Annotated in this window: 58 protein-coding genes and 1 other annotated feature (2 of these 59 only partly in view); of the genes, 12 read left to right on the forward strand and 46 right to left on the reverse strand. The window is 37.9% G+C overall.

Features of this window, described 5'->3' with window-relative positions; all coding sequences use genetic code 11:
- From mbcS to L2716_RS10915, 4 genes are all read right to left on the reverse strand, one after another.
- Positions 1-319, reverse strand: partial view of an acyl-CoA synthetase MbcS gene (gene mbcS, locus L2716_RS10900; protein WP_236334487.1) — the beginning only. It extends 1271 nt beyond the left edge of the window; the window shows 319 of its 1590 coding nt (coding positions 1-319); the start codon lies at positions 317-319; the stop codon falls past the left edge of the window.
- A 378-nt stretch (positions 320-697) separates the two neighbouring features.
- Entirely contained in the window at positions 698-886 is a 189-nt protein-coding gene (locus L2716_RS10905) for an alpha/beta-type small acid-soluble spore protein (protein ID WP_226546789.1), read from the reverse strand.
- A gap of 81 nt (positions 887-967) precedes the next feature.
- On the reverse strand, positions 968-2176 hold the full coding sequence (gene thiI, locus L2716_RS10910; RefSeq protein WP_236334489.1) for a tRNA uracil 4-sulfurtransferase ThiI: 1209 nt from the start codon (positions 2174-2176) through the stop codon (positions 968-970).
- Between the two features lies 1 nt (position 2177).
- The gene (locus L2716_RS10915) at positions 2178-3323 is read right to left on the reverse strand and encodes a cysteine desulfurase family protein (RefSeq protein ID WP_236334491.1); all 1146 of its coding nucleotides are present in this window, start codon (positions 3321-3323) and stop codon (positions 2178-2180) included.
- A 337-nt stretch (positions 3324-3660) separates the two neighbouring features.
- Between L2716_RS10915 and brnQ the strand changes: the two genes are divergently transcribed.
- A complete protein-coding gene (gene brnQ / locus L2716_RS10920) occupies positions 3661-5016 on the forward strand; it encodes a branched-chain amino acid transport system II carrier protein (RefSeq protein WP_236334493.1) in 1356 nt (451 codons plus the stop codon).
- Positions 5017-5134: 118 nt separating this feature from the next.
- On the opposite strand, the gene ezrA is transcribed toward brnQ, so the two are convergent.
- Entirely contained in the window at positions 5135-6820 is a 1686-nt protein-coding gene (ezrA, locus tag L2716_RS10925; RefSeq protein WP_236334496.1) for a septation ring formation regulator EzrA, read from the reverse strand.
- Between the two features lie 261 nt (positions 6821-7081).
- Here ezrA and hisJ point away from each other — a divergent pair, with 261 nt between their 5' ends.
- Complete coding sequence (hisJ, locus tag L2716_RS10930) at positions 7082-7897, forward strand: histidinol-phosphatase HisJ (protein WP_236334497.1); 816 nt, start codon at positions 7082-7084, stop codon at positions 7895-7897.
- On the opposite strand, the gene refZ is transcribed toward hisJ, so the two are convergent.
- The gene (gene refZ, locus L2716_RS10935; protein ID WP_236334499.1) at positions 7894-8565 is read right to left on the reverse strand and encodes a forespore capture DNA-binding protein RefZ; all 672 of its coding nucleotides are present in this window, start codon (positions 8563-8565) and stop codon (positions 7894-7896) included. The genes hisJ and refZ overlap by 4 nt on opposite strands.
- Positions 8566-8712: 147 nt before the next feature.
- Between refZ and L2716_RS10940 the strand changes: the two genes are divergently transcribed.
- Entirely contained in the window at positions 8713-9192 is a 480-nt protein-coding gene (locus L2716_RS10940) for a GAF domain-containing protein (protein ID WP_236334501.1), read from the forward strand.
- 291 nt (positions 9193-9483) lie between these two features.
- On the opposite strand, the gene megL is transcribed toward L2716_RS10940, so the two are convergent.
- Complete coding sequence (gene megL, locus L2716_RS10945) at positions 9484-10686, reverse strand: methionine gamma-lyase (protein ID WP_236334503.1); 1203 nt, start codon at positions 10684-10686, stop codon at positions 9484-9486.
- Between the two features lie 345 nt (positions 10687-11031).
- Here megL and rpsD point away from each other — a divergent pair, with 345 nt between their 5' ends.
- Positions 11032-11634, forward strand: coding sequence for a 30S ribosomal protein S4 (rpsD, locus tag L2716_RS10950; protein WP_236334505.1), 603 nt, complete (start codon positions 11032-11034; stop codon positions 11632-11634).
- 183 nt (positions 11635-11817) lie between these two features.
- Here rpsD and tyrS read toward each other — a convergent pair whose 3' ends face one another.
- Positions 11818-13059: a tyrosine--tRNA ligase gene (gene tyrS / locus L2716_RS10955; protein WP_236334507.1), complete on the reverse strand. Its 1242-nt coding sequence runs from the start codon at positions 13057-13059 to the stop codon at positions 11818-11820.
- 64 nt (positions 13060-13123) lie between these two features.
- Positions 13124-13343: a binding site (T-box leader), on the reverse strand.
- A 180-nt stretch (positions 13344-13523) separates the two neighbouring features.
- On the opposite strand from tyrS, the gene L2716_RS10960 reads away from it, so the two are divergent.
- Positions 13524-16400, forward strand: coding sequence for a transglycosylase domain-containing protein (locus tag L2716_RS10960; protein WP_236334508.1), 2877 nt, complete (start codon positions 13524-13526; stop codon positions 16398-16400).
- Positions 16401-16445: 45 nt separating this feature from the next.
- Here the strand turns inward: L2716_RS10960 and L2716_RS10965 are convergent, their stop codons facing one another.
- From L2716_RS10965 to L2716_RS10995, 7 genes are all read right to left on the reverse strand, one after another.
- A complete protein-coding gene (locus L2716_RS10965) occupies positions 16446-16721 on the reverse strand; it encodes a DUF4190 domain-containing protein (protein WP_236334510.1) in 276 nt (91 codons plus the stop codon).
- A 36-nt stretch (positions 16722-16757) separates the two neighbouring features.
- Positions 16758-17369: an FMN-binding negative transcriptional regulator gene (locus L2716_RS10970; protein WP_236334512.1), complete on the reverse strand. Its 612-nt coding sequence runs from the start codon at positions 17367-17369 to the stop codon at positions 16758-16760.
- A gap of 14 nt (positions 17370-17383) precedes the next feature.
- Positions 17384-18274: an NAD-dependent epimerase/dehydratase family protein gene (locus L2716_RS10975; RefSeq protein WP_236334514.1), complete on the reverse strand. Its 891-nt coding sequence runs from the start codon at positions 18272-18274 to the stop codon at positions 17384-17386.
- A gap of 31 nt (positions 18275-18305) precedes the next feature.
- A complete protein-coding gene (locus tag L2716_RS10980) occupies positions 18306-18560 on the reverse strand; it encodes a hypothetical protein (protein WP_236334516.1) in 255 nt (84 codons plus the stop codon).
- A gap of 255 nt (positions 18561-18815) precedes the next feature.
- Positions 18816-19628 (reverse strand): SDR family NAD(P)-dependent oxidoreductase, encoded by an 813-nt coding sequence (locus tag L2716_RS10985; RefSeq protein ID WP_236334518.1) that lies wholly within the window; start codon positions 19626-19628, stop codon positions 18816-18818.
- Positions 19629-19831: 203 nt separating this feature from the next.
- On the reverse strand, positions 19832-20341 hold the full coding sequence (locus L2716_RS10990) for a GNAT family N-acetyltransferase (RefSeq protein WP_408005303.1): 510 nt from the start codon (positions 20339-20341) through the stop codon (positions 19832-19834).
- A 93-nt stretch (positions 20342-20434) separates the two neighbouring features.
- Positions 20435-20869 (reverse strand): carboxymuconolactone decarboxylase family protein, encoded by a 435-nt coding sequence (locus L2716_RS10995; RefSeq protein WP_236334522.1) that lies wholly within the window; start codon positions 20867-20869, stop codon positions 20435-20437.
- A 117-nt stretch (positions 20870-20986) separates the two neighbouring features.
- Between L2716_RS10995 and L2716_RS11000 the strand changes: the two genes are divergently transcribed.
- Positions 20987-21418 carry an Lrp/AsnC family transcriptional regulator gene (locus L2716_RS11000; protein ID WP_236334524.1) on the forward strand — a complete coding sequence of 144 codons (432 nt, stop codon included), beginning with the start codon at positions 20987-20989 and terminating at the stop codon, positions 21416-21418.
- Between the two features lie 251 nt (positions 21419-21669).
- Here the strand turns inward: L2716_RS11000 and L2716_RS11005 are convergent, their stop codons facing one another.
- The 6 genes from L2716_RS11005 to acsA form a co-directional block, all read right to left on the reverse strand.
- Entirely contained in the window at positions 21670-22143 is a 474-nt protein-coding gene (locus tag L2716_RS11005; RefSeq protein WP_236334526.1) for a GNAT family N-acetyltransferase, read from the reverse strand.
- Positions 22144-22340: 197 nt separating this feature from the next.
- Positions 22341-23006 carry a Type 1 glutamine amidotransferase-like domain-containing protein gene (locus tag L2716_RS11010; protein WP_236334529.1) on the reverse strand — a complete coding sequence of 222 codons (666 nt, stop codon included), beginning with the start codon at positions 23004-23006 and terminating at the stop codon, positions 22341-22343.
- 351 nt (positions 23007-23357) lie between these two features.
- Positions 23358-24023, reverse strand: coding sequence for a DNA alkylation repair protein (locus L2716_RS11015; RefSeq protein WP_236334531.1), 666 nt, complete (start codon positions 24021-24023; stop codon positions 23358-23360).
- A 205-nt stretch (positions 24024-24228) separates the two neighbouring features.
- Entirely contained in the window at positions 24229-25083 is an 855-nt protein-coding gene (locus L2716_RS11020; protein WP_236334533.1) for an amidohydrolase family protein, read from the reverse strand.
- Positions 25084-25112: 29 nt separating this feature from the next.
- Positions 25113-28214, reverse strand: coding sequence for a GNAT family N-acetyltransferase (locus L2716_RS11025; protein WP_236334534.1), 3102 nt, complete (start codon positions 28212-28214; stop codon positions 25113-25115).
- A gap of 193 nt (positions 28215-28407) precedes the next feature.
- Entirely contained in the window at positions 28408-30123 is a 1716-nt protein-coding gene (gene acsA / locus L2716_RS11030) for an acetate--CoA ligase (protein ID WP_236334537.1), read from the reverse strand.
- 316 nt (positions 30124-30439) lie between these two features.
- Between acsA and L2716_RS11035 the strand changes: the two genes are divergently transcribed.
- The 4 genes from L2716_RS11035 to L2716_RS11050 all read left to right on the forward strand — a co-directional run bounded on the left by L2716_RS11035 (position 30440) and on the right by L2716_RS11050 (position 34340).
- A complete protein-coding gene (locus L2716_RS11035) occupies positions 30440-31072 on the forward strand; it encodes a GNAT family N-acetyltransferase (protein ID WP_236334539.1) in 633 nt (210 codons plus the stop codon).
- Between the two features lie 11 nt (positions 31073-31083).
- Positions 31084-31713 carry an acetoin utilization AcuB family protein gene (locus tag L2716_RS11040; protein ID WP_236334541.1) on the forward strand — a complete coding sequence of 210 codons (630 nt, stop codon included), beginning with the start codon at positions 31084-31086 and terminating at the stop codon, positions 31711-31713.
- The gene (locus L2716_RS11045; protein ID WP_236334543.1) at positions 31710-32870 is read left to right on the forward strand and encodes an acetoin utilization protein AcuC; all 1161 of its coding nucleotides are present in this window, start codon (positions 31710-31712) and stop codon (positions 32868-32870) included. Before L2716_RS11040 ends, L2716_RS11045 begins: the two co-directional genes overlap by 4 nt.
- Positions 32871-33131: 261 nt before the next feature.
- Positions 33132-34340 (forward strand): MFS transporter, encoded by a 1209-nt coding sequence (locus L2716_RS11050; protein ID WP_236334546.1) that lies wholly within the window; start codon positions 33132-33134, stop codon positions 34338-34340.
- Between the two features lie 117 nt (positions 34341-34457).
- On the opposite strand, the gene L2716_RS11055 is transcribed toward L2716_RS11050, so the two are convergent.
- The 13 genes from L2716_RS11055 to L2716_RS11110 form a co-directional block, all read right to left on the reverse strand.
- Positions 34458-34922 (reverse strand): hypothetical protein, encoded by a 465-nt coding sequence (locus L2716_RS11055; protein ID WP_236334548.1) that lies wholly within the window; start codon positions 34920-34922, stop codon positions 34458-34460.
- Between the two features lie 44 nt (positions 34923-34966).
- Positions 34967-35590, reverse strand: coding sequence for a class I SAM-dependent methyltransferase (locus L2716_RS11060; RefSeq protein ID WP_236334550.1), 624 nt, complete (start codon positions 35588-35590; stop codon positions 34967-34969).
- 25 nt (positions 35591-35615) lie between these two features.
- Positions 35616-35969: a cupin domain-containing protein gene (locus tag L2716_RS11065; RefSeq protein ID WP_236334552.1), complete on the reverse strand. Its 354-nt coding sequence runs from the start codon at positions 35967-35969 to the stop codon at positions 35616-35618.
- A 17-nt stretch (positions 35970-35986) separates the two neighbouring features.
- A complete protein-coding gene (locus L2716_RS11070) occupies positions 35987-36739 on the reverse strand; it encodes a serine hydrolase (RefSeq protein ID WP_236334554.1) in 753 nt (250 codons plus the stop codon).
- 182 nt (positions 36740-36921) lie between these two features.
- On the reverse strand, positions 36922-38511 hold the full coding sequence (locus tag L2716_RS11075; protein ID WP_236334556.1) for a sodium:solute symporter family protein: 1590 nt from the start codon (positions 38509-38511) through the stop codon (positions 36922-36924).
- Positions 38508-38630: a symporter small accessory protein gene (locus L2716_RS18320; RefSeq protein WP_268963979.1), complete on the reverse strand. Its 123-nt coding sequence runs from the start codon at positions 38628-38630 to the stop codon at positions 38508-38510. Before L2716_RS18320 ends, L2716_RS11075 begins: the two co-directional genes overlap by 4 nt.
- 166 nt (positions 38631-38796) lie before the next feature.
- Positions 38797-41676: an ATP-binding protein gene (locus L2716_RS11080; protein WP_236334557.1), complete on the reverse strand. Its 2880-nt coding sequence runs from the start codon at positions 41674-41676 to the stop codon at positions 38797-38799.
- Positions 41663-42034: a response regulator transcription factor gene (locus L2716_RS11085; RefSeq protein WP_236334559.1), complete on the reverse strand. Its 372-nt coding sequence runs from the start codon at positions 42032-42034 to the stop codon at positions 41663-41665. Before L2716_RS11085 ends, L2716_RS11080 begins: the two co-directional genes overlap by 14 nt.
- 40 nt (positions 42035-42074) lie before the next feature.
- Positions 42075-43487 (reverse strand): glycosyltransferase family 2 protein, encoded by a 1413-nt coding sequence (locus L2716_RS11090; protein ID WP_236334560.1) that lies wholly within the window; start codon positions 43485-43487, stop codon positions 42075-42077.
- On the reverse strand, positions 43477-44526 hold the full coding sequence (locus tag L2716_RS11095; protein WP_236334563.1) for a HEAT repeat domain-containing protein: 1050 nt from the start codon (positions 44524-44526) through the stop codon (positions 43477-43479). Before L2716_RS11095 ends, L2716_RS11090 begins: the two co-directional genes overlap by 11 nt.
- A 4-nt stretch (positions 44527-44530) precedes the next feature.
- Positions 44531-46141, reverse strand: a complete 1611-nt coding sequence (locus tag L2716_RS11100) for a GGDEF domain-containing response regulator (protein WP_236337860.1) — start codon at positions 46139-46141, stop codon at positions 44531-44533.
- Positions 46142-46459: 318 nt separating this feature from the next.
- A complete protein-coding gene (locus L2716_RS11105; RefSeq protein ID WP_236334564.1) occupies positions 46460-47857 on the reverse strand; it encodes a bifunctional metallophosphatase/5'-nucleotidase in 1398 nt (465 codons plus the stop codon).
- Between the two features lie 82 nt (positions 47858-47939).
- Entirely contained in the window at positions 47940-48086 is a 147-nt protein-coding gene (locus L2716_RS11110) for a hypothetical protein (RefSeq protein WP_236334567.1), read from the reverse strand.
- 87 nt (positions 48087-48173) lie between these two features.
- Between L2716_RS11110 and L2716_RS11115 the strand changes: the two genes are divergently transcribed.
- Positions 48174-49133, forward strand: coding sequence for a LacI family DNA-binding transcriptional regulator (locus tag L2716_RS11115; RefSeq protein WP_236334569.1), 960 nt, complete (start codon positions 48174-48176; stop codon positions 49131-49133).
- A gap of 28 nt (positions 49134-49161) precedes the next feature.
- Here L2716_RS11115 and L2716_RS11120 read toward each other — a convergent pair whose 3' ends face one another.
- From L2716_RS11120 to L2716_RS11175, 12 genes are all read right to left on the reverse strand, one after another.
- Positions 49162-49473: a hypothetical protein gene (locus tag L2716_RS11120; RefSeq protein WP_236334571.1), complete on the reverse strand. Its 312-nt coding sequence runs from the start codon at positions 49471-49473 to the stop codon at positions 49162-49164.
- A 166-nt stretch (positions 49474-49639) separates the two neighbouring features.
- Positions 49640-50044, reverse strand: coding sequence for an RDD family protein (locus tag L2716_RS11125; protein WP_236334572.1), 405 nt, complete (start codon positions 50042-50044; stop codon positions 49640-49642).
- 5 nt (positions 50045-50049) lie between these two features.
- Positions 50050-51468 (reverse strand): M48 family metallopeptidase, encoded by a 1419-nt coding sequence (locus L2716_RS11130; RefSeq protein WP_236334574.1) that lies wholly within the window; start codon positions 51466-51468, stop codon positions 50050-50052.
- Positions 51469-51651: 183 nt separating this feature from the next.
- Complete coding sequence (locus L2716_RS11135; RefSeq protein WP_236334576.1) at positions 51652-52323, reverse strand: Type 1 glutamine amidotransferase-like domain-containing protein; 672 nt, start codon at positions 52321-52323, stop codon at positions 51652-51654.
- A gap of 26 nt (positions 52324-52349) precedes the next feature.
- Positions 52350-52913 (reverse strand): GNAT family N-acetyltransferase, encoded by a 564-nt coding sequence (locus L2716_RS11140; RefSeq protein WP_236334579.1) that lies wholly within the window; start codon positions 52911-52913, stop codon positions 52350-52352.
- A gap of 42 nt (positions 52914-52955) precedes the next feature.
- Entirely contained in the window at positions 52956-53762 is an 807-nt protein-coding gene (locus L2716_RS11145; RefSeq protein WP_236334581.1) for a class I SAM-dependent methyltransferase, read from the reverse strand.
- 16 nt (positions 53763-53778) lie between these two features.
- On the reverse strand, positions 53779-53931 hold the full coding sequence (locus L2716_RS11150; RefSeq protein WP_236334584.1) for a hypothetical protein: 153 nt from the start codon (positions 53929-53931) through the stop codon (positions 53779-53781).
- Between the two features lie 26 nt (positions 53932-53957).
- A complete protein-coding gene (locus L2716_RS11155) occupies positions 53958-54254 on the reverse strand; it encodes a hypothetical protein (RefSeq protein ID WP_236334586.1) in 297 nt (98 codons plus the stop codon).
- Positions 54255-54269: 15 nt separating this feature from the next.
- Positions 54270-54719 carry a pyridoxamine 5'-phosphate oxidase family protein gene (locus tag L2716_RS11160; protein ID WP_236334587.1) on the reverse strand — a complete coding sequence of 150 codons (450 nt, stop codon included), beginning with the start codon at positions 54717-54719 and terminating at the stop codon, positions 54270-54272.
- Positions 54720-54747: 28 nt separating this feature from the next.
- Positions 54748-55593, reverse strand: coding sequence for a phosphotransferase family protein (locus tag L2716_RS11165; RefSeq protein ID WP_236334589.1), 846 nt, complete (start codon positions 55591-55593; stop codon positions 54748-54750).
- A 35-nt stretch (positions 55594-55628) separates the two neighbouring features.
- A complete protein-coding gene (locus L2716_RS11170) occupies positions 55629-56030 on the reverse strand; it encodes a hypothetical protein (protein ID WP_236334591.1) in 402 nt (133 codons plus the stop codon).
- Positions 56027-56599, reverse strand: a complete 573-nt coding sequence (locus tag L2716_RS11175) for a GNAT family N-acetyltransferase (protein ID WP_236334593.1) — start codon at positions 56597-56599, stop codon at positions 56027-56029. Before L2716_RS11175 ends, L2716_RS11170 begins: the two co-directional genes overlap by 4 nt.
- 131 nt (positions 56600-56730) lie before the next feature.
- Here L2716_RS11175 and L2716_RS11180 point away from each other — a divergent pair, with 131 nt between their 5' ends.
- A protein-coding gene (locus L2716_RS11180; RefSeq protein ID WP_236334595.1) for a dihydroorotate dehydrogenase crosses the window boundary here: on the forward strand, positions 56731-57671 show its 5' portion. Its footprint extends 859 nt past the window's final position; only the first 941 of its 1800 coding nucleotides appear in the window; the start codon lies at positions 56731-56733; the stop codon falls past the right edge of the window.

The raw sequence follows: 57671 nt of genomic DNA on the forward strand, positions 1-57671 counted from the left end.
AGCTCAAGTCCTTTGCTCGAAGCATTTCTGAGCATGGAATAACTACCAGCCCAGCTTTCATATTAGCAAGATACACCTTATATGTATCGATTAAGCGAGGCATCATGATGAGCACTTTATCACCTTTATTCAATCCTAGAGAAAGCAATGCCTTAGCAAGCTCATTCGCTTCATCAAACAATTGCTTATAAGTGATTTCATCCTCATCTCCCTGATCATTCAGCCACTTAATTGCGACACGTGTATGATCGTTTGCGTATTTCTCCATTTCTTCTGCTGCATTATACATTTGTGGTGCAATGAGTGTTTCATTGTTCAAAGTGGACAGCCTCCTTATGTATTCGTTTACATCCCCTATTATACATAATTTTTAGAATATTTCCATTATGAACGAACGTTCAATCAGAATTTATTTCAATTTTTCTGGGTATTTCTCATGTTAAGGTGGTGATGTTGTAGTATTTTCGGGGCTGTTGGGTTGTGTCGTGGTGAAACTCCGGCATTGCGCTCTGCTTCATGTTCCTTTTGAACCACTTGTCGCTCCATTTGAACCACTTTCACGGTCTCGCTTTCGAACCCGTTTCCTTCTTACTAAAACATCTGCAATCCCACACAGTACTCCCACTTTGTCAGAGCACTAAAATAGGTCAGCACGAATGCTGACCTGATTCCATTGATATGATGTTGTAGAGGTGTATTACTTAGGTTGTTGACCTTGAGCCATTGCTACTAGACGCTTAGTGATCTCTCCACCTACAGAACCGTTTGCACGTGCAGAAGAGTCTGGTCCAAGTTGAACACCAAATTCAGAAGCGATTTCAGTCTTCATTGCGTTGATAGCTTGTTGTGCTCCAGGTACAACTAATTTGTTTGATTGGTATGCCATGTTGATTCACCTCCTTGTACCCATAGGTTACGAAAGTTGGCGAAAAACATACCTTTTCAAATGTGGTAAATTTTTGCTAGATTAAAGCAGGTCTGAGAATTCCTCATCATCCCTTGTTTTTGCTTCACTAAAGAAGACTGTCTCTGTATTTTCAACAGCTTGTTGCACTAATTCGTCGATCTCCATGTGATGTTCAAATCGATTTGCTTTTTCACGATTCGGTTTCGTTTTAGGTGCTGATGGAAGAAAGACTGTACAACAATCCTCATAAGGACGAATTGAAATATCATACGTTCCAATTTTGCGTGAAATGTCCATGATCTCAATTTTATCCATTGTAATCAAGGGACGGATGATTGGAAGGTTTGTCACTTCATTAATCGTATTCATACTTGATAGCGTCTGACTTGCAACTTGTCCTAAACTTTCACCAGTCGCAATAGCTAATGCATCATTTCGTCCAGCTATCTCTTCTGTTATGCGCAACATATATCTTCGCATTACCGTCATGCTGTAGTTATCTGGTATCTGTTTTTTTATCGCTTTTTGTACGTCAGTAAATGGAACGACATGCATTTTTATGCTGCCGCCGAATTTAGTAAGTACCTTCGTTAAGTCTTCAACCTTCTGACGAGCTCGTTCACTTGTGAATGGCGGACTATGAAAGTGGACCATTTCAACTCTGACACCGCGTTTCATCGCCAAGTATCCTGCCACCGGGCTGTCAATTCCTCCTGAAAGCATCAACATGACTTTTCCAGCACTTCCAATGGGTAAGCCTCCAGCTCCAGGATAATCCATACAACTGATATACGCCGCTTCAGGTTTTATTTCAACTTTAATTTCAACATCCGGATGATGAACATCTACTGAAATATCTTCTGAATTTGACAGGACATATCCACCGATTAGATGATTAAGCTCTTGAGAATCATGTGGGTATTGTTTGTAATTCCGCTTAGTCGAAACTTTAAACGTCTTTACATCAGGACCCGCATCTCGCATCGCTTCAAGTGCAGTCTTTTGAATGGTTTCCAATTCTAAGTCACACTTCACAGCTAATCTCAAGCCTTGGATACCGAATATTTCTTGTAATTTTTCTATAACTGGTTCATGCTTTTGACCATTTAATTCAATTACCATGCGGTCGAACGCCTTTTGTACCGTAACTTCTGGGTATGGTTTTAGCTTCCGTTTTACTGTATCTTTCAATCGATTGATAAAGTGATGTCTGTTCTTACCTTTTAAAGATAACTCTCCATATCTAACAATGATGTGATCGTAAATCATACTACTCCCTCATTACTTTCTGTAAATTTGAAACCACTTCTTTCAGGGCTTCGACAAAAATTTCACCTTCACTTAATGTGTTCTCAAAATTAAAACTTACACGGATTGCACTGCTCGCCCGGTCAAAATCATAACCGACAGCTTCCAAAACACGACTTACTGCATCTGATTTGGAGGAACATGCCGATTTTGTAGAAACAAAGATATCCTTTTCTTCTAACGAATGTATGAGTACCTCAGGCTTTATGCCAGGAATCGAAAAGTTCAATATGTGCGGTGCGCTACCTCGTTCAGGCGTATTGATTTGAACTGGGTCTAATCTTGATAATTGATCCTTGATAAACTCTTTCAAATCAATCATGTCGTTCATTCGTTCTTCCATACTTAATAATGTTAATCTGAGTGCTTTTGTCATTGCAATGATGCCAGGCACATTTTCCGTACCAGCTCGTTTTCGAAATTCTTGTTCTCCACCAGTAAGCAAAGGTGAAAGTGCTACGCCACTCCTAACGTACAAGAACCCGCACCCCTTTGGACCATGAAACTTATGACTAGAAAAAGAACATAAATCAATACCAGATTGATCAAACTGAAGAGGTACTTTCCCTATGCCTTGAATGTGATCGACATGGAAAAAGATTTTTGGATGCCTTTTCAGCATCTCTCCAACTTCTTTAATAGGCTGGATCGTTCCAAGTTCATTATTCACATGCATGATTGAAACCAAAATCGTCTCATCCTTAATTGACCGCTCTAAATCAGTAAGAGATATACGACCTTGCGCATCTACAGGTAAAAAAGTCACTTCAAAACCAATTTTCTCTAATTGTTTAAAAGTGGCGTGACAGGATGCATGCTCAATTTCAGTGGTAATTAAATGACGACCGCGTTTTTGATGCTCAATTGCGATCCCTTTGATTGCTAGGTTATTTGCTTCCGTTCCACCAGACGTAAAGACAACTTCGTTAGACTTTACACCAATGGATTCTGCAATCTGTCTTCTCGCACTATTAATAAGCCGTTCCACCTCTCCACCTAATCGATGGATGGATGATGGATTAGCAAAATATTGTTCAGAAACCTTTACGTATGTCTCTAAGACTTCAGGAAAGGGTTTGGTAGTCGCACTATTATCGAAATATATCATGGTTCCTTTTACCCCTTTGATTCGGTTTTCGCATCATTTAATATTACCACATATTAAAATTATTCCAAACCAGAAATAAATCATGTCGAATCTGTGAAAATCGACAATTCGCGACAATTTTTGAGTTATTGAAATAAAAAGACGTTTAACAATAATGCGATTATATGATAGCAAAAGGAATGATTTTAAAGGAAAAGTAAGTTGATTGAATATTGATAATGATAGTAATCTTTAAACTTTTTTGTTTAGTGTCTTTTTTTCGTAAAGATTATGTTAATATTTAACCGATTTTAGAAAACTCAAATGATTTTAGTCGTAAGCATCGGGAGGTTACAGCATGTCTACTAAAAAAGCGCTTTCAATGAAAGAAACTTTAACAATAGGATTAATGATGTTCGCTCTATTCCTTGGAGCTGGTAATATGATTTTTCCGCCTGCACTCGGTCAAACAGCAGGAACGAACGTATGGACTGCCATTATCGGATTTTTAATTACAGGGGTTGGGTTACCGTTAGTCGGGGTAATTGCAATTGGTCTAACGGGTGGAACGTTGAGAGATTTAGCATCTCGTGTACACCCAGGTTTCGCGATTATTTTCTCTACATTAATGTACCTAGCAATTGGACCGTTTTTCGGAATACCTCGAACAGGGACAGTTGCATTTGAAATTGGGGTTACACCATTTTTACCAGAATCAATGAATTCCAACGGCCTTCCTTTATTTATATATACAATTATTTTCTTTGGCATTACGTTCTGGTTTGCATTGAATCCCACAAAACTCGTTGATCGTATAGGAAAGATATTGACACCGATTTTAATTATCGTGATCGGCTTAATTGTCTTTAAAGGTATCGTAAATCCAATGGGAAGCTTTTCAGCGCCTAAAGGGGATTATGCAGAGTCACCATTTTTCACAGGTTTCTTGAATGGATATCTCACAATGGATGCCATTGCTGCATTAGTGTTTGGAATTGTCGTGATTAATGCTGTAAAATCACGTGGTGTTACAGATAAGAAGGAAATTGCAAAGGCAACTACCAAAGCAGGGATTATTGCTGTAAGTGGACTTGCACTTGTTTATCTTTCTTTAGCATATATCGGAGCAACAAGTAGAGGCGCATTAGGAGAAATGGCAAATGGCGGAGCAATCTTAACTGGTTCGGCCGATCTCTTATTCGGACAATTCGGGATTGTTTTACTAGCTGTAGCGATTACATTTGCATGTTTAACGACTTCTATCGGGCTTGTTACAGCATGTGGCGAGTACTTCAAGAGTTTGATGCCGAAAGTATCCTATAACTTAATTATCGCGATTCTTTGCGTGTTCAGTGGCGCAATCGCTAACGTTGGATTGACCCAACTCATTAACTTAACTTTACCTGTTTTGATTGGTATTTATCCTTTAGCTATCGCACTCATCGGATACTCTTACCTTCACCGACAGTTTGGTGGACATCGCGAAGTCTATATGGGTGGATTACTAGGTGCCGGTCTGGTAAGTATCTTCGATGCGCTGAAGCAATTGAACGTTGATATTTCAGCTGTTGCTGACGTAATGAGTACCATTTTACCGCTATACGATCAAGGAATCGGATGGATCGTACCTTCATTAGTTGGTGCAATCATCGGTTATATCATCGGACGAACCCGATCACAAATGACGGAAAATCCTAACCCTAATCAAGCTTAATAACAATGATTACGAGAGCTAGTTCAACCTAAGGTTGAATTAGCTCTTTTTAGATGAAAAATTAAAACAAAAAACCCCGGATGAAAGACATAAGCTGTCTTCATTCGGGGTTTTCTTATTATACCTTTTGTAAGGGTTTGTAGCTTTCTTCTATTTCTTGAAGCTTACCAGGTTCAACAGATTGAATGGCTTCTGCCGCATGCTCTAGTGCTTCTTCATAATGAAATGTTCTAAACGATTGCTCAGCTTCAGCAAGCTTTACTGCTACAGCTATATATTGACTGCGATATCTGTTTCCATATTGGATGAGATGTTCAGCCAACCTTGCTCGATCGATCATATCAAACGTTCGAGTATATACCTCATCAATCGCTTCTTCTGCTTCAATTAAACGATGTAAGACTTCCGCCATTTGTAGTGGTTTATCGTTTAATTTGTTCGTAACAGTTTGTAGCTTTATCTCAGCATCGCTCATTGAAGAATAGAAGCTTTCAGGTAAACCAGGCAAATTGTTTCGGTGTACTTCTTTTTTTGCATCCATAAGTCTTTTACGGAATTCTTGAATTTTCTCAACTGCTTCAAGCTCATCTTTACGAAGGTTTTGAAGCTTTTCTTGGTAAACCTCTGTCATTTCGCGTAATTCAGTTAGTTGTTTTGTGACATTTTCAAGCATTTCTTTTACTGAAGTGTACGATTGATGTTTTTCATCCATTGCATGAAAAATAGTGCCAATGCGTTTTTCCAACTTATCGAATGATGTTTCAAGACGCTCTTGTAGGTCAATATTTTCTTGTTCGATTTGGTAACTTAATCGGACAACATTTGTTTCTTCATTCAATTGGTGGATCTCATTACCGATCTCAGCAACTTCTTGTTTAACCGTCTCGCTTTGGATTGTGACTTCCTGCTTAGCCACCACTTCAGCTTCAAGTGTATCGTAAAGCTCTTCAATCTTTGCATTCATTTGATTAATTTCTTCTCGCGCGTCTTCAATTTGCACATCATGAACTTTCTCTTTAACGATCTCATATGCATAATCGATGACTTCTAGTTCTTTTTCAACACCAAGTTGATCAATTCTAAATCCTTGGTCCTTCATTTGCTGAAGGCCTTCCTTCAATTCCTTCATTGTTTCTGGAATCGCAGATTGTAATTGATACAATAGCTCTGGCATAACCTCAAGCTCATATTGTAGCTTCCTAATGTCTTCATCAAGTTGCAAAATATATGTACGAGCAGAAAGATGGTTGCCGTTTTCTGTTTCTTCATGATAACTCGTAAATTTCTCAGAAACGTTTTCAAGTTGTTTTTCAAAAGATTCAACTAAAGGACCAAGTGCACGATAGTGGGTAAGTAGATGCTTCCTTAATTCTTTATACTGATTTTTCAGTTCACCAATCTCTTGTCGATTCAACTCTTCACTTTCAACGAATTCATTGATTTCTAGAGAGATTTCTCCGACTTTCTCTTCAACGTGAAAAATCGATTTACGCGTGTCAGATAATATGCCTCTAGCTTTTTTAAAGCGATATTTGTCGGCAGCATCCTCAGCATCGAATAATTTTTCTTCCATATTGGGAAGCTGTTGAGTGACGATTACATCCCACTCTTCGCGCCAAACTTCAAACTTCTTTTCCGTTTCACCGATCATTTCTAATGCCTTAACCTTAGCAATTTCATCAGTAAGAGGTTTGTTCATAATATTAACTTTTTGTGTTTCGAGGTGATCAATCTGATCATAAATTTTCTTTCTTGTATATGTACCGTAACCAATAAAAACTGATAACAAAATAATCAGTGCCATAAAGATGTAAATCATCATAGGGACTTCCATCCTTCCCTTTTTCAGTTATGTATATTAAGCTATAAAGTAAAAATTAGGACTTCGTATATTTATAAAATAAATAATACGACAAAATATTACATTATCCGCCAAAAACCATGCGGATTCGGCGTTCTTCATAACTACTATAATACCATGTATGTTACTTTCATAACTACATTTTTTCGAAATTTCAATGAAAAATTGCTTAATTCTTACAAAAATCCAGTCTGGAGGATATCTATGAATATTTATGATGGTCACGTCCACACACCATATTGTCCACATGGATCGAAGGATGAATTCCGTGCTTATGTAGAACAAGCTATTCAGCTAGGTATGAGCGGTTTAACATTTACTGAACATGCACCTCTACCAGATGGTTTTATCGACCCTACACCAGAAAAGGACAGTGGTATGGAATTACAGTCTCTTGAATCCTATATCACTCAAATTGAGAATTTGAAATGTGAATACAAGGACGACCTTGTCATACGAACAGGTCTAGAGGTTGATTATATTGAAGGCTTCGAACAAGAAACACATAGATTCCTTGACCAGTTCGGTCCTTATTTAGATGATTCCATCCTTTCTGTCCATTTCTTGAAAACACCGTCTGGTTACCATTGCATGGATTACAGCCCAGATGTTTTCGGGCATCTACTCACTGTGTTAGGTTCAGTCGAAGCACTTTATGCCCTCTATTATCGCACTTTGCATAAATCAATTGAGGCTAAATTAGGACAATATAAACCGAAGCGAATTGGACACATTAGCCTTGTCATGAAGTTTCAGCATAAATACCCAAATAGACATTTGGCTAAAAAAGAGATCTTACAGACACTCGATCAGATTGCCAATCAAAAACTCCAATTAGACTATAATAGTTCGGGTGTAATGAAGCCTTTGTGTCGGGAGCCCTATCCACCAGATTGGATCATTGAGGAAGCGATGAAAAGAGAGGTGCAACTCGTATATGGCTCAGATGCTCACCGTGCCAAAGATCTTGGTCAAGGCTTCGAGCAGTTGAAGAAAGAAGCACCGCTTTCTCAGCCTTAAGGGGCTGCTAGCGGTGCTTCGGTATTTTCTTTTCCTGATAAAGATTTTCCGTCATAGTTAATACAAAGCGAATCATTCACCCAATCCTGGATGGTGCTCAAATATTTAGATGTAAAATATCGATCATTAACTGAGAATTGATAAACTTCTTTAATATATTGTGGGTATAAGAAAGGCATAAATAACATACTTCTAAGTTGCAATGTCACCATGTTCTTTGACATTGGATTAAATTCCTTCTGTTTAACCCCTTTATCGAGTATGGCATTAAAATAATACTTCTCTTTCATTAAATAAGTTGTCATAATTTCACGGACAAGTGTTGTATCGATGCTAATTTCCCTATGGACTAGTCTTGCCGCTTGGGATCGTCCTTGTTGATAAATGATGACCTCTTCTATCAACTTAATCAAACAGCTTCGAGCAGAGTTTTTCTCCAACTTCTTATAGGCATCTTCTAAGACATAAAGATATCCTTCTAGAAATGAAGACATAAGAAACTCTAGTAAGCCCTTCTTTCCTCCAAAATAATAAGAGATTAAAGAGACATTTACTCCTGCTTTCTCAGCGATATCACGTACGGATGTTCCCGAATAGCCATTGTTGTTAAAAAGGTTAGCTGCCGCTTCAGCTACTTTCTCTTTGGTGATGGATACAGCCTTATTCATGGCAAATCACCTCATCATACGTTCTATACTTACAACATTCGTCCTTTCTTTCGAAAATCCTTTTTGTTACACGTGACTTATTCAATGAAACTTTCTACATTATTTGATAAGATAAGACTAATTTCTAGCATAGCGAGGAGAATTACCATGTTTGACGTCGAAAATTACACAGGCTCACGCGAAGAAAACTATCAAATGGTTATCAAGCAGTTGAAAGCATTGCTCGATGGAGAGACGAACCAAATTGCAAATCTTTCAAATGCCTCAGCATTATTGAATCAATTTTTAACAGACGTTAACTGGGTAGGTTTTTACTTAATGGAAGAAAAGGGTCTAGTACTCGGACCATTTCAGGGTCTACCAGCTTGCGTTAGAATCCCTGTTGGAAGAGGCGTTTGTGGAACAGCTGTTCAAGATAGAACAACGATGCTAGTAGAAGATGTGCATCAATTCCCAGGACATATCGCTTGTGATGCTGCATCAAGATCAGAGGTCGTCGTACCGATTGTTAAGAACAATCAGGTAATAGGTGTACTTGATATCGATAGTCCTACACCATCCCGATTTGATGAAATCGACAAGAATTATCTCGAAAAATTCGTCGAAGAATTACAGAACCATATATAAAATTGAAAAGGACTGTCTTATAAGTCCAGATTGTAATCCATGTTAAATGCTAATGTTGATAATCAGATTAAATTCACGACACTCCTGCTGGAATAGCGAGCCAGGCAAGACCCACAGCGAATGCACATCATAGAACGGACATCCCTGCCTAAATGAGCAAGGAGGCTTGCGCTTCGCCCGCGGAAAGGGAGTGAATTTCAAGGATATCAACATAACATTTTCAGAACCAATGTGAAAAAGGGCTGTCAGAAAATCAGTTATCACTGACTTTCTGGACAGCCCCTTTTTATATTATACCGTTTCAGTCATATCACTGTTTTTATAAGCCTTTAGCCCTTGCTCGATATCTGCCCAAATATCTTCCTTTGCTTCAAGACCGATGGAAAGTCGGACTAATGTATCTGAGATTCCCATTTTCGCTCTCGCTTCTTCTCCTACAACAGCATGCGTCATCGTTGCAGGATGCTGAATCAATGTCTCCGCATCGCCTAAACTTACCGCGATCTTTATCATCTTCATCGTATTGAGGAAATTTTGAGCGTCTTTCTTATCCCCTTTAAGTGTAAAACTGATTAATCCACCAGGACGATCCATCTGTTTATTTGCAATCATGTAATCTCTGAACTGAGGGTCTCCTGGATAAGCGATCGATTCCACCATTGGATGTGCTTTCAACTTTTCAAAAATGTAACTTGCGTTATCACAATGTCGATCCATACGAATCGGTAAGGTCTTCAATCCACGTAGTAATAACCATGCGTCGAATGGCGACATGATTCCACCGATATCCTTTTGTGTAGTAGAGGCTAGGAACTTAATGGTTTCTGCATCACTTACAACAAGTCCAGCAACGACATCTCCATGTCCTCCGATATATTTTGTCGCGCTATGAATGACGATATGACAACCAAATTCTAATGGTCGTTGGAGGTATGGCGTGCTAAACGTATTGTCCACAACAACCGTAACATTGTGCTTTTCTGCAATTTTCCCGATCATTTCTAAATCAACAAGTGTCATCGTTGGGTTGATTGGTGTTTCTATAAACAGGACCTTAGTGTTCGGTTGAATGTGCGCCTCAATCACTTCAGGGTCTGTCATGCTGATGAGGTCATGTTCGATTCTGTACTTCTCTTCCATCATTTGTAGCAATCCGAACGTACAACCATATACACCTTGAGAACAAAGAATGTGATCATCAGATTTCGTTAATCCTAGTAGAACAGCAGAAACGGCTGCCATACCAGATCCGAACGCTAAACCTTTTTCTCCACCTTCTAGTACTGCAATACGGTCCTCAAGCATTTTAACTGTCGGATTTCCTAGTCGAGAGTATATATAACCTTCTTCTTCACCTGCAAAACGTTGTTCACCTGTTTCCGCATTCGGAAAAACAAAAGTAGATGTTGGATATATGGGTGGTGCTAATGCTCCATGATGCTGATCAGATGAGTAACCTGAATGTATGACTTCTGTTTCAATCCTCTTCTTCACTGCTGAACACTCCTTTATCTGTATGTAAACGCTTTCTGATTCTATCGTATCATATTAATGGATATTATTGTGTTACATTATATGGAGGGATTTCAAGATTTGATTGTGCGCTGTTGACTTTTGCGCCTAAACGTTATACACTATTCTTTGTGTAAATTAAGACAGCCATGTGAAATCACGTGAGCCCTCTCATTATGTTCCTTGTAGTTGCGGCTGTTCACAAGGTGCATCGCGTAGCTTCAAGCTGTCGAAGTGAGGATGTATGAAAACATAATGAACACGTGAGCGATCACACCGGCACTGTTTTTGTTTCACAACAAAAAATCAGTGAAGGAGGAGTCAATTATGGCTCGTTATACAGGACCAAAATGGAAAATCTCTCGTCGTCTAGGAATCTCTCTTAGTGGGACTGGGAAAGAATTAGAAAAGCGTCCTTACGCTCCTGGACAACATGGTCCAAACCAGCGTAAGAAGATGTCTGAATACGGATTACAACTTCAGGAGAAGCAAAAGCTTCGTCACATGTACGGTGTGAACGAACGTCAATTCCGTAAAATGTTTGATCAAGCTGGTAACATGAATGGTATCCACGGTGAAAACTTCATGATTCTTCTTGAATCACGTTTAGATAACCTTGTTTATCGTTTAGGACTTGCACGTACTCGTCGTCAAGCTCGTCAATTGGTTGGACACGGACACGTAACTGTAGATGGAAAGCGCGTTGACATCCCATCTTACCGTGTAGCACCAGGACAAGTTATCGGACTTCGTGAAAAGTCTCGCAACCTTGACATCGTTAAGGAAGCACTTGAAGTAAGCAACTTCGTACCAGAATACCTTACTTTCGACGAAAACAAGCTTGAAGGTTCTTACACTCGCTACCCTGAGCGTTCTGAACTTCCAGCTGAAATCACTGAAGCACTTATCGTTGAGTTCTACTCTCGTTAATAGTGACTTTCAGAATACCCTCGAACTTCGTGTTCGAGGGTTTTTTGTTTGGATTTAAATGCTCTTGTGCACACTGAAATTTCACAAACTTAAATTATTTAGAAAAGAACCGGCAGCAGCCGGTTCTCTCATCATCACATTTAAATAAATGAAGCCGCCCTACTGGACGGCTTTCCTATTATTTTACTTCGTAATTTTCACGAATTTGCGTTTTCCGACTTGGACGATCATTCCGTCCTCTACAGCAATTTGTGCTTGAACGTCGTCGACTTTTTCTTGGTTGATCTTCACGCCGCCGTTTTGAATCATTCGGCGCGCTTCACCTTTCGAATTCAACATTCCGAGATCGACAATCAGCTCTACAATCCACTTTTCATCATCGCCAGCCCATGTGTGCTCTGGAATATCATCCGGTAATGCACCCTTCGAGAATACAGTGCGGAAATGTTTTTCTGCAGCTACAGCTTCATCATGTCCGTGGTACATTTCAACGAATGTTTTTGCGAGCTTAATCTTCATATCACGAGGGTGGAGATCTCCGCTTTGCACGCCTTCCTCAATTGCACGCACTTCATTCATCGGAAGTGGTGTCGCCAATTCGAAGTATTTTATCATCAAGTCATCTGGAATAGACATTGATTTTCCGAAAATCTCATTCGGATGCTCATCAATTCCGATATAGTTGTTCAGTGACTTCGACATTTTACGGACGCCGTCCAGTCCTTCGATTAACGGCAACGTGATCGTCACTTGCTTTTCTTTCCCGTACTCTTCTTGAAGTTGGCGACCCATTAACAAGTTGAACTTTTGGTCTGTTCCACCAATCTCGATATCACTTTCAAGAGCTACAGAATCGTAACCTTGCATTAGTGGGTAGAAAAATTCATGAATGGAGATTGCCTGACCTGACTTGTAACGTTTCTCAAAATCATCACGCTCGAGCATGCGTGCTACAGTTACTTTTGCAGAAAGCTCAATAACATCAGCGAAATCGAGCTTAGAAAGCCACTTCGCGTTAAAGTGAACAGTCGTCTTGTCCATATCAATAATTTTTCCAAATTGATGAATGTATGTCTTAGCGTTTTCTTTGATTTCAAAATCAGTTAACTGCTTACGCGTTTCAGATTTCCCTGTTGGGTCACCAATACGACCTGTAAAATCACCAATCAACAGCTGAATTTCATGACCAAGCTCTTGGAACTGCCTCATTTTATGCAACGGTACAGTATGACCGACATGTACGTCCGGTGCTGTTGGATCCAGACCTAGCTTCACCTTTAAAGGTGTCCCTGTTGCAATCGATTTTTCGAGCTTCTTCTTCAAATCAGCCTCGGGTACAATCTCCACGATCCCTCTTTTCAAAACTTCAAGTTGCCGTTCAACCTCAGCCATTTGCTCCTGACTCAATTCAAATTTCTGATCCATCATCCAATCTCCCTTCAATCCTCATATTCTTTTTTTTTACATAAAAAAACGTCCCTTTCGCTATGAAAGGAACGTGATAGACGCGGTACCATCCTTATTGAAGCACATAAATACCGTGCTTCCACTTCATTAAATAACGGCTCATCACCGCCTTTTGCTACTACAATTTTCACAAAAGGTGCTCGAGGAGGTAATTCACAAAGTCCTTTGTACTGGTTTACACCGACCACCAGCTCTCTTAAACAGTGAGGATTATTGCTACTTATTCCTGTCATTGCAATATAGACGTATGTAAAACCTAGCTTTAGAGCAAGGTTTACCCTTAGTTACGTGTAAAAAGTATAATCATTTTGTACCACATCTGACTTTCAAATGTCAAATTATGCTCCGGAAATGTCGAAGAAAGGTATTCCACGTATTAGGTATGTGCTATAATTAAGGTTGAAATTTAGGGGGGTATGAGGATGAATCACCTAACTTCCTTCATAGAAAAGTTGAAACACTTCATGAAGGTTTTAGATGATAAGAACATATTTAAGTTCAGCCGAATTACAGGGAAAGTGGTCTGGAACTTATTCTTGATCTTATTAGTAATTACTGTTGCTGGAGGATTTTTTGCAACGGGCGTAGGAGCAGGTTATTTCGCTTCTCTCGTTAAAGACGAACCGATCCGTACTTACGATAACATGAAGAATGATATATACAACTACTCAGAGACAAGTAAAATATATTTTGAAGATGGAACATTACTCGGGAACCTACGATCAGACGTCATCCGACAAGAGGTAAAGATTAAAGACATCTCACCTCATTTAGTCGATGCAGTAGTCGCAACAGAAGATCAGTATTTCCATGAGCATGATGGCATCGTACCAAAAGCAATCGCACGTGCCATATTTCAAGAAGTTACGGGTGCTGCTGTCCAAACAGGTGGTAGTACACTCACTCAACAGTTAGTCAAAAACCAAATTCTTACTCGTGAAGTTTCATTTGATCGTAAGGCGAAAGAAATGCTCTTAGCTTTACGTCTAGAACGTTATTTTGAAAAAGATGAAATTCTTGAAGCATACCTTAATATCGTGCCATTCGGACGTAATGCTTCAGGTAGAAATGTAGCTGGTATTCAAGCAGCAGCACAAGGGATTTTTGGTGTTGATGCTAAGGAATTAAGTCTTCCACAAGCAGCATTCATTGCTGGTTTACCGCAAAGTCCATTTGGTTATACACCTTTTACAAATGATGGGAAAGTAAAGGAGAACTTAAACGCTGGTCTTACAAGAATGAAGACCGTTCTTTCAAGAATGCATACCGGAGGGTACATAACAAAAGAACAATATGAAAAAGCCCTTGCAACGGATATTACGAAAGAATTTGCTAAGGATTCACCAAGTCCATTTGAGCAATATCCTCACTTAACAATGGAGATTGAGCGAAGAGCAATTAATGTTATGAAAAAACAGTTGGCCGAGCAAGATGGTAAGAAATATTCAGAGCTCACTTCAACTGAAAGAGTTAGTTACAAGAAAGCAGCAGAGCTTGAATTAAGAAAAAAAGGATACAAAATTCACACTACAATTAATAAGCCAGTATATGATGCCATGCAGGCTGCAAAAAATAAGGTGCCATATGGCAGAGATATTATCAACCCAGATACGGGTGAGAAAGAAATAGAAGATGTTGGTGCAGTATTGCTTGATAACAAAACAGGTGCAATCATTAGTTTCGTAGGTGGTCGTGATTATTATCAAGAAAACTTGAATCACGCAACACAATCCATAAGACCTAATGGTTCAACGATGAAGCCATTACTCGTATATGCACCAGCAATGGAACAGGGCATCATTCAGCCTGGGTCCATCATTCCGGACACAAAATTCTCTTATAGTGGAACCGGCAGTGGGAAAGCCTGGACGCCTAGTAACTACTCTAAAAGTTACCATGGACTTGTAACCGCGCGTAAAGCTTTACAGTGGTCCTACAATATTCCTGCCGCTAGAACATATGTGAAAATGGATCCATTAAAGGCTACTGAAAACCTTTATAAAATGGGCTTCACTTCACTTAAAGAGAACGAGCGATACCACAGAGCCCTTGCTCTTGGAGGCATGGAAGATGGCGTATCAGTTGAGGAAGCAACAAACGCTTATGCAACTTTCGGGAACAGCGGAGAGTTTGTAGATGGATTCATGATTTCTAAAATAGAATCTAAGGATGGCTCTGATCTTTATAGTCATAAACCTAAGAAAACCAAAGTCTTTTCACCGCAAACCGCCTATTTAACAATCGACATGATGCGCACCGTAGTTAAGAGTGGTACAGCAGGTGGTCTAAGCAGTATGCTAGATTATCCAGGTGAGGACTGGGCAGGTAAGACTGGAACGACTCAGAGTGTTGAAGATGCATGGTTTATTGCAACAAATCCTAAGCTAACAATGGGACTAAGACTCGGATACGATACACCTACACAGATCGATGAATCACATGGTGGTCACGGAAGACGAAGCCAAAGAGTTTGGGCAGCTTTAATGAACGCAGCATATAAAGCAGACCCGGACTTAAGAAGTGGCAGCACAAGACATAAACGACCTGGTGGAATCGTAACCGCTTCATTCTGTGGTATTTCCGGAAAGCTTCCATCTCCTTTATGTAAGGAAGCTGGACTTGTGAAAACAGACTTGTTCAACGTGAAGTATTTACCAAAAACGCAGGATGACAGCTTGCAACAAGTGAAATACGTTGTAAACTCTCAAGGAAAGAAATTCAAGGCACTAGCAAGTACACCAGGAAGCTTTACTTCTGACGGTGTCATGATTAAAGAAGAATATTTCAAAGACATTGATTTAAAAGACGTCATTAAAGATGATTGGGACAACATCATCGGTGAAGACGAATTAGCCGATAACGGGAAAGCGCCATCTGCCGTCGGTATTAAGAAAAGTGGTAGTAGTCTTACTTGGGGTGCATCTGGTGAAAATGATGTCATTGGATATCGAGTCTACCGAACCCCTAATGGCTCTGATTCATACAGTAAAGTTGGAGAAGTGAAAGGTGGAGACGCTACGAGCTTCAAGATTTCTGGAGGAAACTTTACGTACATCGTACGAGCGGTAGACATTTCAGGTAAAGAATCGAAGAACAGCAATGCTGTTAAAGTCGGTGAGGATCCGAAACCTGAACCGCCTCCTGAGAAGCCAGAAGATCCGAAGAAACCCAAAGATCCACCACCTCCTGGAGACGGTGACAAACCTAAACCACCCAAACCACCAGTCGATCCACCTCCATCTGGAGAGGATGACGGAGACGGTGAAGGTGACAGCGGAGACAATAACGGAAACGGTTAATTAATAGGAATACAAAAGGACTGACCATGGCGGTCAGTCCTTTTATCATGCATGAAATCCACTTACAGCAAAGAAGGAAATGGCGAAAATAAATAGCATTCCACAGAATTGTATGATGACACCTACGACACTGCATACAAAACCTGCTGTCGCAATCCCCTTTCCTTGTTCATTCGTTTGCTTGATTTCTTTAGATGCTTTTCTTGATAAGAAAATACCAATGATGCCCAGTACAAATCCAATAATCGGCAATGCAATAGAGAGAATACCGAGAATCAGTGAAATAATAGATTTATTATTCGTTTGCGTAGCACGATCCATATACCCACTCCTCTATTAAGTCTACTTATTTACATCTTATTTCGAATAATTGGCTTTCATGAGTGCAGCAATCTTCTGTTCATCAGTTTGTTTCTGTTTCTCTAGTTGTTCAACGACAAGCTGTTGTCGATTTTCTGAATGGTTTTGACTTAACTTTGCTTTCCCTTCCATTTTCGTTATTTTCATTCTGAACCCTTGAACACCTTTACTCATACCTGTTAAATACTTAGGATCAATATTTTCAAGTTGATATGGACTGCTAGGTGCTTCATATTTTGATACCAACTTATTCATTGATTCTAATACCTCTTCATGATCATGGATGAGCTCAATACTTCCATAAACGTGTACCGTCACATAATTCCATGTAGGAACAGAACGATCTGTTTCATACCAAGAGGGAGAAATATAACAATGAGGTCCATGAAAAGTAGCTAAAACTGTTTGACCTTGAATATCCTCCCATTGTGGATTAGGACGCGCAAAATGGCCAATTAATTCCTTATGATCATCACTTACCATAAGAGGTAAATGGGTTGCAAAAGGAATACCTTCGTGCTGCGAGAAAAGTGTTGCAAAACTATTATCTTTCATTATGTTGAAGCACGTCTGGTCATCATCAATTTGAAAATGAGTAGGAATATACATAACGATCTCCTAACCTAGTGATTTGATTTTCTGCTTATTGCCATTTTCTCAAGATTAGAGATGGTATCAGCAAATGTTTTGACTGGGACATAACCTATTTCCTTTATTTTTGCATTGGAATAAATCGGTCGTTCAATGTTTCGATTCGGTCGTTTGTATTTTTTATTTAATGCTTTAATGAATTTCATTCGGAAGTCCTTTTCGTCAAAATTTCCATCAATTGCGTTATAGGCCTGACCTTTTGTCCCGTTTAATAATACGAGGTGTATCATCTCTACTAAATTATCAGCATGGACCCAAGAAATAACATCTTCTGTATGTACCCAATCTACCGTTTCCGTTTCTATCATTCTATAGATTTGCCTGTCTCCCCAATAAGAGTTTTCCTCAGCACAGATTGCTCCCGGCCTTAAAATCATGACGTCGAGCCCTTTTGATAAATATTTATAAAGTATACGTTCAGACTTTACTTTCGTTTCAACATAAATCTCATTATGTGCATCACATAAAGGAGAGCTCTCATCATAAGACCCCTCCTCCGGTTCACCATATACAGATATAGATGAAATATGAATGAATTTCTTTACCCCCGCCTTTAAAGCTGACTGAGCAAGATGATCTACTCCAACAACATTTGATAGGACTGCATTCTCTCGATCATCACCCAAATAAGCAGCGCAGTGAATGACGATATCAACATGTTTCGTAGCCTCAATTATTGAATGAACATCTGATAAATCGCCAACCACTGTATTCATCCCATATTTTAAAAATTTATCTGCATCTTTTTCATTTCGGATGAGACCTCTTACGTTTGCCCCTTTACTAATGAAGCTTTTAGCGACGCGTTCACCTAAAGTACCCGTCACCCCTGTTATAAGCACGTTTTTACTTTCAATATTCATTCTTTTAATCTCACTTTCTTCCTCACAACTATCAATGTGAAGTCTCTACAAGTATCATTATGATGTTAACTAATCCAATTAAGATGAGCGCAAATAGGACTATCTTTTTGCCCAGTTCACCCTTATTAAACAAATAGACAAGCAACATATAAATCACTGTTGCAAGGAAATAAAAAAGGATTCCAGAAACAAATTCCTCAGTTGTATAATGACCGAAAACAAAGTGTAGGATGATGACTGGAAAGGAAATGAAAGCAATTATGTAGTGAAGTTTTTTGGTGTCCAATTAAGCCCTCCTTCAATTTTACCTCTTCTACACTATACGAATGAACCTAATTTTAGTTTCGTAAAAACAATCGAGGCGAGTTATTGTGATAAGTTGTTTTACTGTCCGTAAACGGAAAAACGCAGAGTTTTCGTGTAATACCAAAAAAGCTTAGGGAATCCTCTAAGCCTTTTCTATAGTTTATTCATTTAAGCTTCCGGTAATTGAATAAAAAAATAGACAATTCCCCATCAAAGAACAGATAGAATTTTACCCTTAAAACTGCAATGGTTGAGTCCCATCTACATCGGTAAAGCCATATTTTCTTGCTAGTTCAGACACTGTTATTGCATTACTAGAAATCTTTGATACCGAGGTGTCTGATGCCAATGCTACAACCGCACGCCCTACATATGCTGTTGTTTCAGTTGTTCCATCTTCTGGTCCAAAACCTGCATCAACAACTCTTTCTGTTCGCATCCAACCTGGGCAAACAGCAACGGCTGAAACGTTGAAATCCTTTAGTTCCTTTGCCATTCCTACTGTCATTCGATTGATCGCATTCATAGCTAAATCATAATATAAATTACCCGAAATCTCGTCCTTAATAAAAAATGTGATATTTACAATTAATCCGTTATGGTGCTGCTTCATCAGAGGTACAGCATATCGAGTAGTCAGCAGATAAGCTTGCGGTCCAGCAACCATCATAGCATCCCAATGCTCTAGTGGTCGTTCCCAAAAACGTCGTCCATCTCCTGATGGAAGAGAACTTTCGGAGCCACCAAAGACACTATTGACTAAAATATCGATCCGACTATGCTCCCTTTCAATCTGCTCAAATAGGTTTCTCACGTCTTTAATGTTTGTATGGTCACATCGTATGGCAATGCCTTTACCTCCTCGTGAAGTGACACCATCGGCAGTTTCTTCAATGGTTTCTGTCCGATTATCGGTTGTAGCTCCCTTTACACTTCGACCTGTCACATACACCGTAGCACCTGCACTGCCTAGTTCGAATGCAATACCCCTACCCGCTCCACGGGATGCACCTGTAACAACAGCGATCTTCCCATGTAATGATTTCATATTCTCCTAACTCCTAACCCAAATACAGAAAAATATTTTTACAATTTTTGTTCATAAATAGATATTCTTCTATAAGTACATAATTCCTTTTTCGGTTAACCTGCACAGTTTCTTGAATAAAGAGGAAGCTGTAAATCACCTATGGATATGAATTAATCAATTTATTAAACTCTAACCTTCACCAACATACCTGAATATTGAATTTAGATTTCTTTGTAGTAAAATACAGTAGCTTCTAAATGCCCATCAGGTGTTTTAGTATAGTTGGGAATCTTTCCAACTTCATTATATCCAAGAGACTTATACAACTTATTGGAAGGATCACCTAATCTAGTATCAAGTACTAAAAGAGTTATATTCTCTAACTTGGCTCGTGTGTGTAATGCGATCATTAACGCTCTTCCAATCCCTTTTCTTCGATGTCTAGAATTGACCATCAGCTTCGCTACCTCAGCTCTATGAGTACCGTTCGCCTTTTGAGAAATCTGCAGTTGAACTGCTCCGCAAATCTCATTATCTTTTCTAACCATCCACAAAACAACACCGGGATCCAAAACATTTTTCCAGTATTCATTTGCTTCCTCTTTACTTAGCGGTGGAATAAAGCCGATTGAAGCACCTTCATCAACTACCTGAATTAACAAGTCCGTTAAATCACTTAAATCCTTATCATCGATTGATGCGACTTCTATTATTTGCAGTTGGTCAAACAATTTCATCCCCCTTAACTTTTTGTGTACCCCTATCTCATCACGATTCTGTTTCCTTGTTAACCTGGGACATAATCCCAAATAGATTCTGTTTAGCTAATCACTTAAAATGTATTTGTCAGCACCCGGTTGTAATCCTGTAATGGCACCAAAGTACTGAGCTGCCGTTGTAAAACATACAAAAGCACATAGTTCACTTATTTCTTCGTTATCAAATGTATTATGTAACACATTAAATACAGTCAATGGCATACTCCCTCTATACGACAAAAAAGCTTGTGCGAATCCAACTGCAACTGAGGTTTTCTCATCAAATAAGTGAGGTTCTGGAAGTCCCTTTGCTTTGCAATATTCACACCCATTTTCTTGTGCTAATGTTCTTCTCACCTGCTCTTTTAAATTTGATGATAAAAAACCCTCAGCTTCTAAAGCCTCACCTAAATCGTTCCATTTTTCCATTACCTTCTGATTATGTCCTAGTAATCTTTGAAACGAACTACTTCCATTTTCAGAAAAAGTTATTCTTGGCATCACTTTCCCTCCTTGTCATAATTATAAATAAGGTAAATAATTAGTTACATGTTATATTTAAAGCATTAAAACAATTTAATTTGCATTCCAACAAAGAATAGAAGGGAAACTTTACATATGAAATTAGATGCTAAGGATAAGCAGATTTTGAATCAACTCAATCAGAACAGTCGGTTATCCATGAGAGAATTAGGAAGGCTCATAGGTATGTCTTCTCCTGCAGTAGCGGAACGAATTAAACAAATGGAATCATTCGGAGTAATTAAGGGCTACCAATTACAAATTGACTATGAAAAAGCAGGCTACCCAGTCAGTTGTATGATAGAGGCAACGGTAAAAAATGGCCAATACGAATTGTTTAAGAAAAGAATTGAGAAACAGACTAATGTTGAATACTGTCACCGAATTGCAGGTCAAGCTTGTTATATCATGAAATTACACTTTGAGAGATTAGCTGATATAGAAATTTTTATTAATAATATTACTGATTTAGCACAAACTGTAACCCATGTCATATTTTCAAGTGTCGATACAAACCAAAAACTTTAAGTTTTCTGCTCCTCAGTAAATAATACATGCAGGATTTTTTCACAACTAGTAAAAAATATTAATCCTGTAAGTAGTGCTATCAAAATAACAAATCTCAAAACAAAAGCATGTGATATATTTATAACCATTTAATCCCATTTTGTTAAACTTTATTCTTTACAAGCTTACTCCACAATCCTTCCCGGTTATTGTATATAGGTTAAGTTGGAGATCACCATCAGCTCTCGTCCCCAATCGTTGAATAACAAATTCTATCCCCAATCCCTAGCCATAATGATAAAGTTATATGTACTGCCACTTATTTCATTTTGGAATTCGCCTTTCTTAATAAATCCTTCTTTTTCATATGTCCTTATTGCTCGTTCATTAAAGTCTACTACTGCCAATTCCAGATGATTAAACTTTAGTAGTTCTTTTCCTTGTTCAATAATTGCTTTAACAAATTTCGAACCATAACCCCTTCCAGTTATAGAGGGCTTCATTTGAACTCCAACTACTAATATTTCTTCTCCATCTTCTTCCACATCAAAAAACTCACAATTTCCTATTAAATTTTCTTCCTCATCAACCACTGAAAATGCTCTTTCTAAATGTATACTTTGCTTAAATCCTTCAATTTTTTCTTCTTGAATATTGTTATCATAAAATGAATATTTTCCCTCATACGTCCAAGTAATGAACTCATTGATATCTTCTTTAGTTCTTCTTCTAATAGTAAGTTCCATACTTCTCTACCCCCTTGTATGCTTCTCTTTTTGTATTTCCTATATGCAAGTATATAATCTAGTTTTTGAATTATTAGGAAGCTGTAAATCACCTATCGATTTCAGCTCTCGCCTCTGATTGTTGAAGAAAGTATTGACCTATTATCCAATCATTCAATTGTATATTGTAATTAATTCAATTGAGCAGCCATAGTAATTCAGTACATTTGGAGCGTCTCATCCAATTTCCGAATCTTTGAGTGGGAAATTAAAAAAACAGTACCAAAAACGTCGAGACTGTCTCCCTTTACACGTACAGCGCAATCTTTGTTCGATGCATAAATGTTTATTTCTTCTGATAGGGGAGAAAGTTCACTCTGAACCATTGCAATATTATTTTCAAGGTCAAAATGGGACAGGACAGAAAAATTATTAAGGCCGATCCCTTCGTAAACGGAGCTCATTTCAACTTTATTTCCAAGGTTTTTCGAGCATAACCATTTAGCGGACATATTGATTGCACCAGCGCTTGCTCCTATCACAACGGCACTGCTTTCTTTTATCAAATTCGATAATTCATATTCTCTCAAAAAACCATTTTGTTTAAGAGTATCTCCACCCAATAAGAAAATGACTGAAGCATTTTGAATTTTCGATTGGGCCTCTTCCTTCTGTACGCGATAATTAATTAAATGATATTCATCAAACATAATGCCAGCCTGGTCAAGCCACGAGCGTTCAGTAGCACCATCATCTTCATAAATAGATGGATTCGAACTAATCATAACAAGCGACATTCTATCAGTTATATCCTCTTGTAACAGCCTGGACAGAGTCTCTGGAAAGAAATTGTTAAACCATCCTAAATAATAGTGAATACTCATAAATACCTCCGTAGCAAAGTGTAAAAATAGTTATTCCTTGCGTCACTTATTCTTTTTTCTTGCCACTATCAAACTACTTGACCCACTATTAGCTGGTATTACAGAAAAACGGACGCATTTCTATAAATATGAATTGCGCCCGATTGTTGAATATTTTTTATTGTGCATAGTATCGTTGTACTGTTCAGCTGGAAAGTTTTTCTTCTTAAAGATAAGCGCTCTACAGACCAAAAAGAGATAGTGAGTTAATCCCTTACATCTTCCTTGTATATTTCACTAAGGAGCTGCCATAACGCGTTGTTTTCTTATTTTTTTAAATTAAACACTAATAAATTTTTCAGAGGTATCTATTTATTTATGTCGTTTGTTAACTTCAATTGTAATGAAATCCGGCAAATAGCTGGGAGTACATCCTTTTGCTACTTTTTCATCTTTGTAAAGACCCGTTTTCTCACCAAGTTTAATACAACGTGCACGATTCTTTTCATCATAAACGCCTATCCAGCCTGCGGTGAAATTCATAGCCCATTGAACTTCCGGTTCTTCCTGCGTAATATTAGCTTCTAATGCAGATAGCAAGTATGCAGTGTTATCAGGCGGTGTTTGTCCAGTCCATCTCAATCGCCCTTGGTAATACCAGAAAGCTCGCCTTTGAAGAGCAGAAGGACTATTTTCCCATGACTCCATCAATGCAATTTTCTTCTTGTCTTTGGTGAGCTGATTAGCCATCAACCAATCCATCAAGTTATTTCGCTCATCAAAAGTGTGAGTCTGCATATCCTTATCTAACTTATTGAGCACATCTTGTGAAAGAAGTTTTTTGTCCATAATTAAGATTGCTAATAGTCTGGGCAAAAACTCTTCGGTTGACCAAAGCTCCATAGCTAGTTCGTGATCTTTTTTAATGTCCTTCGCGATTTTTCGTAAGTCGCCTAGCTTAGTTTTACTATTGATTTGAGATAGAATGTTTTCTGCTTTTGAAAAGCGTTTTATTTCTGTACCTTTATTTTCATTCATTTTATTCAACTCCTTTATTAAAGCACTGTTTCATAATGAACGTACAAAAGAAAAATTAGATGGACTGAGTCAAGTCGAATACCGAATCCAATCCATCCATTCAGCTGCATAATAAAAATTCTAAATTTTAGGAGTGGGTGTGAAATCCAGTGCGTTTTCACTTGTTTACATCTCTGAAATTATCCTAGTGCCATACTCAGCTCTACTAAAGGTGTTGTTTAATTTTCGGAAAGACGTTGAGAGCTGTGTTGTAGAAGACGTCTTCGTGATATTCCTTTGGAATGATGCTTTTTACGAATTCAATATACGGTTGGATTGGAATTAATGGCCAATCGGTTCCGAACAAGAACTTTTTATAATTGTCGGTAAAAGTTAAGGCGTGCTTCAAATGGTTAAAGAATCGAGGAGATTCCTTATAGCGCCGGAGGTCATCACCCGTACCAACGACAAGTCCAGATAGGTCCGCGTACATATTCCGATTCTTATAAACCACTTCTGCACCATCCAATGTCCATGGGTCACCGAAATGAGCCATGACGAAGTTGATATCTCGATGTTCTACTGCTACTTCATCTAAAGTCAAAGGGTGTGAATACTTCAAGAGTCCGCGTTCAGAATATGTATCCCCTGTGTGAAATACGACAGGGAGTCCATATTTACTCGCAATTTTATATACCGGATCATACACTTTGTCATGTGCGTAATACCGATAATATCCTAAGTAAATTTTGATACCAACAACCTTAGGATCTTGCACAGCCTTTTCAAGCGCTGCGATCGAATCTTCATCAAGGTGATGAGGATTCACGCCTGCACAATAGACGACAGAAGGTGGTATTTGCGCAGCTAAATCAAGCCCCATTGGAGTTCGAGAGGAAGGGTCAGGAAACCCTTCCTTCTCGCTTTCTTCCAATCCCATTCCAATTCCTAACACGACATTGGCATCTTTATATTCTTTCATAATACCTTCATAAGAATAATCCAATTTAGATAAGTCTTTTGCAGTTTCTTTAAAGCTTTCAATATCTGAAAAGTGCATATGAGCATCAATAATCTTCATGGTATCCCTCTTTCTAGCCGTGTTTATTCTTAGAAGCGAATCGATTTTAAATCATTTAATGCTGTATCTGGGATTGCCGTCTCGTTCACCATACAGAAAACAGGTTTAGTAAATGTACGATTTCCATCTTCTGAAATTAATTTCGTGTTCACTTCTACAAACATGATTTCCTTATTAATATACGAACCAAACTGAACGTCGTTGGTATCCGTAATGATTTGAAGGCAGTCTTGGCGATTTTCAGATCCGAATATGACATTTCGAGCAATTCTCATTTGCTGCTCGCCTTTTCCTCCGTAAAGTCGCTGCCAATCTCCAGGTGCGTTTTGGAATTCTGCCCAACTCGATTTTAAGTCTTCATCAGGTTTGAAATAACAGTTCATATCCCAATTTTTCCGATCGATGAAAACACCTGAATCCTGAATAATTTCAGTCGTCATACAAACAACAGATGTGCCAGGTAATAGAAGGAAATATTGGTGATATTCAAACCCTTTATATTTCTCATGATCAGTAAGTTTGACGACTACCTTAACGCCCTCCCACTTATTCCCTTTTGAATCCTCAAGTGAAGCGAACTCTGCATGCCGCTTTTCTTTTAACAAGGAGTTTGGTGTAACTTCTCTCAATGAACTATTCACTCCACCCGCCCAAGGATTCCACCAAGACTTTGGTTGCACTTTTGGGAAGGAAGAATCAAGCCATTCTCCGGAAGAGGATTTTAAAGAAAATAATCCTGGGTAAAACTCTGGTGCTACTGCAATCTCTAGCTCACCGTCACTACAAACGTACGCTTCTTTACCTTCTATCGTTTTTGTTTCATATCGGACGGTGTCGCTTTCTTTCTTCACATATAAAGCTTCTCTTGTCGTTTCAATTGAATCGATTTGAAATTTAGATTGAATGAAGCCCAGTTTCTTCAAATTTTCAGCGTTGACCTCAAAATTCTTCTTCTTCACTTCATCTTTCGTTTCAAATTGTTCTCGTTTCAATAGCTTATCACCAGACAAAATGTCAATTGAACCATTAAAGTAGGAAGCCTTATAATCGCTCACTTGAACATCTATTAACTGCTCTGAGACAAAAGGATTATGATTGTTAATCACTAATTCTAGATGGTCAGTTATCGGTATTGATTCACTCGCTTGCTGTCTTGCAAAGCCTCTGAAGGTCTTCCAGTCTTGAAATGCACCGATTGACATGTAAATCGGTTTCGTACGAACCCATTCATTCGTTTTTAACCTACCGATTTTATTTTCAAAAAAGACGAACCAAGAATCAAAATTGATTTGCATATCCTTAGACCAACAAAGTCCTCGTGGATCACCATTCACTCTAGAGAACATCCAATTCTCCGTTATGGATTTCCCATTCCAATATTCATGATAACTACCGATTGTATCCTTCATTTCAACAATTCGATTTTCATAAGGAATGACGGCTCTTTCAAGGGTTTGAAACACAGGAATGTTCAACCATAAATCTTCTTCCAGGTCTACTGAACCACTATTCTCAACCTCATAGTACTGTTCTACAAGACCTTCAGCAAATAATTTAGTAATGCCGTGTAGCTTCACGCCAGGGAATGATTTTGAATGGTACGTTGCTCGAAACCCGATCGTATTATTTTCTTCAATAAATTCGACATTCTCAGCTCTTAGCCTAGCAAATTCTTCAGAGAATGGTTTTCCGAGCTTCGGATATTTAAATGCTGATTCTTGTTGATCAATTTGCTCTTTTCCTGGCTCAATCCAATTATTAAATTTCCTTAACTGTAATTGATACTGACCATTGTACACATAGTAACCCTCTTCACTCTCACCAGAGAACATTGTGCCAATACCTTTGAACGGAACGCTAATCTTTTTTGAAAAAGTCGTTTGAGTACCGTCCTCTTTCGTAGCCGTAATCGTTAATTCAGGTGAGTAAAAACCATGTTCTTTAAGGGTGTATGCCACTGGAATTGAACATCTAGACTTGGGCTGTAATTTTATATCCAATTCCTGCTGGTCACCTGTGAATAAATCACTTTCAGGTAAGGTGAAAGTAAACGTAACAGCCTCTTTATAATTGTTTTCAAGATCAAGGTAAAAAGTTCCATTACTACCTTTGTAAGTTAAGTTTTCAGGTGTATGACTAGAAACATTAGCTGGAAATTTAGGTAATAATCCAACTTTAAACAATGCTTCCTTCCCATTAATTAGAAATGTTGTGTTAACGGATGGATGTGTTCGCCACACACTTTGTTCCTCTTCAATTGGACCAACGTGAAAAGGTGCTTCAATTACTTCTTCATTTTTCACTTCCATGAAGTCTTTTGAAAGGTCAAACTGAATATTCTTATGATCCATACCCTTTAATGAAACGGTTAATGGTTTCCCCGTTTTATTTTTAATGTGATATCGGATTTTGTATTGTGAATCGAATACTAGTTTGAAATCCTCAATAGTAGCAGATATTTCATAATCATCCGTTTCGATTGATCTAAGTCCTCTTCCAAACCTTTCAAACTGCATTTTCAGCATTTGACCTCGATTGGTCCATGAATACTCATAGTAGTGAAAATCGTTGTGTTTCTCGCCATCTGGTTTCACTTCAATCGGTCTCGTACTTGCTTCATACCAATTTAAATCTTTGAAGAATTCTTGCACGGCTTCAGTATGTAAGACCGTAGGCATGAAGTTCATCAAATGGGTTGCATCATCTCTTTCTTCCCAGAAGAAACCACACTTCTTATATAAAGGAACAGCCTTTGTATTTCCAGGCCAGGTATACAAATCGAGCCGAGGCCACTTTAGTTCTATGACACGTTCCAACGCTTTAAGGACAAGCTTCTTTCCTATCTTTTTACCATGGTAATCATCTCTTACATTAAGGAGTGGAATATAAAGTGCCCCTTCGTCCTCACGATACTCACTTAATCCACAGTAACCGACAACCTCATCGCCTTCTAAAGCAAGGTACGTATGAAGATTTGTCGTGTTGGCTTCTTGTTTCAGAACTTGCTCTTCTGTTTGTACGGTATTAGATCCGCCCCACCCATCGCGGCTCTTGTTCCACATTTTTGCTACCGCTGCGGCGTAGCTAGGATCATATTCCACTATTTTAATTTGATCTACTGCTTGACTCATGATATCCCCCCAAGCGCTTTGCTGTAGCTTTCAGATTTTTTAAAAGAATGAATCTTCTTCATTACTTTAACATAATTTTACAACGTTTTGACATAGAAAACTCAGCAAATTTCGCGAGATACATAGAACGATTACATGTAAAAAAGCATGCGGACATTTGCCCGCATGCTTATCAATAAAAATCATCTTCTTATTAGTCTTCCATCGTTGAAAGATCACCAGTCGGAAGATCTAGTTCCCAAGCTTTCAATACGCGACGCATAATTTTACCACTTCGGGTCTTCGGAAGTTTATCCTTGAATTCGATTTCTCGTGGCGCAGCGTGAGCCGCTAATCCTTTTTTCACGAATGTACGAATTTCTTCCTTCAGCTCATCGTTTGCTTCATACCCTGTTCGTAATGCGATGAACGCCTTAATGATCTCTCCACGAACGGGATCTGGTTTACCGATTACGCCCGCCTCTGCAATTGCTGGATGTTCAACGAGCTTGCTCTCGACTTCGAATGGTCCGACACGCTCACCTGATGTCATGATGACGTCGTCGATTCGTCCTTGGAACCAGAAATATCCGTCTTCATCCATATAAGCTGAGTCACCTGAGATATACCAGTCTCCCTTTGTAAAGTAGGACTCGAATTTTTCTGGTCGATTCCAAATTGCGCGCATCATTGATGGCCAGCCTTTTTTGATAGCAAGATTCCCCATTCGATACGGCGGAAGCTCATTACCTTGGTCATCAATAATCGCAGCCTCGATTCCTGGTAATGGTTTCCCCATTGATCCAGGCTTAATTTCCATTGAAGGGAAGTTACTGATCAACTGCGCGCCTGTCTCGGTCATCCACCAGTTGTCATGAATGCGAAGACCGAACACTTTATGGCCCCAGCGAACGACTTCTGGATTCAATGGTTCACCGACACTCAGCACGTGGCGAAGGCTAGATAGGTCGAATTTCTTCACCACTTCGTCTCCTGCTCCCATCAACATACGGAATGCAGTAGGAGCGCTATACCAGACAGAGACACCATACTTCTCGATCGTACCGTACCAATCCTCGGGACTGAAACGCCCCCCTCGGATCACATTGGATGCACCGTTCAACCAAGGCGCGAACACACCGTATGAAGTACCCGTTACCCAGCCTGGATCAGCTGTACACCAGTACACGTCATCTTCCTTCAAATCGAGCACCCATTTACCAGTTTGATAGTGCTGAATCATTGCATTATGAACATGCAAAACACCTTTCGGCTTACCCGTAGAACCGGAGGTATAGTGAAGAATCATTCCGTCTTCACGGTCCACCCACTCAATCGAAAGCTTTTTACTCGCTTTATCCATTCGTCCGTAATAATCAACGTATGTGTCATCTTCTTTTACATCATCACCCACAAGAACGACATGCTCAAGTGCTGATAGTTTAGATACTGGAACACGATCAAGTAAAGCAGGTGTCGTTACAAGCACTTTTGCTTCGCTATCCTCAAGACGATCTGTTACCGCACCTTCCATGAATGCTTCAAATAACGGTCCGACAATCGCACCGACTTTTAAAGCTCCTAGGAATAAGAAGTATAGCTCAGGGGAGCGCGGCATGAAGATGAACACGCGGTCTCCTTTTACAACATCCAAATCTCTTAAAACATTACCAGCCTTATTTGAGAAATCTTTCATTTCATTAAACGTATATTTTTCATCTCGTTTCGGGTCTGAAAAATAAAGGGCTACCTGATTTTTCTTTGCTGACTCAGCATGGCGGTCAATTGCTTCGTACGCCATGTTTACTCGGCCAGTCGTAGACCACGTAAAGTGCTTTTCTACACTTGACCAGTCAAAATTTTTATAGGTAGTTTCATAATCTTGCAAGTTATATTCTCCATTAATAACCGGAAGCGCTTCCACTTTCATTATTGGATCTCCCCTTTATTTAAAGATTTAAAAACAGTATATCATAAATTTGATTATTCTCAATTTTAAAACAGTTCATATAGGACGTTCAAAAAGGAGGATAATAGAGGCAAGAAGTTCAAGAAAGCGCAGCTTTGAGCACCGGAGCGTATGTACTCATTACGTGAGGAGCTAAATAGCAAGCTGACGTAGAAATTCGACGGCTATATTTCATCGGACTTTTTGAACATCCTCTATTATTATGTTTGAAAACGCTTACTACATATGGTTTCATGTATAATAAGAGTAGAGACTGACACAGGTGGTGAAACGAAGCTTGAAGCATACAAAGATTTATAATGCAAAAACTGTCAATACACCGAAGGGAAAATTAATACTAGAAGGACCGATTAAACCTACAACTCTTGCAAGCTATGATTTTCATGAGGACTTGACTGCGTTTCGACCTCCTGCCGAACAGCATAAGGCGTTAATTGAAATTGCAGGACTTCCTGAGGGAAGAATCATTATTGCAAGGCACAAAAATATGATTGTCGGATATGTCACTTATGTCTACCCCGACCCTTTAGAACGCTGGTCTGAAGGAAATATGGAGAATCTGATTGAACTCGGAGCAATTGAGATCATTCCTGAGTTCCGTAATTATAAAATTGGTAAAAATCTTCTGAAGGTGTCGATGATGGACGATGCGATGGAAGATTTCATCGTAATTACGACTGAATATTATTGGCATTGGGACTTGAAAGGAACAGGTTTATCTGTTTGGGATTACAGAAAAGTAATGGAGAAAATGATGAGTGCTGGTGGCCTGGAATGGTTCGCAACTGACGATCCTGAAATTAGTTCACACCCGGCCAATTGTTTAATGGCTCGGATCGGTAGTCGCGTTAACCGAGATGCCATTCAACAATTCGATCAACTCCGATTCAAAAACCGGTTTATGTATTAGGAGGTATCTAAATGAAAGTAGAAGCGGTAATGAATAAAGAAGTCATCACCATTCAACAAGATACAACAATCCAAGATGCGAAAAATCTAATGACAAGAAATAAAGTTCGTCATTTACCCGTTGTGAATCATCTCAATCAATTGATTGGGATTGTTTCTGATCGTGACTTGATTCTTGATCGATTGAAGGATAAGGAAGATCCTTCACATGCACAAGTTCATTTAGTTATGACAAAACAAGTGATAACAGCCCATCCGCTTGATTTTATTGAAGAGCTTTTGACTGTTTTTTACGAAGAGCGAATTGGTTGTATACCGGTTGTGCATCAACGCGAAGTGATTGGTATCATTACAGAGCGGGACATGCTATACACATTAATTCAACTAACTGGCGCCCATCAACCTAGTTCACAATTTGAAGTTCATGTAGAAAATGTGACAGGTAAACTAGCAGATGTAACTGCTGTAATCCAACATCATAACGTGAACATTACGAGTGTTCTCGTCTATCCTGGTGAAACAGATGAAACGAAAGTGCTCGTCCTAAGAGTGCAGACGATGAATCCGCAAACAATTATTGATCATCTTAAATCAGAAGGCTACAACGTCTTATGGCCTGTTACCCCAGGAGAACAAGTATGACGAAACCGGTTTTTATCTTCTCAGATCAACTTTTAGGCTATAAATTCAGTAATAATCACCCGTTTAATCCACTCAGATTTAAACTGACCTATGAACTATTAAAGGATGCTGGCATATTAACTGATGATCAAATCGTAAAACCAAGAAAAGCAACCGACGAGGAAATTAAGCTCGTTCATAACGATGATTATGTAAACGCTATCAAATTGGCTGGAGAAGGACTGCTTCCAAAAGCCCAAGAATCCAGCTTCGGCTTAAATACAGATGATACTCCGATTTTTAAGGATATGCATGAAGCGAGTGCATGGCTTGTCGGAGCTACACTAACGGCAGTCGAACAAGTCTTTGAGGGCAATTCGAAGAAAGCACTAAGCCTCGGCGGCGGCCTCCACCACGGATTTAGAGGGCGAGCGTCAGGTTTTTGCATTTATAATGATAGCTCGATAGCGATTGAATATATGAAGCAGAAATATAATGCCCGCGTGCTTTATATTGATACGGATGCTCACCACGGCGACGGCGTTCAATGGGCATTCTACGATGACCCAGATGTTTGTACGTTTTCCATACATGAGACCGGTCGTTACTTATTCCCGGGTACAGGGAACGTCTCGGAAAAAGGGGCAGGTAAGGGCTACGGATATTCATTCAACATACCAGTAGACGCCTTTACTGAAGACGATTCGTGGATTCCAATCTTAGAAGAATCTATTGATGAAATCGCAGCATTTTATAAACCTGATGTCATCATCAGTCAAAACGGGGTAGATGCGCACTATTGGGATCCGCTCACCCATCTATCAGTCACGATGGAGTCCTACAGAAAAATTCCTCAGATTGTGAACCGAGCAGCTGACAAGTACGCAAATGGACGTTGGATTGCAGTCGGTGGTGGTGGATATGACATCTGGCGTGTTGTTCCTAGAGCATGGTCAATGATCTGGGCAGAAATGACAGGTAAAGATTTGAAAGGACCTCTTCCAGAAGAGTGGCGATCGAAGTGGCAGGAAAAAGCCCCTGTTGATTTGCCAGAATTTTGGGATGATGTAGCCGATTTATATGCACCTATCCCAAGGAAACAAGAGATTTGTGATAAAAATGACTTAATGCTTCAAAGAGCACTTCAACACATTCGAAACGAGCAGAAATCTATGTAATGATTAGGGACTGATCCCACTGGGATCGGTCCTTTTCAATTGAAGATCTCACAACTGTAACATCTTACTACACTGTTGAACTTTCAAAGAACTCGTGTCATAATAACTAACAAATTCAAAGAGGAAAGGATATCCAAATATGGTGCATACTACACATATCAATCCATTTGAACATTAACGCTATAGCAGAATCCGAGGACCTCCAACGTGGATGAACAAACATGATTTGTAAGAATCCACACATAAACGGAGGAAATCACTATGAATAAACAATTAATGATCTTATTAATTGGAAGAATCATTACAAACATCGCAGATAGTTTATATATGATTGCAACAATCTGGTATGTAAAGACAACGACTGATTCCGCATTCCTAATTGGCCTAACCAGTGCGATTGCCATGTTACCAGTGACATTACAATTCCTATATGGACCGATGATCGATCGATTTTCAAAGCGCAAAATTCTGTTTTTTGCTGAAATAGGACAAGGAAGTTTAATAGCTGTCATTAGCGTGTTATTCTTCACAAATGCTTTATGGTTACCTTTACTTTTTTTCCTCATGTTCCTTGCACTAGCATTATCTGAAGCCACTTATCCAACTGAAAGTGCTTTAATTGAAAGTCTATCAGACAAGAAAGACCTTACTAAAGTAAATTCAGTATTTGCATGTTCATACCAAACATTAGACATCATTTCCGATGCCATATCTGGTATTCTGATTGTTTTTGTTGGACTAGGTGTAATTTACGTATCCAACAGCATATTACTTATCGGTACCGGTTTACTCTTTCTATTTTACTTAAAAGTCCCAAAATCGAAGAAGGAAGACCAAACCACAAGCCTCAAATTTCTGGCGCAATACAAGAACGATTTTATCGATGGCTATCAGGTTATTAAAAAACAGCACACATTGTTGAATATCATGTTCGGAGTAATCGTAATCAATGTTATGGCTACGATGGGCTTAGCAATGTTACCGGTGATCTCATCCAATTCAGCTGAATTTGGTTTTTGGTTAACCGCGATGTCAGTCGGTACTTTAGTTGGTACAGTTCTAGCGAGTAAGTTAGAACATATACCATTAAATCGCATCATGCCATATACATCCCTTTTTTCTGGTGTATGTTGGATGGTCGCCTTTTCTCAAAATGATAAAACCGTATATTCTTATGTTTTGTTTGGCTTTGCATGGATTGGTATAGGATTGTTGGCAATCTTTGTTCAAACTATTATTCAAGTAAACCTACCAAAAGGTTACTTGGGAATTGGGTTTGCATTCATTTCATCCATCCTTGGCTCGTTAAGCCCTCTTGGATACTTTCTTGGAGGCCTGTTCGGTGAATTGAGTTCCGGACCGCTCATTTTGATGTTATCTGGACTTGGATACTTTGGGTTTACAATATACTTCTTAGTTCATCCAAAGCTTAAAAAACTAAACACAAACATAAGTACAAATTTCGGATAAAAGTATTTGAATAATCGTTCAAAAAGGGCTTAAAGGAAATTTCCTTTAAGCCCTTTGGTACTATTGAGTTTTACTTTTTAGCTACTGTTTGTTTTATAACGATCACTTTTTTACATTCTATTTTTTCTCACTGCTTTTACCTACCGCTTTCCATGCCCCATCAATCTTCTCCATTAAAAGCGTGATGGTTTTTGAAGCTTTATGATCTCCATTAACTTCGTCGTATTCATGACACATTATATATACTCTCTGATCGTTATCTTTATATTCCTGTTTCATGACTTTGAATGCTGCTTTTCCATCATTATATGATAACGATGTATTCGGACCAGTACAGCTTTGAATAAATCCTTTAAAGTCAGTCCAGTCGATCGGTTCTCTAGTTAATATAAACACTGACTCCTCAGACATCGACTTCCATTCTTGATTACTTAATATGTATTTACTTTTACGTTTATCTTGGATAGCATCTTGAATGATTTCACTAGCGATTGTATAAGGTTTGTTAAACGTCTTTTTTATATATAAATCGTTTAATCCTTTATATGTAAGCAATATTCCAACAATAATAATCATTAACATTATTATTTTTTTAATGTTATCTCTTCTCCTCTTAAATTATAGTTCTATGACATTATTTTCTTGATAAGAATCTTTCTGTACATGCCATTGAACATAATGGATTGGTCTTCTGTAACAGTTAAAGTATATGTATGATTTTCAATCAATTTCTCAAAGTTAATTCCTATGTCTGTACCTAGTCTTTTTATGAACGGTCTAATGGCTTTTTTGAGCGGGGAAAGTTGTTTATTTTTTGGTGCGAACTTATCAAAAATGATCATTTCTCCATTTGGTTTCAATACTCTCAGCATTTCTTTAAGACACTTTTCTGCATCCGGAACAACCGATACTACAAGGCTTCCTATCACTACATCAAAGTGATGATCACTAAAATTCATATCTTGAGCGTCCATTTTTACAAATTGTATCGATGAATCTTTAAATTTTTCTCTAGCCTTTTTTAGCATATCACTAGAATAATCTATGGCAGTGACATTTAATTCTTTGTAGCTAATTTGTTCTAAATCAGCTCCTGTACCTACTCCGACAAGCAATACCTTTTGGTGTTTATCAAATATTTGATTTTGGAATATCTCTTTTCGTGCACTGAGAAATTGCCCACTGTTAAAAAACTTATCATACATAGGAGACCAAAACTTATAGATCAGTTCATTCCAACGATTATCCATATCACACCTCTAACGACATAACCCTTTATTTCTTGGTCATAAATGAAGCAGGGTCTAGCTCTTTGCTTTCTATTACGATTGCAGTTAGGCCTGTTTCGGTTTTTGTCTCATGCCATTCGTCTTTCTCCCAATATATTGCATCACCAGCTCTTACGTTGAAATATTCGTCATCCTCTCCTCTTACTAAACCTTCTCCATTTACAATCAGCAACAACTGCGGAACAACAGCTTGATGATAACCGATGATATCTTTCGCCGCTAAATGCATGCACCCAATGTGTGCAGGTTTTGTAGTCATCACTATTCTCGACATGATAAAGTTGGAATCGTACTTCTTAATCACTTTTCCAACCTTTTGGTTAAATTGATAAAATTCCATCTATACCTCCAAATGTATTACTGTGTAAATTTGTACATAAGCTGTAATGCCTCAACCACCTTTTGATCTGATTCTTGATTTTCACTTCGGTTCGGTACATCTTTTACCCCAATAACATACAACAACGGCTTGTTGTGAAACTCACCAATTATGCCTAAATGAACGAGAACTGTTGGCAGTCCTCCTGTCATATGATTTAAGTGGTGGCTTGGTATGCCCTCTATTAGACTCCGTTGTCTTACTAGTCCATTCATCAGTGGCTCCCAAAGTGACGCATCACCTATATATCCCTCATAAATCTCATTCAACATAAGGAACAATTCATTAATATTACCTGCATTATTTATATCTAGCGGGTCTTGTGTCAGATGGAAACGATGAAAAAATGTATGAAGCTCCTCATTAATTAAATCCCATCCCCCACAATGGCTGACGATTCTCTTTGCAAGATGGTTATCATGACTTGCGATCATCACTTCAACTGCGTTTCTCAATGTTAGCTCGTTCATGCCTTGAAGATGAGGATACAACTCATGACTGTCTTCATGTTCATCAAATCGTATGTCTTCTATAATTTCGTCCCAGGAGAATTGGTTTTTCATGACCCATTTTGTAATAACAAACCCAATTGCTATCTTTCCAGAAGAAGCAAGTGGAATCCCCATATCACTATTAAATGATGCGACAACATTTCTTTCCTCAGGAGAGTAAATTACTATACCTACTTCTCCTTCATTTACCTCTGATAATTTTTTTATAACCTCTAACAAAGCTTACACTCCTCTGTTCCTTTAAACTTTACTTAACTTATTTATGTATTTCACAAGATCTGCTTTCATATATTTCTTATCTATTTCCTACACCTTTATTTCGATAATTGATTTCTATTCCCTTCCATCCAACATAGAAAAAACTGTAAAGGCGATTCAGCACCTCTACAGTCTTGTGTGTTTTATTGTGCTTGTTTCTGTGTTTGTTCATATTGTCCTTCATGCCTTTCCTTAACTCCCATCAAGCTGACCGTAATAAATACGAGTGTCGATAAAGGTAGGGCATAAAATAACGGATCGATGTGCGTCCATGGGAACTCGAGCAGCGTTTCTTGACCGAACAGTGCTTTTGAAATGCCGAGTGCTGAAGCTTCTTTTACATGGAGGAAAAGGAACCCTAAAATACTTACTGTAAATCCGGTAATGATACTATAGGTAGCACCTGCCCTTGTCGCTCCTTTCCAATAAAAAGCACCGATTAAAGCTGGTAAGAACGCTGCCCCACAAATACCAAACCAGAAAGCAGTAGCTGTTGCGATTACCCCGGCAGGGAGAATGTATGCGAGAATGACCGCTGCGATCATTCCAAGAATTACACCGACACGAGAGAAGTTCATCTTTTTCCCAAACATTTTTTTGATGCCCAGTGTTTTTAATATATCTTGTCCAAACGCAGTTGCCTGAACATGGATGAGTGAAGAAACCGTTGAAATCGTAGCAGAGAGTAATGTCAAAGTAAAGAGGTAGATAAACCAATTTGGCATAATGTCATTAATGAGCTTAGGTATAATTAAATCAGTATTTCCACCCGCTACAGTTAAAGCAATTTCTCCAGTTGTATTGAAGAAATACAAGTTACTCAATGGACCAATTGCAAATGCTGCACCTGTCATGAATAAGATGAAGACGCCTCCGACTAATACAGATCTATATAACGCACGGTCATCTTTCACCGTCATACATCTCATCGCAAGCTGAGGTTGAGCAAGCACCCCTACACCAACACCCATAATAATTGTACTAACCATCGTCCACCATAGTGGTGAACCGAAGGCTGGCATGCTTGTCCACCCTAAATGACCGCCATCCACCAATGGTTGTGGCACCATCTCCTTCATAGCAGCTAATCCCCTGTGACCTTCCATAAACCCACCAACCGCTTGATACGTGACGAAAAGAAAAAGCGCCATACCAATCAGCATAATGACCGCACCAAAAGCATCGGTATACATGACAGCTTTAATGCCACCACTAATGACATACAAAGCGATGATTGAAGCGAGAATCAACAATGCAATGTTGAAATTCATTGCGAGAGATTCTTCTAGGAATCGAGCCCCTCCAATTAAAACAATACTCGTGTAAGCAGGCATTAAGACGAAAATCATTGCACCAGCAAAGACCGTTATGAAATTGGATTTGTATCTTTTACCTAATAAAGAGGGGAACGTTGAGGCATCTAATTCTAAAGATAACCTCCGTATTTTCGTACCAAATATAGCAAAGGCAACAAAAATGCCCAATACGATATTAAGAAAAGCAAGCCACAATAGCCCCATCCCAAATACGCCAGCAGCCCCACCGAAACCAATGATTGCAGACGTACTTATAAATGTTGCACCGTATGATAATGCCATTACAGCTGGATGAATGTTTCTACCCCCTACTAGATAATCTGCTTCAGATGTGGTTTTTTTGTAGCCATAGTAGGCTAGTGCTGACATGATTCCTATGTAAACAATACAAATCGGTATTAATACGGCAAGATTCATTGTGAATCATCACCTCCACGATTCCACATCACCGCTCCAAATACAATACATCCTATTGCGGCAAGTAATGTGCCAATCCAAGCAAGACCGACAAGTCCATCTTCCATACCTAACATCATTCAATCCCCCTAATCATGTTGAACCTCAAAGTTTTGTTTATTACTACTTCCTTTACATATACAAAACTCCTTCCGCTAGCTTATTAATTTATAGAAATTTCAGAAAAATAGTACGAAAGAAATAGCAGCCCTAATTAGGGCTGCTTACTCATGCAACGTTATTAAATTAATTGTTCTCTGGCACCAATATTTGACCTACATTTTCCTGTTTCAGCAATACTTGTAGAATCGTTTTGGAAAGCTTGCTTGGTTGGTATGGTTTCACAAGATATTCCGTAGCACCTAGCATGTAACCCTTCTCTTTATCATCTAAAGCTGTAGAAACAATAATAGGAATTGCAGAAAATGCCTGGTCACCTTTCATCCTTTCAAGGACATCCCAACCGGTCATACTACCTTCTAACATGATGTCTAGAACGACTGCATCAGGCTTTAGTTCTTTCATGCTTTCTATTCCTGATTCTGCATCTTTAAAGTGTTTAACTTGGAACCCACTGTCTGATAGCTCTGTTTTCAATAATGATGCAAGATTAATATCGTCTTCTATAACGAGGATATTCATTCCATTGGCGGCGTTGTCTTCTTCATTGTCCAACTGGATTGTTGTATTCGGTAAATTTACCGTAAACGTTGTTCCCTCACCTAGCTGAGAATTCACGTCGATCGTTCCTTCATGTGCCTTAATGATTTCTTTCACGATAGCAAGGCCTAAACCAGTCCCACCAATTCTCCGTCTGTCTGAGTTGTCAACGCGATAGAACTTTGTAAACAATTTCTCAATTGAATCAGCTGGTATCCCAAGACCATGATCTTGAATATCAATTTTCAATCGACCGTGATCTTCATAAAATTTGATGCAAACCTTACCACCATCTGGTGAATATTTAATTGCATTACTCACTAGATTCGTAAACACTTGGGACAACTTATCCCGATCCCCAAGAGTTGTAGTATGCTCTGTCTCTTGCAGTATTGTTATGTCATGATTAGGTGCGTTAATCTGCTGCTGGTCTACAACCTCTTCTACAATTGGCACAAGATTTTCGTATCGTTTCTCATACGTTTGACGTCCTGACTCCATTCTTTGCACATCAAGGAAATCATTAATCAATGCCGTTAATCGTTTCGCTTCTTGATAAATTGTCGTTAAATATTTCTTTTGTCGCTCTGGCTTCAACTCTTTGTTAAGCATCAACTCTGTAAATCCTAGCACACTAGAAAGTGGGGTGCGGAGCTCATGACTAACCGTACTTACAAATTCTGATTTCATCTGATCCACTTCAAATTCCTTTGTAATATCACGATGCACAAATATTGTACCAATCTGCTCATCCCCTCTATAAAGGCGTTCTGAATAGACTTGAAACACCTTTTCCAAAGATGGCACATGATAGGTAAGGTAGTTTGAGGTAATGTGTTCTTGATCAATAATCGAATCTAAGTATTGACCGACACTTACAGCATCTCCTACTTGATCAATAAAGTGCTGTTTCCAATCCTTATAGGTAGATTGATAGAGTTCAGCAAAATCTACATTTAATAAACTAGCCATTTGAGAATTCACCATTAAATTTGTTCCGTCATGATCAACAAGCTGAATGCCTTCCTGCACATTATTTAGGATATCCTGAGTCGTTTCACGTTCTTTCTCGGATTCCTCGAAATGGTGAATTTTCTGTAAGGATATGGATATTTGCTTCGCTAAACTTTCATATCGCTCAATTTCTTCATCAGTAAAGTCCTCACTAAATCGGCTAAATACCATGATCGCTTCTACTTGTTCATTTACAGATAAGACAGGGATAAACAAGTCAAAAGCAAATTGAGTTTCTTCATGATATCCTTTTTCTGGTCCAGATGAATGACGCTTGATGGAAAAAGCTTTCTTTGTTTCAAAAACACGCTCTTGAACACCATCATTTATGTTACGTATAAATTGTTGGACCCCATTTTCTGAAATCCCGAAAGCAGCATGAGACTGTTGATCATTTAAGAGTACAATCATTCCCCTTGCTGCATCCATTACGCTACACATACTTTTTACAACGCTGCCAAGCACTTCCTTCTTATCTAGTGAATTGGAAATGCCCTTGATAAATTGATTATACCGTTCTAGCTGTCTTTCTCTGTTTTGCATGACTTCAACAACATGCTCAAGCTCAGCTTGTTGTGACTCTAGTTCATCTTGCTGCGCAATTAATTCATCTTGCTGTGCAATCAGTTCCTCATTTTGTTGAAGAAGATGCTCTTCCTTTTCTTGTATAGTGTGGATCATCTTTTCGAACGCAACAGACAGCTTCCCTATTTCATCTTTTCTTACAGTATCAAATGTAATTTGATTATAAGATTCATCTTCTGCAAATTTCTCAGCCGTAGTCGCAACTTCATCTAATGGTATACCTACTTGTTTGAGCATCATTCTCATTATTGCCATTAACGTGAATAAAATGATGAGTACAAATATCACAAAAGCAATTTCATTTTGTAGCTCTTGTTGTTTAAGTTGAGCTTGTTCTCGTTCGATTTCTTGTTGAATGGAATCATTGTACGCATCTAGTTGATTTTGAAACTCATTAATTCTAGATGTTCCACCACTAGTAGATGATTGAATAATCGCATCAATATTCCCGTTTTCAAAATTGGAAAATCCACTTGGAATTAATTCATTGAAGTAAAATGAAATGAACACTTCAGCTTCATTGATAAATTGTTCATCCTCTTGACTACTCGATATTTCTCGTAATTCATCTAATGTAATTACAACTTTGGTCTGTTGCTCATTCACACTCTCTTTAAATTCTTGTCTGCCGAAAGCGATATACCCTCGTGCATCAAAGAACGCTTTCGTAAACTCCCGATTAAGTTGTTCGGAATATTTATCTTTCTCATTCAATTGTTGTTGCTTACTTTCAAATTCATCCGTAATCGATTTGTCATAAATAAATAATAATGCCGCTCCTATTAAGAAAATAAGTATGAAGCATCCCATCAACCCTAGAAATTGTTTCCTTAAGCTTGTCTGGAAATACTCCTTAATTCTCTTCATTCAGGATCTCCTCTATTTTATTTACTAACTCAAGGGGACTAAATGGTTTTGCCATGAAATAATCAGCTCCAGCATCTAGCACTCTCAACTGATCGACCTTTTGACTTTTTGCTGAGAGCATCATGATCTTTGTGTCCTTCTTTTCAGGTATGTTTCTAACTTGCTCAATGACTTCTAAACCAGTGTATAACGGCATCATGTAATCTAATAGAATGAGATCATATGTATTTTCCTTAATGAAATGAATAGCCTCTTGACCGTCACATGCCTCATCAATTTCATGCCCCTCATCCTCCAAAGTATCCATTACTAACATACGCAAAACTTCTTCATCTTCAGCAAGTAAGATATTTGCCACTTTAACATGCTCCTTCCAGTGCAGATATTCATGCCTAATACTATTTGGAAACCCCTTTTCTTGACATCTTTCCCCAGCCTCTTCTTCTCAGAATCACATCAATTATGCCTTCACACCGCCATAGAACAGTTAACGGCCTGAACCATAATGTCTCTGTTAGAGAAAAGAAGAAGAGTTTTATGATGTCTGTGACTTTAGGAAATTTTTGAACTGACCATTCCTCTAGTAGAACTGCTGCCATTGAAAAGATTGAACCATACAAGACCGCCATTAAGAAAAGTAAGATGGAAAACTCTACAAAGACACCGCCCAAAAACATGGAAATGATCATTACTAAATAGCCTATTAACTCAACTACAGGTCCTAGGAACTCAATAATAAGAAAATACGGCATTGAAGCTAAACCTATCGAACCATATTTAGGATTAAAGATCAGCTTCTTATGCAGCCATAAGCTTTCAAATAAACCTCTATGCCAACGTTTTCTTTGGATACGAAGGTCTTTCATAGATTCAGGTGCCTCCGTCCAACATACGGGGTCTGGAACAAAGACAATTTTCTTATCAACCTTTTTCTCTCGAATAAGACGATGGAGTCTAACGACCAATTCCATGTCTTCTCCGACTGTCTTGTTATATCCACCTGCTTCAATGACCCAACTCTTTGAAAACACGCCAAAAGCTCCTGATACAATCAATAGTAGATTATGTCTACTAAGGCCGATTCTTCCCATTAAGAATGCTCTGAGGTATTCAACTACTTGCATAATGACAAGTGGACGGCGAGATAATCCGACCTTAACAATCTCTCCACTTTCAATATCACAACCATTAGCAATACGAATACTCCCTCCTGATGCAATTACGTCTCCATCTGATTCAATAATTGGCTTCATTACTTTAAGAAAGGCATTCCTCTCAATGACTGAATCTCCATCAATCGAACAGAAATAAGGATAGCTTGATAGATTGATCCCTGCGTTTAAAGCTCCTGATTTCCCTTCATTCTCTTTGTCTATTACAAGTAATTGTTTAAATATATTAGATTGGTATACACCTTTAATTTCCTCAGTTTCTAACTGTTGTCGGATGACTCGGTTCGTTTTGACTAACTGAAAGGAATCGATTAATTTCTCTAAAGAATCATCCGTGGAGCCATCATTAATGACGATAATTTCATATTCAGGATATTGTGTACTTAGTAAGGAACGGACCGTTGCGATAATGCCACTAGATTCGTTGTAAACGGGAACAAGAATCGAAACTGGTTTAGTTTGACTGAAGTCCAATAATTCTTCATAAGGTTCCCAATCATCTAGCTGATATGAATTTCTTAATTGTGATAAAGAAATAATAAGTAATACTGTATAGAAAGTAATGACTAATAACATAAATGCAAAAACAAACCAACCTACGTAAATGAGGGATAAACCCCAATCAATATCATTTATCATGACCAGGACCTCTTTCTAACCATTGTTCTGCCATATCTCGTGCAAATGGATCTTCATTAGTAGCCGCCACTTCATATAAAATTTGGATCCCGTTTTCCATACGTAATAAAGTCTTTGCAGCTTGAGAACGCACATAGAACGTAGAATCACTTAATAGATCTAACAAGAAAGGGATAAATTCATCTGATCGAATTTGATCACAAATCTTTATAGCCATTAACCTTTCTTGCCATTGGTCTGATTGTAAGTATTCAATAACTTCTGATTCTTCGAGTTGGAACCCGATTGTCACCATTGCTTTCAATGCTCGAATTCGAACTTCAGAAGAATCGTCTTCCAGTAACCCTTTAAGAAATCGACCATTATTTTGTTGATTACGTGTTCCAATCGATTCTATAAACGAATATTTCATCCGTTGCGGTAACTCCGAAAATCGATTATATATGCGTTCAAAAGTCTGCTCGCTCATCCTACGAAACAACAAATTATACTCGAATTCAGTAAGTGCATGTTTCGGATACACCATCCGATTGTATAGATCTGGATAATCGAAGCGCGCATAAATCTTCAAGATTTGAATTTCTTCAGCCTTAGTCAAATCCTTTGATTTATACAATAGATTTAAATTGTTCGTCATGATTTCCATTTGAAAATCTTCTATTTGAAATAAAGCATTCATTCTAATGCTCCACCGACTGTGTTTTAATTTCTTAAGCATTATTCCCTGAAAGTGGGATTCAGCAAATTCTTTCGTCTTTCGCTGAAAGTGTTCACTTGAAATCATACTAATAAATTCCTCTAACAACTCTATGAATGCTTCCATCTGAAGAAATGAGGGGCACCGTAAATCTTTCTCCTCAATTCCTTCATTAATATATTTAAATAAAGCACTTTGGTACTCTTGTTTATATTGATTAATTTTTCTTCGCCGAGAATTTTCTATCGCTTTTTGGATAATAAGATAGAAAAACAAAACCGTTAAAATATATACTAAACCGATCAGAATAAGCAAGAAGAATAAGATTTCACCATGGAACAATGGACTAACTCATCCTTTTAATAATTTGAGAGAGTCTTGCTTCAAGTTCATAAAGTTTAAACGGTTTTGTTATATAGTCGTCCGCCCCAAGCTGTAATGCTCTTGCGATGTCCATCTCACTTTTCCTCGATGTTAACATCAGCACTTTATAACGCTCACTATCGAGTTGACTTCTTAACTCATGTAGAACCTCTAAGCCATCCATCTTCGGCATAACGCCGTCCAAAATAACTAAACATCGAGATTTCTTATGCCACTCATTTTGGACGAAAAGACTGCCGTCGCTAAAGGTTTGAATATCAAATTGTGTATGTTCAGGCTTTGGTAACTTCGTAACGATGTCAGAAAGTACTGTTCGAATGATAGGATCGTCATCAACAATGGCGATTTTTATCACTTTACTCGGTGCTAACTCTACAGAAGGCTTCGCCATTTTTATGTGATTTCTACCTGAGTTTTTCGCTTCATATAACGCTGCATCTGCCAGCTCTATCCACTCGTTTAGTGGCCGATCACCTGAAGTGACTTCTACTACTCCACCAGAAAACGTACATGAGAAACTACCATTATGTTCAATAGAATGCTCTGCAAATCCCTTACAGAGCCGATCTAAAACCTTATAAGCATCTTCTACATTTGTTTTAGGGAATAGAATGATAAACTCTTCTCCACCATATCTAACGATTGTGTCATTTAATCTAGCTTCCTTGTTTAGAAAACTTGAAAACTGCTGTAACACAAGGTCTCCTACTAAGTGCCCGTACTTGTCATTCACATTTTTGAACTTATCTAAATCAAGAACGGCTAAACAAAATGTCTCATTATATCGTATAAGATAATTCGTTAACTTATCGTATTCCTGCTTTAGGTATTTGCGGTTATATACTTGTGTCAGTTCATCAACCAATAGCAATTCATCGATTTGCTGCTTCCGGTGCAATTGACGTCCTAATCGAGCCGTAAATTCGTCAATATCAAAAGGCTTCTTAATAAAATCGTCTGCGCCCAATTCATAGCTTTTCATTCTATTTTCTTTTTTATCATCAATACTTACCATAACTGTTGGTATGAATTGTTGTTTTAACTTCTCTTTAAGGAATTGCAAAACCTTGAATCCATCTGTTTCTTGCATATGTATATCAATGACAACACAATCTGGCCTCACATCATAAAATGACATAATCGCCTTTTGTGGATTTGCAATCGCAACCACATACCACCCTATTTGTTCGATCTGTTCTTTAATATACATAAGGAATGAAGTATCATCATCTACTAGAAGAATCACTGGTTTGTCTTCTCTTTGTATACTTAGTTGTACAAAGGTGGAAAAGAGCTCTTCTTCGTTTGTGTAACACATTACAATGATTTCATAAATCCATTGTTTCGCCTCAGCGATGGTCCAAACTCTCTCATCGTCTTCATTCAGTTCATCCATCAAGTTTCTTGCTTTAGCTCCAATTTCCTCTAAACCGATCATCGGAGATGTTCCCGCTATTGAGTGTAGAAAGCGGTATAATTCAAAATTAGAGATGGTTGATACCTTCTCCCATTCATCTAATTTATTTCTCACGTTGTTGAAAAAATGCTGTCTATATTTATCCAATTTGATCATCTTCCCTTTATGATATCGCAAGAAGTAATCTAGCTGCTTGCATCTTAATCACATTTATATTATTAAACATCTAAAAACCATTTTCCTTATTCTTGATACATATCCTAACTATACCATGAAGGAATTTATTACTACTATAAATAATAAATGAATAAAATGATAAAATAGATTACTAATTTCTTATCTTTTTAGCCATTATGAACTATTTATATGAGAGGTATTGGTTTTTAGTAGAATGAGATTTTGTAACACTTATACTTTGTCCTTAATTAATTATTAAAAAGACACAGCCAAATATTATGGACTGTGTCTAAACGCTCATATTTTGATTTTGTCATTTACATCTATTGATTTCCATCGGTGATACGCTGCTTTTCTAATAGAAGAATCGGATTCAGCATATATTCTAATGACATCCTTTATTTCTTCAGGTAAATATCTTACATTTCTATTATTTGCAAGAGCAGGATAACCAGAACCTCTTTGTAGATAATCTGAAGTGGCAACTTTATACCACTCATCATCCACCACAACTTTGTCTCCAATTGTGAAATCTACTATATGATTCCCTTCGTATGTCACCTCAGCTCCCGCAATATGCAGACTACCTACGAACTTTCCTCTAAATCCAGGTCCTTTACCATCAGCTAAACAATTTTGTGTATCAAGTGATTGTTCCAGTGCATTTTTCAATTCTTTCCCCACAATTTCAAACGAAGTTGGATTTAAAGGGGATGGACATATTTCAATTAATTTCCGATTTGAAACATAATTGAAGAGCCCTGCATTAACGATACCACTATTGATCAGTCCTATATCGCAGTCAAGCATGTCCTTCAGTCCATCTGCAATGAGATTACTAATTGGATTTTCTTCTATGACATCGTGCCATAAAGGTGATGATAATTCATATAAAGGGCGACTAAGTACTTCCACTGCAATCTCTTTATTCTTTCTTAACAGAGATACAATTTCCTGGTCAATGCCTGCGTTCTCTGTTTGAATCGTTCTTGAATCCAACAATGTAAGGGTATCATTTAAATATTCAACTTCAACAATTCCAACATACTCCCCATAACATCCTGCACTGTTCAGAATCGTACCATTTACACTTTTGGCATTTGCAAAAAGCTTGTGGTCATGGGAAGAAATGATAATATCGACTTCATCAAATTCGTTGGCAAGCTCTTCATCAACCACAGTGCCAAGATGACTTAACAAAATGCAAACATCGTAATGACCATAATACTTTCTAATTTCTTCACTTATTGCCTCTTTATAAGAAAGGATGTGAACACCAAGTCCGTCATTGAACTCTTCTAAGTCTGGCGAAGACCCAGTAATTAAAATACGAAGACCATTCTTGTTGATTAACGTACTCGGAACGACTCCCTTAATGTGGGTTTTATCTTTTCTCAACAAGTTATTACTTATGAAGGGAAAAGAGCTATTGCTTGCCATATACTCAAGTGTATCAACACCGTTAAACGTTTCATTATTTCCAATTGTCAGCGCTTCATAACCTACCTCTTCCATTAACTCAATAGCAGCTATTCCACGCGTCCCCTGCAATTCAATACTTCTGAAATCTGCAAAATCTCCCCCATCTAAAATAAGACTATGTTCATCCTTATTCTGTTTTATAATAGAAGCAGCTCTTGCAAAACTGTCAAAATGACTATGTAAGTCATTCGTATGTATGATTTTTAATTTCATGTTTTATGTTGGCCCCCTATTTTTTATGAACACTCTATAAAACTTCCAAATGTTGTATTCGATAGTGAGGATTCATATCCTTTTAATTGTTGGAATCCTCATATACATTAAACAAAAATCCAAATGAATCTTCATTGTTGTAAGGCTGACGTTCATCATAATGTGAAATAGCTGTAGCCGAGCACGCAACTATGGCACAGCACAATAAGATCAAAAATATAATTCCCACTACGCATTCCTCCCTTTCTCCTTTTCATAGTAAGGGTAATGTATGAAACGCGTTTCAGAGCAAACACAAATTTAAGTAGGTGATTGAATGCCAAATATAAGAGATATCGCAAAACGTGCAGGCGTTTCTGTAACAACCGTATCAAGGGTATTGAACGATCAACAGTATGTAAGTGAAGAGAAAAGGAATGCAGTTATAGAGGCTATCAATCATAGCAACTATCAAAAAAATATAAACGCAGTGCATTTAAGTAAAGGAAAAACAAATCTAATTGGAGTGGTCATTCCTTTTTCAAACCATCCCTATTTTGGATTATTGTTAGAAGGAATTGCATCGGAAGCACTCAATCATAATCATCAATTAGTCCTTTTTCAATCAAACTACGAACCGAAAAAAGAAAAAGAAGCACTTGATATGTTGAAACATAAACAAGTTGATGCGTTAATCATCTGTTCTCGTATTACGGAATGGGATACCATTGAACGTTATAATGAATATGGCCCTGTTGTCGTTTGTGAAGATGCGAGAGGAAAAGTGGTATCTTCAACATTTGTTAACCATTATCAAAGTTTCACGCTAGCTCTAGCACTATTACATAGAAAAGGACATAGAAAGATGGGTTACTGTATAGGTAGAAGCTCAGGTACGAACAGTCACCAGAGGGAACGTGCTTATAATGATTTTCTCAAAAAGCTGAATGAACCTTTTCATAGTCATTATGTCTTTAGTGATTGCTTTCATTTCGAGGATGGTGAAAAAGTCGTCAACTCGTTAGTAGAAATGACAACCCCCCCATCAGCTCTCCTAGTGACAAGTGACCAAGTAGCAGCTGGCATATTGACTTGTTGTCATAAACAAGGCATCTCTGTTCCTGAAGACTTAGCAATAGTCGGTTTCGATAACCAACCAATTGCCAAAGTAATGAATATCACGACGATTGAAATCCCACTTGTAAAAGTAGGACAGAATCTGTTTCGACAAGCCCTAAAAGAAGAAGTATTACATGAAGAAATTCAGACAGCACTTATTGAGAGAGGAACCGTTTGAAGATTTAGGAAGGTATAAGTAGGTTCATTTATTTTTTTAATCTGATAAACATTAAATCCGAAAAGGCAATTCCCATGGAGACTCCTAAAGGAACACCAATGTCATATAGATTAATTGCTTTAGTCCCAAAAACATAATTGAATAATTGCCCTGTCGCACTCAACAAAATAAACCATACGAAAAAGGTCAACAATCTTTTCATTAATTGATTCGGTTTGTAATATTTTAGGTTTACTAAAATCATGACAATTAAACCTAGACTGTATGTGAGTATAAACATTACATATCCTATTACGAACATCGTAGCAAATGAAGAATCTATATCATTATAGATCACCATAAACATTATAACTAACTGTTCCGACAAACATGATCGTTAACAGTATAGTTTGAATGAACTTTAACTTTTTCATTTCTACCTCTTATAATTAATATTTATCTTTCATTAAAAAGGCGGATACTCACTAAAGAGTATCTCGCCAAAAGATTTTTCGTAAATTTTGTTATTACGGTTTTTCGTGGGTAACATACGTACCTGCAATAAAGTCATGAATGGATCTTTTGTCTTCCCTTAATCCTACCATGAACGCACTAATGATTAATCCTATCCCTAAAGTGACTGCATAGACTAACGCAGATACGACTGTGCGCATCAACATTGTTCCAATTCCAACCTTATTACCATTCACTTTCGCAATACGAATACCAAGAATTCTTTTACCAATTGTATACCCCACCCAAAAAACAGGAACGAGTAATGTATATAAGAATTCGATAATACCCGTAATGAAATTCTCCTCCATATTGCCGACAATAAGGTAACCAACCAAAGCGGCTGGTATACCAATAATGATGCCATCTAAAATTGATGCAAATAATCTTCTCCAAAATCCAGCAGGTTGTGTAACCATTGTTTTCATTCTCCCTTTTTTGTATTACTTGATTTTTTTAATATATTTATAATATCTCTGTTTCCAAGTTGTATAGCATGCATAAGAGCAGTCATATTTTCAGAATCAAGCGTATCGAGATCTACCCCTTGATCGATTAGTAGTTTGACTGTTTCCGGATTATCACTGAACACCGCATAGAACAAAGCGTTCATCCCTTCGTAATCCTTCCCATTTAAGTCACCGTAAGCCTCAATCAACATTTTAATGATATTTGAATTTCCGAATTCGGCCGCTGACATCATTGGTGTCAACCCAAAATAAAAATCTTCAACATTCGGATCCGCTCCACTGTTAATCAGAATCTTAACCATATCTTCGTTGCCATCTTGTACCGCCCAATGTAAAGGTGTTAGTCCTTGACTATCCTCTAATTGTATATCCGTACCCTTCTCAATTAACGAAATTACTTTTGCAGAATCTCCCGTCACGACAGCATCAATTAATTCTGGGGGCTCTTCATTAATCATCCCGATGCTTTCTTCAAGATGACTTAATAAACTTGTGAATTGAAACCGTTCAGCAACGAAATATGTTCCAACTCCGAGTATACCTATGATTAGAACAATAGAAGGGATTACGATTAAAGCATTTTTTGAGGTTTTTTTGTGCGTGTGAATAATTTCTTTCCCATCAAAAAACTTTTGGATTTCATGAATTCTTTTCGGTAAAGGGGGATGTGTTGATAACATCTCACTTAACCAAACAAAAAAGCCTTTTTCTGTCTTTAACTGTTCAAGATATGCTTCATGGTTGACCTGTTTATAAAAAGTCTTACCTATTGCAAGAATCGTTAAACTATTGGTTGCAGCTTGAGTATTTCCTGTATAAAAAGTAGCCATTCGATCGCAAGTGTACTCACAAGCACGTAAGTAAAGCTCAGCAACAGCAGGAATCCACATAGCAGGTAATATGAACAAGTATTTCGAAATATGATTCCGTTTAATATGAGCTAACTCATGCGCAATGATGAAATTGAGTTCATCATTTGCTTCCTTCTCGATTAAATCAAATATCTCTGAATACAGAACAATCATATTTTTACCAAAAAAACGTGTTGCAAAGGCATTTAATGCTCCACTTGATTCCATTACATAAATGTCTGGAACATTAGGTATTCCCATTCTTTCACTTAATTCCTTTGACATTTGATATACAAGTGGAAATTGTTTTTCACTCAATTTGACGGCATTTGTACGAATTTGACCAATCATGATTGTATGAAAAAATAAGGACAACCCAACCAATAATAAAGCAATAAGGATTCCTATAATGGAGATAGCTAAAAATATATATGCACTGATACTAATAAATAAGACCAATAAAAAATACTTTTTCTCATTTTTATGTATCAATTCATTCAGTTGTAAATGTTGATTGTTCACAGTACCTATCTCCTCCTTTCTTTGTCATTTGTTGTAAATATCTGTATAGCAAGATAATTATACAGCTAAAATCTTCAAATGAGGAGAATTTTTTTTTGTAATTAATGCCAATATTTTTGACAATAAGAAAACACCTTCTTATAAAGAAAGGTGTTAAAAAAGTGGTGATGTCTATTTAATAGATTAATCCAACATCGAAGGTTCAATATCGGCTTTTCCTCTTTCAGAAATTAAGTAGATAGAATCGGTTCCTATCACCTTCATTTCTAAATTCTGTACAAATATAGCGGTACCTTCTGGTATAGCTATCACTTGTTTTTTATGTTTGTTAACGTATGACTGTATAAATGTATCGTCATCACTTTTGTAATGGCTCCATATTAAATAATTATTTACTAGATTTAAACCAATGTAACATGCTTTACCACTAATGTTTAAATTCATTTCCGATAAGTGTTCTAGACCTTCACCTAGGATCGATGCTCCAGCACTTTGACCATATATTGTTCCACCATTTTCAAAGTAATGGATTAACGCTGCATCAAACCCTGATTTCTTAAAAGCATCCAGTAACTTAAATGGATTACCTCCACTAATGTACACGCCTGAATACTGGTTTAGATCTTCCACAGTTTTCTGCTCAACATCCGTCCACATGATGATATTGTTTATGCCTAAGGGTTCGAATGTACTTCTTACATAGTCAAGACTATCTTCGTATGGTCTGAAGTTCGGGTCACCGGCTATCGGTATGTATAATAATGGTTTAGTTCGGTCCAGTTGATCAACAAAAGCCTTATTCACTGCAAAAGTCTGATTGAAACTCCCACCACCACATAAAATGATATTTCCCATAATGACCTCCTATTATGTTACTTAAGTTACCTCACTTTTGCATAGATGCATGTATCTGTTAAACGTTTGCCGTCTACAGATAAATCATCGTTCTTTAAGATGCCTTCTAATTCGAACCCGAGCTTCTCTGGAATAGAACGACTTCTCTTATTTTCGGATTCACATTGAATAACTACTCTTCTCATTTTCAAATCATGTTGTGCATACTCCGTGAGCTTTTGTATCGCTTCTGTCATATAACCCTTACCAGCATATCTTGTATCAATCCAATAGCCGAGCTCAAGTTTGGGCACATCCCAATCTATGTTGTGATATCCTGTCGAACCTACAAACTCATTGTTATCTTTTCGGAATATGAGATACCTTAAGCTTGTTCTCTTAACAAAATGACTATAAGCTTCTCTAAGGTTACTTTCGGTTTCCTCTACGGTTGGAGTCGTTTGAACGAATGGTAACCATGGCTTCATTTCTTTAATGGATGCCCTAATTGCCTCATTGACTGCAGCTCCGTCACCTGGTTGTGGCATACGTAAGATCAATCGCTCAGTCTCCAACTCTTTTGCTACATCTATTAAAATGGGATTCTGCATGTTTTCCTCCTTAAGTAGTGAAGTTCATGTTAAATGAAGTAATTATCCCTTCTTTTTCCCTATATACAATAAGTGAGAGGATGATCCTAACAAATAAGGATCTCTTGCTTTTTCAATTAGGAGTTCTAATAATTTTTCTTGCTCCCCTTTTTGCCACCAATAATTCCATTCTCTTTCTGAAAGAGAAGCTCCAACATTTGAACCAATCAATTCAATTGTTTTAAAACCTATACTTTCCATAAATGGTTGTATATCTTCAATATTAAAATAATAAGCACCTGTAAAGCGCCCTTCATCTAAATGATTAAAGCACCCGGTTTGATCAAATCGATTGATGGCATCCATTGAGTTATTTGGTCTCCAATTTTCAGGGAACTGTAAAGAAGTGAATATATGTCTTACCCGGGGCATAAAAGCAACAAAAACGAGTCCTTCGTTCTTCGTAACTCGATATAATTCTTTAACTGCTTGAATTCGGTCTCGTTCTTCCTGTATATGATATAAAGGACCAAGCATTAAAGCCGCATCAAATTGCTGATTCGATAACACTTTTAAATTACGTGCATCCGCCACATGGAAGCCATCGAATTTCTCGGTTAAATTAAACTCTTTAGCTTTTCTCTTAGCATCTTCAACAGATTTTGGTGTTAGGTCGGTTAATGTAATTTCATAACTGCTTCTTGCTAGTTCCATAGAGTACTTTCCAGGCCCAGCACCGTTGTCGAGTATTGCCCCGCTTGAAGGTAGGTATTTTTTTATGTAATGTAAATTCACTTGAAATTCTATTGGTTGCCTGTCAAGCCGGCCCCACTCGTCAAATTGCTTATAGTATTCTATTACTTTTTCCATTTTTCACCTCTACATCTCATTTTCTGGGATTTGAATTTAGTTCTTTTAACAGTGCTATGATCTCTTCATTCTGTTCGATTTGCCTATCTGTATTTTCTTTAACAGCTCTGATCCATTTCACGACAAATATTAGTACTAACACAATGACAAATACACTACCTAATCCCATATCATTTCTTCCTAAAGATGATTTCGTTACTGGTAACCTTTTGAGTAATAATGAATCAGCTTATTGTTATCTTTTGCGTATTTAATTTCCTTTCTCGTACTGTCTCCAACGTAACCATCTACGTCAATTACATAAATTTCTTCAGCCAAATCAATCTTTCGGAAATGTAATGCTTTTAACATTTGTAATTGTTCGTCAGTAACTTCTAATTCATCTATAAATCCAACACTAATCACAATATTCCCTTGTAAAGTCAGTAACGCCTCAATTTCTCTGAACTGCTCTTTAAACTTAGTTGAGCCACATAACGTAATCACTTTCATTCTGTACACTCCAACCTATTTGTTAATACTGGGTTCAAAGGATTGATCTCGTACGACCACTGTTTCAGGTTCAAATCGAATCAGGACATTGCTATCTCCTAATCCTTTGAATCTAGGATCCCAGTTCTCTTCATTTGTCCCTAAATAACGAGACAACAGTCGTTTTGCTCTTTCAACATCAAAAGTTTCAACAGTTGCTTTGCCCCTAAATCCAGCATGCATCACTTTCCCAGTTGTATGGTCGAGGTCCACAATCCCGATTGCACATTTAGGAAATTCCTCTATTCTCTTAGGAAAACTGTCCGATGAAGGCGTTCCAATAATCCATATACATTCATCTTCCCAATAAAACCAGACTGGAGATTCTCGCGGTCCCTCTTCGGACATAGTAGATAAATGAGCAAATAATGGTTTTTTTAGAAATTCATTTAAATCAAAACTTCTGTTACCTTCAATAATTTTCATATGTATGATCCTTTCTGTAGTTAAATTTTTAGGTCTTTACTACATCCTTCCAATATTTCCAGGCTAACAAATACTTTTCTAGATCAACTGGATGATGCTTCACACAAGTAGCAAGTCTAAGAAATAGTCCAATTAAAACTTCCTCATGCAAAAATGGTTCACTACGTTTTCCTATCGCTAGATTAGAAGCCGCAGAATGGATGGTTTCTATCGTTAGATTTTCTGGTGAAGAGCAAAAAGCATAAATTAAATCATATAATGGATCTCCAAGAATAGGAGTAGGATCAATGACTCCTGTAAATTTTCCATTTGAACAAATAAAATTATGAACACCACAGTCTCCATGAATGATATAAGGCACATCTAACGCCTCATATCGGTCAGGTTGTTGTAGGATATCCACGACCATTTCTATATCTTCCTCACCTAATGTTGAAGCCAGTATCTCTCTTGCTCCATCAACTCTTTGTAAAAGAAACTCCTCCCACGTTTCCACTGGTTCATCTAACCATCCCCAGCCTTTATATTCAGACAAATGGTTATAATAATTGATGAAATCTGTAATCAATTGCGTAAGCAGATCTTCTTTTTTAACATGAAAAACGGATCCAGAAATAAAAGAATAAACTAAGAAACGATTCAAGGGGTCTATGTAAATCGGTTCTGGCAATAGAGAAAGATGTCGATAGTGTTCAAGAAAGAAAGACTCTGAACCTATGATATTAGCTTCGTTAATTTTGACGACATATTCCTCACTACCGTGTAGCAGATAGACTTGACTATTCGTTCCTCCATTTAATTTCTTAAATTGAATGTCCACACCATCAATAATATGATGCTCACTTAAATCTTTTAATATATATTCAATATTCATGCTAGACTCCTTAACACTAATGATTCCATTTAATTTCAGTCCGTTATTTCTTGTAATTCATCACGTTCAAAGACAAAGAATGCGCCTACGATTTCCTCTATACCCACCACTATATATGAATTTTTATAGTTAGAATGATCTTCTGTTTTCGCAATGGTCACTGCTGTATCTTTACTGGACTGATGCATTTTAGCAATACGAAGCTTTTTAAAGCTCTCTCCAGTAGATATTACCACCGCCTTCTTACCTTCAGCTATGTTGAATATTTTATATCCTCGATAATCAATTCTTTCGGATTGTAATTCTGCTACATATTGCTGAATTTCTGACAATTTATTTATTTCACTATCTTCGATTGACCAATACCCATTAGAATCTTTCCCACATGCTACTAGAAAAATAGATACTAGAAACATGAATATTAGACCTTTCTTCATACATCGGTTTCCAGAACATCTTCTTTAATGATCGCATATAGTTTCAGATCATGATGCTTGCCTTTACCGTATAAACCTTTGCGCATCGTCCCTTCATAAGACATACCGGACTTTTGCATGACTCGTTCTGAACCTACATTTTGAATGAAACATCTTGCTTGAATACGAACCATTCCTAATTCCTCAAACCCAAATCGAATTACTTCTTTCGCAGCTTCAGTCATTAGTCCTTTTCCCCAGTAATGGGGTGATATGACGTAGCCCAGCTCTCCGACTTTGTGTATTGAATTCCAAGACACATAATAGATTGTGCCGATCATTTTTTGGCTATCTTTGTCTACAATACCCCAGAATAGCCCTTCATTCTTTTCATATTGTTCTAAAGTCATGTTAAGAAATTGCTCGGTATCTTTAATTGAGCGATGGGTATTCCACGTCACATGTGTTGAAGTTTCGTCTAACGAGGCATATTCATACATATCTTCTAAATCATTTATACTTACCTTCCTAAGCGTAAGACGGTTTGTTTCTAACGTAGGTAAGTTCCTACATATTTCTTTTTTCTCCACCCTAAACACCCCTTATGTAAAATTGTTCCTATTATACAACACTTTTTACAATCAAAGTGGATGATTTCCAATAAAGTTCTTCATGATCAATGCAGATTCTTTTACAATATAGATGGAAGGAGCGAAAGTTTATGCCAGATTGGTCGTATCATACATTTTTTAAACCGGCTTTATTTAAACTCACACCTAGAAAAGCGAGGTCTCTCACACTCCAAACAATGAACCGTTTAGTTACCTTACCTTTTGGTCATCATATCATTGAATTTTTCGGACATATGGCTCCGTCCAAAGCAATTTCTGCACATATCTGTGGTGTTGAAACTGCAAGTCCAATCGGAGTAAGTGGACAAGTTGACCCTAAACTTGAGGGCACACGTGCATTATCTAAATTGGGATTTGGTTATTTAGAAGTTGGACCTATAAGCCTTGAACCCGCAACAAAACAGGAAATCGTTTTACATAAAAAAGGAGAAGAAATCGGATACAGCCATCTTCATGAAAACCTTGGGGTTGAGAATACAATTGATGCGCTATCTAGATCAGCCCCTGACATACCAGTTCTAATTAAAATTAGTGACGAGTCTACTGGGAAGATCGTTACGCTTATTAAAAAGTTAGAGCCTTTTGCCGATTGGTTTGTCGTTGACTCAACGATAGATCTCCCTGCGATTCGTGAAGCGACTTCTACGCCTATCTTTGTCGGTGTAAGTGATCAAAAACAATTGGATGAGGTAGAAATAGAAGATTTTGACGGTATCTACTTACCGGAAGGCGTTCATAACCGGATTGGACAATTTGAGCTAGAGACGAAAATAGAAATGATTAAAACCGTTCAACCATCTGGCAAACCGATCATAGCTTCCGGTGGAGTGCATCAGCCTTCAGATGCACTAGATTTAATTGATGCTGGGGCTGATTTAGTAAACATACATAGTGGCTTTATCTTTTATGGACCAGGGCTGCCGAAACGAATAAATGAAGCAATAGCATATAGATATCAGGAATCTCCTCTAAATCAAAAGGGCTGGTTCGCAAGTTTTTTAATGGGTTTTGGCGTTTTATTAGCTGGGTT

It is taken from the genome of Pseudalkalibacillus berkeleyi (assembly GCF_021608225.1).
Classification (GTDB): Bacteria; Bacillota; Bacilli; order Bacillales; family Fictibacillaceae; genus Pseudalkalibacillus; species Pseudalkalibacillus berkeleyi.

What these genes read in the sequence shown, in the direction of transcription:
- L2716_RS11050 (WP_236334546.1), top strand. Translation starts at nt 33,132, where the DNA reads ATGAATAAACAATTAATGATCTTATTAATTGGAAGAATCATTACAAAC.
- L2716_RS10985 (WP_236334518.1), bottom strand. Translation starts at nt 19,628, where the DNA reads ATGAAATCATTACATGGGAAGATCGCTGTTGTTACAGGTGCATCCCGT.
- L2716_RS10965 (WP_236334510.1), bottom strand. Translation starts at nt 16,721, where the DNA reads ATGGATCGTGCTACGCAAACGAATAATAAATCTATTATTTCACTGATT.
- L2716_RS10970 (WP_236334512.1), bottom strand. Translation starts at nt 17,369, where the DNA reads ATGTATATTCCTACTCATTTTCAAATTGATGATGACCAGACGTGCTTC.
- ezrA (WP_236334496.1), bottom strand. Translation starts at nt 6,820, where the DNA reads ATGGCACTGATTATTTTGTTATCAGTTTTTATTGGTTACGGTACATAT.
- L2716_RS11145 (WP_236334581.1), bottom strand. Translation starts at nt 53,762, where the DNA reads ATGGAAAAAGTAATAGAATACTATAAGCAATTTGACGAGTGGGGCCGG.
- L2716_RS11025 (WP_236334534.1), bottom strand. Translation starts at nt 28,214, where the DNA reads ATGAGTCAAGCAGTAGATCAAATTAAAATAGTGGAATATGATCCTAGC.
- L2716_RS11060 (WP_236334550.1), bottom strand. Translation starts at nt 35,590, where the DNA reads ATGGATAATCGTTGGAATGAACTGATCTATAAGTTTTGGTCTCCTATG.
- L2716_RS11160 (WP_236334587.1), bottom strand. Translation starts at nt 54,719, where the DNA reads ATGAAAATTATTGAAGGTAACAGAAGTTTTGATTTAAATGAATTTCTA.
- L2716_RS11065 (WP_236334552.1), bottom strand. Translation starts at nt 35,969, where the DNA reads ATGGAATTTTATCAATTTAACCAAAAGGTTGGAAAAGTGATTAAGAAG.
- L2716_RS11010 (WP_236334529.1), bottom strand. Translation starts at nt 23,006, where the DNA reads ATGAGTATTCACTATTATTTAGGATGGTTTAACAATTTCTTTCCAGAG.
- L2716_RS18320 (WP_268963979.1), bottom strand. Translation starts at nt 38,630, where the DNA reads ATGATGTTAGGTATGGAAGATGGACTTGTCGGTCTTGCTTGGATTGGC.
- L2716_RS11115 (WP_236334569.1), top strand. Translation starts at nt 48,174, where the DNA reads ATGCCAAATATAAGAGATATCGCAAAACGTGCAGGCGTTTCTGTAACA.
- brnQ (WP_236334493.1), top strand. Translation starts at nt 3,661, where the DNA reads ATGTCTACTAAAAAAGCGCTTTCAATGAAAGAAACTTTAACAATAGGA.
- L2716_RS11040 (WP_236334541.1), top strand. Translation starts at nt 31,084, where the DNA reads ATGAAAGTAGAAGCGGTAATGAATAAAGAAGTCATCACCATTCAACAA.
- L2716_RS11120 (WP_236334571.1), bottom strand. Translation starts at nt 49,473, where the DNA reads ATGGTGATCTATAATGATATAGATTCTTCATTTGCTACGATGTTCGTA.
- L2716_RS10940 (WP_236334501.1), top strand. Translation starts at nt 8,713, where the DNA reads ATGTTTGACGTCGAAAATTACACAGGCTCACGCGAAGAAAACTATCAA.
- L2716_RS11005 (WP_236334526.1), bottom strand. Translation starts at nt 22,143, where the DNA reads ATGGAACTTACTATTAGAAGAAGAACTAAAGAAGATATCAATGAGTTC.
- L2716_RS11140 (WP_236334579.1), bottom strand. Translation starts at nt 52,913, where the DNA reads ATGCAGAATCCCATTTTAATAGATGTAGCAAAAGAGTTGGAGACTGAG.
- rpsD (WP_236334505.1), top strand. Translation starts at nt 11,032, where the DNA reads ATGGCTCGTTATACAGGACCAAAATGGAAAATCTCTCGTCGTCTAGGA.
- L2716_RS11090 (WP_236334560.1), bottom strand. Translation starts at nt 43,487, where the DNA reads ATGATAAATGATATTGATTGGGGTTTATCCCTCATTTACGTAGGTTGG.
- L2716_RS11015 (WP_236334531.1), bottom strand. Translation starts at nt 24,023, where the DNA reads ATGAATGAAAATAAAGGTACAGAAATAAAACGCTTTTCAAAAGCAGAA.
- L2716_RS11155 (WP_236334586.1), bottom strand. Translation starts at nt 54,254, where the DNA reads ATGAAAGTGATTACGTTATGTGGCTCAACTAAGTTTAAAGAGCAGTTC.
- L2716_RS11000 (WP_236334524.1), top strand. Translation starts at nt 20,987, where the DNA reads ATGAAATTAGATGCTAAGGATAAGCAGATTTTGAATCAACTCAATCAG.
- L2716_RS10995 (WP_236334522.1), bottom strand. Translation starts at nt 20,869, where the DNA reads ATGCCAAGAATAACTTTTTCTGAAAATGGAAGTAGTTCGTTTCAAAGA.
- L2716_RS11125 (WP_236334572.1), bottom strand. Translation starts at nt 50,044, where the DNA reads ATGGTTACACAACCTGCTGGATTTTGGAGAAGATTATTTGCATCAATT.
- hisJ (WP_236334497.1), top strand. Translation starts at nt 7,082, where the DNA reads ATGAATATTTATGATGGTCACGTCCACACACCATATTGTCCACATGGA.
- L2716_RS10975 (WP_236334514.1), bottom strand. Translation starts at nt 18,274, where the DNA reads ATGAATATTGAAAGTAAAAACGTGCTTATAACAGGGGTGACGGGTACT.
- L2716_RS11075 (WP_236334556.1), bottom strand. Translation starts at nt 38,511, where the DNA reads ATGAATCTTGCCGTATTAATACCGATTTGTATTGTTTACATAGGAATC.
- L2716_RS11020 (WP_236334533.1), bottom strand. Translation starts at nt 25,083, where the DNA reads ATGAAGATTATTGATGCTCATATGCACTTTTCAGATATTGAAAGCTTT.
- L2716_RS10960 (WP_236334508.1), top strand. Translation starts at nt 13,524, where the DNA reads ATGAATCACCTAACTTCCTTCATAGAAAAGTTGAAACACTTCATGAAG.
- L2716_RS11165 (WP_236334589.1), bottom strand. Translation starts at nt 55,593, where the DNA reads ATGAATATTGAATATATATTAAAAGATTTAAGTGAGCATCATATTATT.
- refZ (WP_236334499.1), bottom strand. Translation starts at nt 8,565, where the DNA reads ATGAATAAGGCTGTATCCATCACCAAAGAGAAAGTAGCTGAAGCGGCA.
- L2716_RS11170 (WP_236334591.1), bottom strand. Translation starts at nt 56,030, where the DNA reads ATGAAGAAAGGTCTAATATTCATGTTTCTAGTATCTATTTTTCTAGTA.
- L2716_RS10905 (WP_226546789.1), bottom strand. Translation starts at nt 886, where the DNA reads ATGGCATACCAATCAAACAAATTAGTTGTACCTGGAGCACAACAAGCT.
- L2716_RS11135 (WP_236334576.1), bottom strand. Translation starts at nt 52,323, where the DNA reads ATGGGAAATATCATTTTATGTGGTGGTGGGAGTTTCAATCAGACTTTT.
- L2716_RS11055 (WP_236334548.1), bottom strand. Translation starts at nt 34,922, where the DNA reads ATGTTAATGATTATTATTGTTGGAATATTGCTTACATATAAAGGATTA.
- L2716_RS11150 (WP_236334584.1), bottom strand. Translation starts at nt 53,931, where the DNA reads ATGGGATTAGGTAGTGTATTTGTCATTGTGTTAGTACTAATATTTGTC.
- L2716_RS11080 (WP_236334557.1), bottom strand. Translation starts at nt 41,676, where the DNA reads ATGAAGAGAATTAAGGAGTATTTCCAGACAAGCTTAAGGAAACAATTT.
- acsA (WP_236334537.1), bottom strand. Translation starts at nt 30,123, where the DNA reads ATGAAAGTGGAAGCGCTTCCGGTTATTAATGGAGAATATAACTTGCAA.
- L2716_RS11100 (WP_236337860.1), bottom strand. Translation starts at nt 46,141, where the DNA reads ATGATCAAATTGGATAAATATAGACAGCATTTTTTCAACAACGTGAGA.
- L2716_RS10915 (WP_236334491.1), bottom strand. Translation starts at nt 3,323, where the DNA reads ATGATATATTTCGATAATAGTGCGACTACCAAACCCTTTCCTGAAGTC.
- L2716_RS11045 (WP_236334543.1), top strand. Translation starts at nt 31,710, where the DNA reads ATGACGAAACCGGTTTTTATCTTCTCAGATCAACTTTTAGGCTATAAA.
- thiI (WP_236334489.1), bottom strand. Translation starts at nt 2,176, where the DNA reads ATGATTTACGATCACATCATTGTTAGATATGGAGAGTTATCTTTAAAA.
- L2716_RS11105 (WP_236334564.1), bottom strand. Translation starts at nt 47,857, where the DNA reads ATGAAATTAAAAATCATACATACGAATGACTTACATAGTCATTTTGAC.
- tyrS (WP_236334507.1), bottom strand. Translation starts at nt 13,059, where the DNA reads ATGGATCAGAAATTTGAATTGAGTCAGGAGCAAATGGCTGAGGTTGAA.